The sequence below is a fragment of the Salsipaludibacter albus genome (assembly GCF_019798055.1).
Classification (GTDB): domain Bacteria; phylum Actinomycetota; class Nitriliruptoria; order Nitriliruptorales; family Nitriliruptoraceae; genus Salsipaludibacter; species Salsipaludibacter albus.
The window spans coordinates 1-56,493 of record NZ_JAHOPH010000025.1; the positions used below are offsets into that span (position 1 = coordinate 1).

Genomic DNA, 56,493 nt, shown 5'->3' on the forward strand with positions numbered 1-56,493 from the left:
CAGCCCGAGGACCGCCCGGCACCGCCCGGGTCGTCGTCGGGCATGCCCCCGGCCCGTACGCGGGCCACTTGGCGACGGAACACGTCGGCCGACGCCGGACGGTCCTCGGGCTGCTTGGCCAGCAGCCCGGCGACGAGCGCGTCGACCCCCGGGGGGACCTGGCGCCGGGCGCTCACGGCCGCGGGGGTGAGGTGGAGGTGCTGGCCCAGGACGGCGGCCGACGTGTCCGCCACGAACGGCGGACGGCCGGTCAGGCACTCGAACAGCACGCACCCCAGGGCGTACAGGTCACTGCGGGGGTCGGCGCCCGACGAGCCGTCGAGCTGTTCCGGTGCGACGTAGGGCACCGAGCCCATCACCACGGCGGTCTGGGTGGCCGCCGAGGCCACCGCGCGCGCGATCCCGAAGTCGGCGACCTTCACCAGGTCGTCGTCCGTGAGCAGGATGTTGGACGGCTTGACGTCGCGGTGGACCATGCCGGCGGCGTGGGCAGCGGCCAGCGCCGCCCCGACCTGGTCCGCGAGCTCCAGCGTCGCGTCCACCCCCAGCGTCGTCTCGTCGCGCAGGCGCTCCGCCAGGGTCGTGCCGTCGATCAGCTCCATCACCAGGAAGTGGGTGTCGCCGTCGGAGGCGGCGTCGTGGACGGACACGACGTTGGGGTGGTTGAGCCGGGCGGCCGCACGGGCCTCGCGCTCGAAGCGGTCGACCGCACGCGGGTCGTCGAGGAGGTGCTCGGCCAGGACCTTGACGGCGACGCGACGGTCCAGGACCTCGTCGTGTGCGGCGTAGACCACGGCCATGCCCCCACGACCGCGTCGCTCGACGATCCGGTAGCGATCGGCGAGCACGGCGTCGATCGGCAGGTCCACGACGTCCCTCTCGAACTGGCAGGATCCCGGCCCCGGCCCGGATCACCGTCCGGGGGCGAGGCCGGACCGTCCCAAGGTAGGACACGCCCGGGCCGGCACCCCGAACGTCCGTCCCCGACCGGACCGGTGCGACGGAGGAGGACTACGCGGGGGCGACCCGGACCCTACGCAGGGGCGACCCGGACCCGGACGTCGACCGCGACGACGCCCTCTCCCCGGGGCCGCACGAACACCGGGTTGCAGTCGAGCTCGGCGATCTCGGGCAGGTCCTCGACCATCGTGTTGACCCGGTGCACGAGGTCGGTGAGGGCGGGGACGTCCCCGGGTGGGCTGCCGCGGTACCCCTCCAGCAACGGCCTGGTCCGCAGGCCGTCGAGCATCTCCTCGACGTCCCGATCGGTGACGGGCGTGATCCGGACACTCACGTCGCGGACCAACTCGACCAGGGTCCCGCCGAGCCCGACCAGGATCAGCGGGCCGAACGACGGGTCGTGGTTGACGCCCACCACCATCTCGATGCCGTCCACCATCTCCTGGACCAGCCACGCGTCGGTGTGCTCACCCAGCCCGCCCTCGCGCAGCCGGTCGGCCATCGCCTCGACCGCGTCACGGACCGCGTCGGGCGTCGCCAGGTCCAGCGCGATCCCCCCGACGTCGGTCTTGTGGATCGCCGCCGCGACCTTGACGACCACCGGCGTGTCCCATGCCGCCTGCACCTCGGCAGCCTCGTCGGCGCTGGCGACGATCGCGGATCGCGGCCGGGTCACGCCGTAGGCGTCGAGCAGGGCCTCGGCGTCGGCCTGGCCGAGCCAGGTCCCGTCGGGTGCCTCCGCCAGCGCCCCCTCGACGATGGCTCGTCCGGCGTCCGGGTCGACGCCCTCCGGTTCGACCACCTCGCCCAGTGGCGTCCGGCGCCACGCGGCGTGCGCCGCCACCCGCCCCAGGGCGCGGGCGGCGTCCTCCGGGAAGGCGTAGGACGGGATCCGCGCCCGCTCGAGCGCGGCGGGCAGGCCGGTCGTGGACATGAACACCGCCAGCACCGGGACGTCGTCGCCGAGGTCGGCGTGGGCCGCCACCATCGCCTCGGCGACGTCGTCGGTGCTGGTCGAGCCGGTGGGGATGAAGATCACCAGGACCACGTCGACCTCGCCCGACGCACCCAGTGCGCGGATGGTCTGTTCGTACCCGGCGGCACCGGCGGACGCGATCATGTCGACGGGGTTGGCCACGCCGGCGGCGGACGGCAGGAACTCCTCCAGGCGCGCCTGCAGGTCGGGACCCAGCGCCGGGACCTCCAACCCGTTGGACTCCAGCGCGTCCGCGGCCAAGATCCCCGGGCCGCCCGCGTTGGTGACGATGCCGACCCGGCGGCCACCGGGCAGTGGCTGGCTCGACAGCAGCGTCGCGACGTCGAACAGCTCCTCGAGCGTGTCGGTGCGGATGATCCCGGCCTGGCGGAACAGCGCCTCGACCGCGACGTCGCCGGCCGAGATCGCCGCGGTGTGGGACGACGCGGCGCGCTCGCCGGCTCCCGTGCGACCGGACTTGACCGCCACGATCGGCTTGGAGCGCGACACCCGTCGTGCGATCCGCGAGAACTTCCGCGGGTTCCCGAACGACTCGAGGTAGAGCAGGATCACGTCGGTGTCGGGGTCCTCCTCCCAGTACAGGATGAGGTCGTTGCCGGACACGTCGGCCTTGTTACCCACCGAGACGAACGTCGACAGCCCCAGCCCGAGGTCGGCCACGTGGTCGATGACGGCCAGCCCCAGCGCACCCGACTGCGACGAGAACGCCACCCGGCCCGGCGCCGGGAAGGTGTCGCTGAACGTGGCGTTCATCCGCACGCCCTCGGTGGCGTTCATGACGCCCATGCAGTTGGGCCCGACCACGCGCATGCCCCAACTGGTGGCGATGGCCATCAGCTCGTCCTGGCGGTCCCGACCCTCCGGGCCGGTCTCGGAGAAGCCGGCCGAGACCACGGTGACCGCCCGGACGCCCAGTCGGCCGGCCTCGTCGACCACCTCGTTGACGACCGGTGCCGGCACGCAGACCAGGACGTGCTCGGGGACCTCGGGGAGGTCCGACAGGGTGGGGTGGGCACGCACCGACTGGACCACCTCGGCGCGTGGGTTGACCGGGTACACGACCCCGGCGAACCCCCCGTGCAGGACGTGGCGGAAGACCATCCCGCCGATCGACGACGGGTCCCGGCTCGCACCCACCACGGCGATCGACGTGGGAGAGAAGAACCGGCGCAACGCGGCCTGGGCGGCCCGGCGGTCGGCGCGGTCCACCACCGACAGGAAGTCCTCGCCCAGGTCGAGGGTCATGTCCGACCGGACGGTCTGGTGGTCGCGACGGTCGTCGTGGGCGAAGCCCAGTTCACGGATCAGCCGGAGCATCCGTGAGTTCTCGGCCAGCACGTCCCCGGTGAGGGTGCGGATCCCGTGTTCGTGGGCGGCGCGCGCCACCGCGCGCACCAACGCGGACCCGATCCCACGTCCCTGGTGGGCGTCCTCCACCAGCGCGGCGAACTCGGCATGGCCCCGGTCGTCCTCGTCCCGGGTGAAGCGGGAGACGGCCACGATGCGTTCGTCGTCGCCGCGGCCGAGGGTCGCGACGACCGCGTACTCGTCGTCGGGGTCAAGGTCCGTGAACCGGCCGACCGTCTCCTCGTTGAGGTCGAAGTGGCCGTGGAAGCGCAGCCGGCGCGACTCCGGGGAGGTGCGCTCCCACATCCCCAGCAGGCGCTCGCGATCGTCCGGCCGGATCTCGCGGACGTGGACGGTCGTGCCGTCCCGCAGGACCTGGTCGAAGCCGGTGCTGGCGTCCGGTGGCATCGTCTCCCTCCCCGACGGGGTCGAGCGCCACCCTAGGTCGTGGTCGGCTCGGGGAAGTGGGCGGCGAGGTCGGGCCGCTCGAAGAAGTCGGCAGCGGCCCGGGCACTGGGCTCGCCCAGGTCCGGGTCCGCACCGCGCCGGGACAGCACCCGGACCACGTCCTCGAAGCCCTTGAAGACGGCGCCGGCCAGGGGGGACTGGCCACGGTCGTTGCAGCGATCGACGTCCCCGCCGCGGTCGGCGAGGTCGGCCACCAGGTCGGCGTGGCCGTGGTAGGCGGCCAGCATCAACAGCGTGTTCCCGTCGGGGTCGGTGAGGTTCACCGGGACGCCCTGGTCGACCCAGTCGAGGAGGGACGCGTCACCGTCCCGGGCCAGGTCGAGCAACCGGTGGGCCAGCTCCACGGCGCGGGCGCGGACGTCGCCATCGTCGGGCGGCGAGGCGGCGTCGCCGGTCGGCTGCTCCCGTGACGGGGTCGGGTCGTCGGGCATGGTGGTGGCTCCGTCGGGGTGCAGTCCATGGAACCACGTCGCACGAAACGTGCCTCGATCGCCGACCCCGGTCGACCCGGGGTGGTGTAGGGTCGAACGGCAGGACGGGGCGGCCTGGCACCACGGAGCAGGCATGGACGATCGTCCGCAGGACCCGACGCAGGCCCCGGCCAGCGTGGCCGCCGACCCCGACGACGACCCCGGGGCCGACCCCGACGCCGACGTGCGGGCCGGTGAGGACGTGGGCGGACCGTCCCGGCGATGGTGGTGGATCGGCGCGGCGGCCATCGCACTGGTCGCGATCGCGATCCCCGTGTGGTGGAGCCTCACGGCGCTGGAACGCGTGCCGGTCGACACCGACGCGGCACGACAGCGACTCGCCGACCGGGCCGTGACCGGTGTCGACGACCAGCCGCTCCCCGACGGCGGCGCGGCCACGGCGACCGGTGCGCCGGAGACCGGCGCTCCCGCGTCCCCGACACCCGCCGCCCTGCCCCCGCCGGGGTCGGACGCGGTGCGGTCGTTCCTGGTGATCGGCAGCGACGAGCGCGCGGCCATCGCGGGCTCGCGTGCCGACGTCCTGGTCGTCGGGCTGCTGCCCGCCGACGGCGGCGACCCGGTGATGTTCTCGCTGCCGCGTGACCTGTGGGTCGACGACCCGTGCCACGCCGGGCAGCAGCGGATCAACGCCGCCTACAACGGCTGTCCGGGAGTCGCCAACGGCTTCGAGCTGACCTCGATCGTGGTGGAGGACTTCACCGGCGTCGAGATCGACAACGTCGTCGCGATCGACTTCGACGGGTTCAAGGAGATCATCGACGCGGTCGGCGGCGTGGAGATCTGCGTCGACCATCCCGTCCGCGACCGCAGCGTCCGGGTGCTGTCGCTGCCGGCCGGCTGCAGCATGGCCGACGGCGCCACGGCGCTGGGGTGGGTCCGGGCCCGCAAGCTCCAGGAGCAGGTGGACGGCCAGTGGCGGGACATGGCCGGGGTCAACGACCTGACCCGCAACCGTCACCAGCAGGACATCATGCTGCAGTTGCTGCGCCGGGTCGGCTCGTTCGAGACCGTCACGAACCTCTACGGGTTCGCGCGTGGGGTCAGCGACAGCGTGACCCTCGGGGCCGGGCTGAACCTGCTCGACGGCGCACGGCTGGCGTGGTCGATGCGGGGCCGGGCCGGTGACGTCGACCGCTTCGCGATCCCCATCGAGGACTTCACGACCGGCGGAGGTGCCCAGGTGCTGGTGGCGACCGAGCCGTTCGCGACCACCTTCGAGCGCGAGGTCGGGGAGTCCCTGTCGTCGTTCGTCGAGGGCTGAGTCCTCATCCGTCCGTGGGGGCGGTGGCCGTCGCGGCGGGGGCGAGGAGCCGAGCCAGCGTCGCGCCGGCCAGCGCGATCGCGGCCACGACCATCAGGGCGATGCGCAGGCCGACGGCGTCGGCGACGACCCCGACCAGCGGTGGCCCGACCAGGAAGCCGAACCGGGAGAGCCACGAGGCGATCGCGATGCCGTCCCCGCTGCGCACGCCGGGGATCTCGCCCGACGCGGCCATGACCAGCGGGTAGAGCGTCGAGACCCCCAGTCCACCCAGGGCGAATCCGACCAGCACGATCCACGGCTCGGGACCCATCGCCGCCGTCCCGACTCCCACCGCGCCGAGCACGAACCCGCCCCGGGCCACCGCCACCGGCCCGAGGGCGTCGACCACCCGGTCGCCCAGCGTGCGACCGACCACCATGCCGGACTGGGACAGCACGAAGCCCAGGCCCGCGACGAAGGCGGTGGACCCGACCGTCTCGCGGAGGTGGATCGCCGACCACGAGGCGGCGACGTCCTCGATCATCACCGCGGCCATCAGCATCACCCCGAGCCCGGCCAGGGTCACGAAGGCCGTCCGGATCGCCTGTCGCACGCCGGGAGTGCCGGCAGTCTCGGACGTGGCGACCTCGTCCGGGCGCTCGGTGTTCTCCGGCCCGGGCAGGAGCAGGCGATCCGCGATCACCACGACCACGGCCAGCACCCCGGCCGTCACGACCAGGTGCACGCTGCGCGCCACCCCCAGGCCCACCATGGCCGACGCCACCAGGCCGCCGAGCACCGCGCCGAGGCTCCACAGCGCGTGGAAGGAGTTGATGATGCTTCGCCCGTAGCGACGCTGGACCCGCATGCCGTGCGCGTTCATCGCCGCGTCGGTGATGGTGTCGGTCCCGCCCAGGACCACCATGCCCAGTGCCAGCACTGGCCATGCGCCGGCCAGTCCGATGATGGGCAGCGCGACCAGCTGGAGCAACGCGGTCAGCGTGGCCGTCCGTCCCGAGCCCAGTCGTCCGATCAGCGGCCCGGCCGCGGCCCCGATGGAGATCGCCGTCAGCGGCCCCATCGCGATGGCGAGCCCCAGTGCCGTGTTGGACAGGTCCAGGTCGGCCTTGATGGCCGGGTACCACGGGACCACGCTGCCCAGCACGACGGCGTTGGACAGGAACAGCGCCGCCACGGCGCCCCGGGCCCGGCGGGTGGCGCGGTCGACGGGCCGGCGGGTGCGTGGTACCGCAACGGGGTCGTCGGGTGTGCTCATGCCGGCGGAGGGTACGCCCGGCCCCGCGTTGCCCGTCGTCGTGCCGGCCCGTACCCTTGCCGTTCGCCACGAACGTGGTGCACCACGGAGGGTTCGCCTAGTCAGGCCTATGGCGCACGGCTGGAATCCGTGTTGAGTCGCAAGACTCTCGGGGGTTCGAATCCCCCACCCTCCGCCAGGCGAAACTGCAGGATCCTTGCAGTAGAAGCCGTAGAACGCGCAATGACGACCCCGGCAAAATGTGCCGGGGTCGTCGCCGTGTGGGCCGAATCCGGGCAAACTGGTCACGAATTGGTCACAGGATTTTGCCCGAGGGGTGGTGAGGTACGGTCCGGCGCGTCTTCAGGCGTTGCCCGACGACCGTTCGGTTGCTTGCTCCGTGGCGAACAACTCGGCGGCGTGGGCGTCGACGGCGGCGCGGTCGGCGCCCTTGGGCATGTGGGTGTAGACCCTGGAGGTGACCGCGGTGGAGGCGTGCCCGAGCAGGGCACTGATCGTTGCCAGCCCGCTGCCGTTGGCGTCCAGGGCGGAGGCCAGCGAGTGCCGCAGGCCGTGCGGCCCGCCGATGTGGGGCAGTCCGCATTCGTGGGCGAGTCTCGAGAACTTGGTCGATACGTCGTCGGGGTAGAGGTAGCGCCCCATGCCGTTGGTGAACACGAGGTCGCTGTCCTGCCAGACGGGACCGAGGCGCCGTCGTTGCCCGTCCTGGCGGATTCGGTGCTCATGGAGGAGGTCGAGCAGCAGATCGCGATCGTGGACGTGGACAAGGAAGTGCGCCACCTCGGCGGCGGTCCAGGTCGGATGCTCGGCCTCGGTCGCACAGGGCTTGACGGCCCGGTCCGCGGGATTGGTGCGGAGCACGCCGTCCTGCACAGCGTCTTCGAGGATCCGGTGGGCGAGCCCGTGCACGTTGGCGATGGTCTTGGGGGCGAGGTCGTCGAGCAGGGCGGTGTAGTGGCGGGTGAACGTGTTGCCGTCCAACTCCTGGACCGGGACGTCGGCAAGTTCTGGCAAGAGGTGGTTGCGGAGGTCGCGCTCGTAGATCGCGTAGGTGGTCTCGGCCAGCCGTCCGAGCCGGAGGCGCGCTCCTGCGCTGTCGTGGAGCCAGCGCCGTGGCCCAGCCGCCCCAGCAGACTGTCAATATCTCGGTCGCGGTGAGGATGGAAGGTCAAGTCAGCCGTGGGGAGATCGGCCAGTTCTCCTACGGTTCGCAAGGCCCCTCAAGGGTGGCGAGTGCGGGGGATACCGGACGCCGCGAGTATCCGTGGTTTGCGGGACATCGCTGGCGCGGAACGGCTTCAGTTGGCTTCCAGGATGTGCTTGAGGCGGTCGACCTCACGCCGGGCCATGCGGTCCTCGGCGAACTTCAGCGCTGGCCCGGTGAGTCGCATCAGCCACGAGTCCAACAGCAGCCGACCCTGCATGACGAACCGTGTGCCGGTGTTCTCCTGCGTGACGCGGTACTGGTTCTCGGTCGTGGCCGGTCCTTCGACGACCCGGTAGGCGAACAGCCCGGCCTTGGGGTCGAGGTGGGTCACCCGACAGGTCATGGTCACGTTGCGGTACCACAGCAGCGACGTCGTGACGTGGATGTCGCTGCCCATGCGCGGTGGGCCCGCGTCGGCCCAGGACACCGTGCCCAGATGGGTGCGCCAGGTCGGGGTCTGTTCGATGTCCAGCAGGAAGTCCCACACGTCGCCGACGGGTCGTCGAATGGTTGTGGCCACACGGGCGCCGTCGAGCCACCCAGCCACGTCGACCTGCGCGTCCGAGCTCTCTGACATCGGTGCCCCTTGTGTGGCCGATCATGTGGACGCAAGTGTGCCACCGACATCGTCCTGTTCGACAGGGTGTAGTCCCCCGACCACACCAGGAATTTGGCTGGACGCCCGGCTCCGGTGTCCAAGCGCCGTGGCCAGCAAACGGTCGCCTGGGCCAGTCACCGCCTGAGCGTCCCTCCATCTGAAGACGCCGACCCCGCATGCGAGAGTGTCGGGATCGGGTGCGCATTCAACGGCTGGCGCGCGCGGTTCAGGCCAGTGCAGAGGCGGGCCGCAGCCACACTTGATCGCGATTGTCAACGTCTGGGGTCCGTCAGGTCAGACCGGCAACGTCGCGGCGCCGTGATTCCCGCCAGACCGTGGCTCCCAGGACGATCGCGCCGATCGCGGCGAACAGCGGGAGCTGGGTCACGATGGTGGCGAGCCCGAGGATGCCGAAGACCACGCCCAGCCATGTCGGCCAGTGCCTGCTGCGGGCGAGGATCGTCGAGACGATCATCCATCCGACCAGGATGACCCCGGTCACCGCCAGTTGGAGTGCGCTCAGCCAGCCGGGCTCGGGTTCGTCACCGGCGGCGGCCCATTCGGCCGCGGTCAGGCTCCACGCCTCTGGCACCAGGTAGACCAGGGTCAGCACCAGGAACGGCACCAGCAGCACGGTGCCGGTCACGCGCAGGACGGTGGCGGTCCAGTCGGACTCGAGTTCGGCGAGTCGACGACACAGCAGGAACAGTCCGATGCCCATCAGCAGCCAGCCCAGGCTCAGCAGCACCGACCCGACCAGGTAGTTGGTGTAGTGCGCTTCCAACCCGGCGAGACGAGCGGCGGGGTCCTCCTCGAAGTTGGCGTGGATCCCGGGGAAGCCGATCACCGGGATCATGAAGGTCACGCCCCCGGCGGCCATCACGCCGGCGGCCCGGAGCACACCGCTCCGGTCGCCTGCTCCCGGTGTGGCGGTTCGGTTCGACGTCTGGGACTGGGTGGACATGGTGGCTCCTGTCGGCTGCCTCGGTTCGGCGGCGGTCGCTGGCTCACCACTCACGCTACGAACGCCCGGGGACCGGCCCCATCCCCCTGCCCGCCGACCTCGGCTCCGGCTCGCCCCACCCTGCGACTGCGGCCAGCACCGTGGCGGAAGCGCAGGGCATCGACGATGATGGGGACACGATGACCGTCGACGGCCTGCAGGCGACGGGGAACGGCCGACCGTTGGCGTTCCTCCGCCGGGTGACGTCCCCGACGGTCGAACCCGCCCCGGCGGCACCCTCCGCCACGCTCCATCGCGTGGCGGTGTGGATGGTGGCCCTGGGAGCCGGCGCCGCGGTGGCGACGATCCTGCTCGACGCCCTCGGCGCCGCACTGCCCGGCTTTGCGCACACGTGGCGCGACTTCCTGGGGTCGACCGCGTGGTTCCTGGGCTACGGCATCCGGGTCGCCCTCGCGGTCGTCGTGCTGCGTCGCCGACGCCACAACGCCGCGGCGGCCTGGTTCGGCGTGGTCACCGGGCTCGAGCTGCTCGGCGAGCTCGCCGGCGCGCTGCCCGACGTCCTCGCTGCGGTTGGCAGTGGGCCGACTGGGATCGCGGCCACCACGCTCACCGAGTGGTGGTTGGCCGGCCTCACCGGGATCGTCGCCCTCCAACTGGTCGCCCGGTTGCCGTCCGGTGGGATCGAGGATCGGCTGCGTCGCTGGACCAACGCCGCGTGGATGCTCGTCGTCGTGCCCCCCCTCGCCTTCGCGACCAACCGGCTCGTGCCGGTGCCGTGGTACGCCGGCGAGCCGACCGTCACCAACCCGCTCCACCTGGACCTGTCCGAGGGGGTCGTCACCACGATCTCGGTGGCCCAGGGCGTCGTCGGGTCGCTGTTCCTCGTCGGGCTGGCCATCGTCGTCGTCCGCTACCTGCGGTCGGGGGCGACGACGCGACGGCAACTGCGGTGGATGCTGGGCGTCCCGGTCGTCGCGATCGGCATCACGGTGACGATCCAGCTCTTCCCCGACATGCCCTTCGGCGTGCTGTCGGTGGTGTCGGCCGCCGCCGTGGTCGCGGTGCCCGTGTTCGTGGCGCTGACCGTGCTCGGGCCCGGCGGCGTCGACGTCGACCAGGTGCTGCGCCGCTCGCTCGTGTACGGGGTCCTGTGGCTGGCGATCGCGACGCTGTACGTGGCGGTGGGAGCGGTCGTTGGCACGGCCGCGGGGCGCCGCCTCCCGGCGTTCGGCGCCGCCGTGCTGACCGTCGTCGCGACCCTGGCCTTCCAGCCCGCACGGCAGTGGCTCGAGCGTCTCGCCGACCGGTGGGTGTTCGGGAGCCGGGCCGATCCCGCCCACCTCGTGGCCGACCTCGGCTCGGCGCTGCAGGACACCTACGACGTCAACGAACTGCTGCCGACGATCGAGAGCACGCTCCGGCGTGGCCTGTCGATCGAGTGGGCCCGGGTCCGCCTCGACGCCGACGCCGAAGGACACGGCGACACCGATCCGGGCGACGCGGCGCTGCGCGTCCCGATCGTCCTGGGCGACGAGCGGCTGGGCGTCGTCGAGTGCGGTCCGCGACGCACCCGCCCACTGGGACCCGAGGACACGGCGGTGGTCGAGACCTTCGCACGGCAGGCGGCGCTGGCGATCGCCAACGTGCAGTTGACGACGGAGCTCACGACCAAGGCGACCCAGCTGATCGAGTCACGGGACCGGCTGGTCAGAGCCCAGGAGACCGAGCGGCGACGGATCGAGCGCAACATCCACGACGGGGTCCAGCAGGAGCTGGTCTCGCTCATCCAGCACGTCGGCGAGATCGAGCACGGCCGGGCGGCCGGCAGCCCCGTCGCGGACGACCTGGCCGACCTGCGCGACGAGCTCACCCAGCTGTTGACGACGCTGCGCGAGCTCGCGGCGGGGATCCATCCGAGCCTGCTCACCGACCGTGGGCTGCTCCCGGCCGTCGAGGCGCTCGCCGCCCGCCACCCGGTCCCCGTGGCCGTCCGGGTCGACCGGACGTTGCGGGGTCGGCGCTTCGCCGAGGCCGTCGAGGGCGCCGGGTACTTCACGGTCGCCGAGTGTCTCGCCAACAGCCTCAAGCACGGCGCTGCGAGCAGGGTCGAGGTGACCCTGGCACGCCGGGACGGGTCCCTGGTGATCGAGGTGGTCGACGACGGCGTCGGCCTCGCCACGACCCGTGTCGTGGGCAACGGCACCGGCAACGGCGTGCCCGACGGCACCGGCACCGGCCTGGGCAATCTGGCCGCTCGACTGGAGGCGCTGGACGGGGGCCTCACCGTGGAGTCCCGGACCGGGGCCGGCACGACGGTCCGGGCGACGGTGTCGCTCGTCGGCGAGCACGGCCAGTCGTCGTGAGCAGGACGTTGCGCGTCGCCATCGCCGAGGACCACTACCTCGTGCGCGAAGGTGTCCGTCGCGCGCTGACCGGGACGGGCGAACTGGAGGTGGTGGCCGCCGTCGGGACCGCCGACGAACTGGTCGAGGTCGTCGACCGCGAACGACCCGACGTGGTCGTCACCGACATCCGCATGCCGCCTGGCCACCGGTCCGAGGGCATCGATGCTGCCCGCCGGATCCGCGCGCGGCACCCCGACACCGGCATCGTTGTGCTGTCGCAGTACGCGGATGCCAGCTACGCCGTCGAGCTCCTCCGCGACGGCAACGACGGGGTCGCCTACCTCCTGAAGGAGCGCGTCGGCGACCGCGTGAGCCTGGTGCAGGCCGTCCGCAGCGTCGCCGACGGTGGCTCGATCGTCGACCCCACCGTGGTCGCCGCGCTCGTGGCACGGTCAAGCGTCCAGGAGTCCTCGGCCATCCAGCGGCTGACCCCGCGCGAACGCGAAGTCCTCGAACAGATGGCGCAGGGACGGACGAACGCCGGCATCGCCGAGCAGCTCAGCCTGTCGGAGTCGTCGATCGAGAAGTACTCCACGGCGATCTTCGCCACGCTCGGGCTGCGCGACGAGCCGATGGTGCATCGCCGTGTTGCGGCCGTGGTCGCCTACCTCGACGAACAGGGCCGCGCCACGGACTTCTAGCTTCTTCATAGGCGATTCGTGTCGCTCCTCGGCCAGTCACAGAAAGCGGGCCCAGGAACGAGCCGCAGCAAGCCCAATGACCGCGTCGACGAACGTCGCTCATCCCGGCCCCGATGTACGCCATGAGGTCGCCTCATCCGGCCCCGACGTTGGGACTTGAGTCAGAGTCCATACGACCTCGCGTCGCTCGCCACCCTCGATGCCGGCCGAGATCCCCCGCCTTCCGGAGTTCGACCGGCTCGCGAAGGTGTAGGTCTCCCGAGTTCTCCGAAGGCTTCGAGCACGGCCGCGGAAGTGGTGAGATCCCGTAGCTCTCCGATGGTTCGCCCCGAGCCCCAAAGTGGCGATACCCCTTGGTTCTACGAGGGCTGTCGTCCGTCGACCGGGGTGTCTAGATCCCGCGGCTCCCCGACGGACCTCGTGACCCTGGCGGTAGCTTCGCTATCCCACGGACCGGACGTACACGCCGCCGGCGTCGAGTATCGGGATCGGGTTGATGGCACATGCGTCGTGCTCGCGACCTCTCGGCCGTCGCTGTGCTTCAACTCCCGGTGTGCGGATGGGAAGGACGGCCGGCACCGCGAACTCACCACCCCTATCTGCGCTGAGCCCCGACGTGGCCCGGGGTCGCGTCTCGCTTCTGGAGTAACGGGCACTGTGTGCGCGAATTGTGCTGCTCACAGCCGTCAAGGCTCGCGGTACTCGTCTCTGTCCTGAGGTCAGTTCTTCACGACGCCCTACAAGATTCTCTTGCCATGCCTCGATCTCTTTGCTAGAGATGGACGTGGGCGGCGACGCAAATCGGACTCGAAGGTCCAGACCCTCGAGATCCGCGACGGAGATGGGTTTAGTCGAGATCGGGGCAGTCGACATGGCCAAGGTACACAGCGGCGAAAATACTCGTAGCTTCAAGGAAGTGGTACGTCCGGATGCTGCAGCACCACGTGCACCAACGGTGGCGCACCGGGGAGCACCTTCCAAGCCCGAGGAAGTGGATCTTGGCCCCCTGACGAAACTGCTTGGTCGCTGGGAGGGAAAGGGAACCGGCTGGAACATGATCGCCCTTCCCTTCAAGGACTCGCCCGCACCACCGCCGCCTATGCCCGGCGGCTTCAACTTCCGCGTGCTGATGAACCAGTACGACGAGGAACTCGTCTTCGACTTCGTTGACGAGAACGTGCCAAACCGTGGACTTCTCCGGCCTCCGGAGACGGAGTTCGATCAGCTCGTCAGCACCCTTGACTACCAGCAGAAGATCGCGCAGGTTGCCGTTGAGGACAAGCCTCCGAGCAACGATGCCGGTGGGGTCAACGCCCCGATCCACCACGAGCCCGGACTCTGGCTGTATATGCGGAATCTGCGTTCGGGGGACATCCAGGGGGAGATCAATATCGCACGACTCGCGTCCATCCCGCATGGGAACTCCGTTCTGGCCCTCGGCTTCAGCGAGGAGCATGAGGGCATGCCAGAGATTCCGCCGGTCAGTGGGCTCCCGATCGGACGCTTTGAGGATCTGTCAAATGGTGGCCACGACGTCAACTCTCCAGACGCCACCGCATCGGGCACGACGGATCCAGCCCAGCCCGACCCTTACCTTGATCCGTTTCGTCACTACATCGACAACCCTTTCACTGGCAACGTCACGACCGCAGGGTTTCCGGGCTTCACCCCGGCTGACATGAACAACCTTCTCCGCGTGGCCAACCAAGGTGTCCAAATCGAACGAACAACGGTTCTGACCATCGATACCACGCGACACAACGGAGGAGTTTCAAACGCACCATTCGCCGCACGCGAAGCGGAACCCGTCAGCATGAAGTCGACGTTCTGGATCCAAGAGCTAAAGAAGCAGGGCCCGAAAGGGGAACCCCGAATGCGACTACAGTATTCACAAGTCGTGATGCTCGACTTCTTCAATCCTCGGGAAGATGAACTTCCGGGCCGTGCCCAGTGGCCACACATCAGCATCGCAACACTCGAGAAGACACCCGGCGGCTACGACATGAAGCCCGGCTGAGAGCGCCTAGAGTCCGCGCGCGGTCATCGCGGGGGCCGGTTGCCGGCGCTTCGCCCGGCCCAGGGCGCGATCCGTGCGAACCTTTGAGATCCCGCAGCTCCCGACGGCTTCCACGTTGGCGGCCGGAGTGTCGATATCCCGCTGCCCGGAACTGATCACGCCCGGCCGGGTCGAGCATGGGGATAGGGGCGGTCAGAGTGCGTGTTCTGCAGCGAAGGCTTGGAGTTCGCGGTCCGGGAATCCGTGTCGATCGCGCAGTGGACTGGTCGGGGTCTGGGCGAGTTCCAGTGACACGTCCAGCAGCTCCCGGGGGATCTGGGTGTCGCGCAGGTAGTGGCGGGCGAGGTAGGCGAACTCGTTCATCACCCCGAGCACGCTTCGGTTGGCTGTTGGTGCCAGGCGAAGCTCGTCGGCTGCGGCCAGCTCTCGGTCGATGAAGGCCCTGGGAAGGCGGTGGGCGGCCAGCAGCTCACCGAGTGCGGCGGGGAACCGGTCCAGCAGGCCGGCGGCCGGGGCCAGCGGTGTGAGCAGCGGCACCAGGGTCGTTTCGTTGACGAACAGGGCCAGTTGTGGGCGGACGAACAGCGCGTTGGCGTACCAGTTGCCGAGACGGCCCGTGGAGTCCTCGTCGGCGGTTGGCGGGTCGGCACGGACGCGGTCGCGCAGCTTCTTGGTTGCGTGGATGACGATCACAGCGGCGGCCTCGGTGGCGGCGGGGCTGGCATGATGGGTCGTGTTCCGATCGGGGAGCTGGCGGTGGTCGACGAGGCGAAGATCGACGAGATGGTGTTGGCGCTGCTGTATCTGACCACCCACCAGCAGCACGGGCAACTTCGAGCATGGAAGGGCCACGACTGGGCGGTGCTGGCCCGCCTCCACGCTCAGGGGATGATCCTCGACCCGAAGTCCAAGGCCAAGTCGGTCGCCCTGACCGACGAAGGTGCCCGACGCTCCCGAGAACTGTTCCGACGCCACTTCGACGACGACGAGCAGTAGATCCATCTTGCGCGCTGGGCGTTGTGGGACGGGCCGCCTCACGCTGCTGGCAGCGGCCAACCGCGCTGGACGACGCCTCTGGGGCGGGTGTAGGCCGATGGTGTACCCACCATCGGAGACACCATGACCGTCAACACCGATCCGATCCCACTCGACGACGACCCCGAGGCCGTGCGGGTCGCCGGCGCGTTCCTGGCCGGCTACGCCTCACCTGCGACCCGCCGCGCCTACCGGGTGGACCTGCGCTACTGGTTTGCATTCTGCCACTGCCACCGCCTCCACCCCTACCAGGGCATCCGCCGCACCCACCTCGAGCTGTACCTGCGCGAACTCGAACAACTCACCCCCAAGCCGGCCAACACCACCCGCTACCGCCGCGTCGCGACCCTGTCCGCCTGGTTCGGATGGCTGGAAGACGAAGACCTCAACGTCGGCAACGCCGCCGCTCGCATCCGACGGCCACTGCGGCACCGTCGTCCGATGCCGTGGCTGGACCGCAACCAGCTCACCGATCTGCTCGCCGCTGCCGAGGTCGAAGGTGGTGCCGTCTACGCCACGGTGTGTCTGCTCGGACTCAACGGACTACGGGTCGCCGAAGCCTGCGCCGCCGACATCGAAGATCTCACCGGAACGGCCTACCAGCCGATGCTGCACATCATCGGCAAGGGCGACCGGCCCGCCGACATCGTGGTCAACCCGCGCACCCACCAGGCCCTCGACGCCGCCGTCGCCGGGCGCACCACCGGGCCGATCCTGGTCAACGCCTGGGGCAACCGGATGCGCCGCCACAACGTGGCCGCGATGCTGGTCCGCCTCGCCAAGACCGCCGACATCGACGTGCACATCACCCCACACGCCCTACGACGGTCCTACATCACCATCGGCCTGCTCCAAGGCGTGTCCCTTCGGGACATGCAGCGTGCCGCACGGCACGCCAAGGCCGACACCACCGTCGGCTACGACCAGTCCGATCAGTCCTTCCACCGCGACCCCACCTTCGTGCTCATGTCCGCCACCTCGCGATGAGTAGCGATGGCGGCGGATCCCACAGGTCCACGGCGACGGGGTGGAGGGGGCAAGGGGGCCGGGATCGGCCTTCGATCAACCGCCGCTCGTCGGTGGTGCCGTAGCCGCAAAGCGGCTTGCATGGCATAAGGTTGTAGTCATGGGCCAGGAACGGAGGCTGTCATCAAGGACGAGCCTGATGGCCAGCGAGGTTCCGGGCTCGGACCCGCCGGGGCTTGGGGTCGAACCGCTCGAGAATTGAAGTCGGAGCTCGATGAGTCCTATCGGCGCTACCCCGATCAGGCATCCGTCCCTCGGGGAACTCGCGTCGTCGAGCTCGTGGCGGCGATCATGCTCGTGGCGGTCATCGTGACGGCTGCCTGGGTGGTCATCGCTGCCCTGTAGCCCGGCACCATGGCACCCACCACGCCCCGTTCAGCCATTGGAGATCGGTGGATACCAAACGGCGTGAAGGCCGCAGATCCGGTTGGCGCCGTTCGATTCGCGCCGGAGCAGAGCGGTAGGCGCGGCTCCCGATGCGGTTCGCCCGGGACGTGCCCTGATGCTGACCGGCGGACAAGAGCTCGAAGCCCAGGTAGCCGGTCGGGCACGTCGAGAGCTGCATCCGCTGCTGGAACGTGCGCCGACCGTCGCCCACCGGAGGACCGGCGACGGCAGCTCGAACGGGTTCCCGTCCACGAGGTCCCCGCCGGCGACGTGCTGGTCGTGCGACCGGGCGAGGTCGTGCCCGTCGACGGTGTGCTGGTGGACGACGTCGCAGGCCTCGACGAGTCCCAGCTCACCGGGGAGTCGCTGCCCGTCGACCCACGTCGCCGGCGACGACCTGTTGTCGGGCGCGATCAACGGCGCCGGTGCGCTCACGATGCGTGCGACTGCCTCGGCGCGTGACAGCCAGTACCAACGGATCCTGGAGCTGGTGCGCGAGGCGGCCGAGTCCAAGGCGCCGGTTGTCCGCCTGGCCGACCGGATCGCGGTCCCGTTCACCCTGTTCTCGGTGGCGCTGGCCGCGCGGCTGTTCGTGGTCATCACCAGGACGCCAGTTTCCACCTGGCCGAAGACCGACCGGAGCGCGGCCAAGGCCACCCCCGGAGAAGTCAGCTTCCCGCTGCCTGGGTGGGGAGACGTGCCAGGGCCTTTGGAGCCGACCGGGACTCGACTTGGCGTGCGTTGAACGGAGACGGCAGCCCGCAGGCACGGCCCGTTGTCCAGATGCTGTCACCTGTGGTCAGCGCCGCGGCCCCGGCCGAGAGGGCAGGTTGCCCGGGACGCCATGCGACGAGGCCGTCAGCATCGGGCGACGTCCCAGGCTCGGTCACTCCACGCTCAGGGCGCCTTCCATGCCCTGACCGAAGTGTCCCGAGATGGCGCAGATGACCTGGTAGGTTCCGGGCTCGTCGATCGTGAAGGTGGCGGTCTCCGACTCGCCCGCAGGCAAAGCTTCGACCTCGAAGAGCACCTTGTCCTCGGCGAAGTCGGCTTCGGACTCGATGTCCTCGCCCAGCCTCAGGACCGCCCACTCGTGCTCGACGGTGCCGTCGTTGGTCAACTCGATCGTGAACGACTCGCCGGTCGGAACGGTCCAGGCCTCAGGCGTGAACTCGTATTCCCGGGCCGTGGCGTCGATCGACGCCGCGGCGTCGCTGGTCGGCTCTGACGCATCGTCGCCACACCCGCCAAGCACGACGGCCGCGGCCAGGACCATGGTCAAGATCTTGGATGATCGCATGTCAGACCCCCCCTCGGATCAAGCCCCGGAGGCGGCCCCCGGCGCCTGCAACCGACCCTAGGTCCCCCCAGCATCGTTGCCAAGAGGAGTCGGGTGCGTTCATGCGGCGCGTGTCGCGACCTGCACGATGTCATCCGCGATGGCCTCGTGGCAGTCTTCCTGCAGGAAGTGCTTGCGCGAGATCGCTCCAGGTCGGCCCGACCCCCGCATTCCGGGCTGTCAGACCGAGCCCCGGCAGGTCGTGGGAGATGCCACGGAACTCCCGAGCGGCCAGGTTGGGGAGCACCTTGCGGTACAGGAAGCTGCTGAGGGGAGGCCTGGTTGGGCTGGGTCGCCCCGCGCTGGTGTCCTGTCGCTTCTTGGGAGGCGGGGCCCGTACAGGTAAGGGAAGCCTGACCGTCGTGGACTCGACGTGGGCAATGCCGTACACCACCAGCATGGACCGGTGGCGTTCGCTCGACCCCCTGCTGTTGGCCACGCTGGTCGTGGGCGGTTCGGCCCTGGCTGCCCAGCAGCTGGGCAGTCCTGACGTCGCAGCTGTCGTGCTGGTCGGCTTCACCGGGTTCATGGCAGCGCGCGAGGCTCGGGCGATGATGGCCAGCCTTCGGGCGGGCACGTGGGGCATCGACGTGCTGGCGGTGATGGCGATCGTGGCCACGCTCGCGGTGGGGGAGTACTGGGCGGCGTGGATCGTGGTCCTGATGCTGACTGGTGGACAGGAGCTCGAGGCGCAGGCAGCCGGCCGGGCACGTCGGGAGTTGCATGCGCTGCTGGAACGTGTGCCGACCGTCGCCCACCGGAGGACCGGCGACGGCCAGCTGGAGCAGGTTGCGGTCGACGAGGTCGCCGTCGGCGACGTGCTGGTGGTGCGACCGGGCGAGGTCGTGGCCGTCGACGGTGTGCTGGTGGACGACGTCGCCGTCCTGGACGAGTCCCAGCTCACCGGGGAGTCGCTGCCAGTCGACCACGTTGCGGGTGACCACCTGTTGTCAGGGGCGATCAACGGCGCCGGTGCGCTCACGATGCGTGCGACTGCCTCGGCGCGTGACAGCCAGTACCAACGGATCGTGGAGCTGGTGCGCGAGGCGGCCGAGTCCAAGGCGCCGGTTGTCCGCCTGGCCGACCGGATCGCGGTCCCGTTCACCCTGTTCTCGGTGGCGCTGGCCGGTGGCGCATGGGCCGTGTCGGGCGATCCCACCCGCGTCGCCGAGGTGCTGGTGGTGGCCACGCCGTGCCCGCTGCTGATCGCGGCGCCGGTGGCCTTCCTGGCCGGGATGAGCCGATCATCACGCAACGGCATCATCGTCAAGGACGGCGGGACCCTCGAGCGGCTGTCCCGGCTGGCCACGGTCGCGTTCGACAAGACCGGGACCCTCACCCACGGGAGCCCGAGGCTGGCCCGGATCGTGCCGGGCCACGACACCGCCGCAGGCGTCGCGGGGGGCGGCCCGGGCAGTGAGGAGGTGCTGCAGCTGGCCGCCAGCGTGGAGCACCTGTCGACCCACGCCGTCGCCACCGCGATCGTGGCCACGGCCGACCAACGGGGGGTGCCCCGTCGACCGGCCCACGATGCCCGCGAAGAGCTTGCGCACGGGATCTCGGCGACCGTCGATGGCCGCCGGGTCAGCGTCGGAAAGGCGTCCTGGATCGACCAGGTCTGCAGCGGGTTCCCGCACCCGGAGCTGGAGCCTGGCGAACTCGCGGTCCACGTCGCAGTCGACGACAGCTGGGCCGGTTCGCTGGTCCTGGCCGACGCCGTCCGCGCCGAGGCCGCTTCCGTGCTGTCCTGGCTGCGCGACACAGGTATCGCCCACCTGGTGGTGGTCACCGGAGACGGCGCCCGCACGGCCCACCACGTCGCCCGAGCCGTGGGAGTGGACGAGGTCCATGCCGACTGCCTACCCAGCGACAAGGTCGACCTGGTCTCCGGGATGGAACACCGCCCGGTGATGATGGTCGGGGACGGTGTCAACGACGCACCCGCCCTGGCGATGGCCGACGTCGGCGTCGCCATGGGCGCCCGCGGCTCCACGGCCTCCAGCGAGTCCGCCGACGTCGTGATCATGGTCGACGACCTGCGCCGGGTCGCCCTCGCCGTCTCGATCGGGCGGCACACCACCCGCGTGGCCCTGCAGGCCATCGGACTGGGCGTGGCCCTGTCCGTCGCGCTCATGATCACGGCGGCATTCGGTCACCTGCCCGCCGTCGTCGGAGCCGCCCTGCAGGAAGTCGTGGACCTCGCCTGCATCCTGTGGGCCCTGCGCGCCACGCGGCCGGGCCGGCACGAGCCGCCGGCACAGCCCCGACCCGCGGAATCCCCTGGTCCATCGCCGTCCAGGCCACGGCGACGGACCATCGGGGACCAGGACGTGCCAGCCGACGGACGACCCGTCACGGAGTGACTCGCGCGAACGCCACGGGCCGTCGCTGGATGGGCCGATCGGGTCGGGCTCCCCCCACTTCGACCCGTGGTCAACCGGGTCTGCTCGACCCGGGCTCCGGCGTGCCGGCATGCACCTGCCCGGGCGCTCGGGGCCCGTGCGGCGACCTGCCCGCCTAGTCGCAGGACCGCAGCGCTGCGGTCAAGGTGTCTCGGCGGTGGCGGTCGGACTCCTGGGCATGTCGGGAGAGCCAGTGCCGGAGCGCCGTCGCAGGGCTCTGCGAGGACGGTCGGACCGGGTGCGCCGCGTGCGGCGACGGGGCCGGAGGATTCGTACGAGCACGAGGGTGGCCACGGCCATGGTGATGGCCAGGACCGACCACGCCAGCCACGGGTTGCCAGTGTCGGTGCCTGCCGTGAGCAGGTGTGCGGTGGCCAAGGCCCACAGCAGGAGGCTGGCCGCATGGATGCGTCGCCACAAGGTGACCCCGATCCGACGGCGCGCAAGGGACGTTGCCTCCACGGCGACCAGCAACCAGAACGCGACCACGCCGGCCGCCACCGGCAGCGATCGCCACTCGCTCACCAGCGGCACGAGCACGTCGGCCAGGTCGAAGTGCACCCATGTGTCGGCAACGAGCGCCGCCAGGTGGACGGCGGTGAAGGTGATCGAGAGCCCGCCGGTGGCGCGGTGCAGGTCCTGCAGCCACGCCGGGGTCGGTCGCCGCCCCAGGGCCCGGGTCGACAGGGCCAGGCCCAGCACGACCGACAGGCTGAGGACGGCCCACGCAACGATCCCGGTCGAGCGGGCCGTGAGCCACCAGATCTGGGGATTCATCGTCGATACTCCTCGAGTCCGGGCTGGGAGACGATCTGGTCGTCGACGACGACGAACCCGGTGGCCCCCACCGACCGCAGGGGACGGTGGTCCCCCATGGCCAGTGACGTGGCCAACACCTCTGCCAGCCAGCCGGCACCGGCGACGACCGTGGCAGACCAGGGCGGGTCTTCAGCCGGTTGGCCCGTGACCGGGTCGAGCAGGTGGTGGACCAGGCGACCGTCGTGCTGCCAGCACCGGTACGCCGGGGTCGACGTGGCGATGCCGGCGTCCGCGACGACCAGCGTCACAGTGGTCGCGCTTGCAGGAACAGCGACCTCGATGCCCCAGCCACCCGGTGCAGGAGGCTGGCCCGCAGCCCGGAGGTCACCGCCCACGTTGACCATGGCCCCGCCGGCCCCGTGTTCGAGCAACCACTCCACCACCAGGTCGGCGGCCAGGCCCTTGCCGATCGCTCCCGGGTCGAGGGCCACGCCGGCCGGGAGCCGAGCCCGACGACGACGGGGATCCAACTCCAACCCGGCGAGTCCGGGGGCGGACGTCGCGACTGGACCGGCGCGCGCGGGAGTGCTCGTCGCGTCGGGCGCGGTGCCCTCCGCTGCCACCCGTGCCGCCACCGCGGTGAAGGTCTCGTCGTACCCGGCAGCAAGCAGCGCCGGCAGCACGGTCGGGTCGAAGCGACCCGCCGTGAGCTCCCAGCCGACCCGGCAGCGCTCCAGCAGCACGTGGGTGTCCGCATGGACCGACACCCAGGAACCCTCGGCGCGCGCCAGTCGTGACACGTCGCTGTCCGGTCGGAACCGACTCCAGTGCGCCTCCAGTCGCCCCACGAGATCGCGAGCCACCGCGAGTAGACCGGGAGGCGCATCGACCACGACGACATGGGCGTCGCTGCCCATGGCCGGGAACACCATCTCCGCCGCACCCCGCCCGGGCAGAAGACCCGTGTCGAGGGGTCGGCGGGTCGGGGCGGGCGCATCCGTCATGGCGAGCATCCGGTCAGCTGCCGTCTGAGCGAGTCACCGGTGCTGGCGTCGCACCACCGGGCGCGGCGCTCGGTCGGGGCAGTGGCACCGGCGTGCCCTGGGTGCGACGGATCACCACGACGACCGGGTCGGGCGTGACGCCCGACGCCCGTTCGGACGAAGTCGCCGCCGGCGAGGATGCCCCCACCGGGGCCAGGACGGCCTCGTCCCGGGGGGCCGGGCGCTCGACGGCCATGCCGGCGACCAGTGCGAACGCCGTTGCCGTCGACATCCCGGCGGCCACGACTCGGCTGGCGGCGGCCGGGTGGGAGGCACGACGGTCAGTCATCGTCGTCTCGTCCCTCGCGGTCTTCGTCGTCCCCGTCCTCGTCGTGCTCGTCGTCCTCGTGCTCGTCGTCCTCGTGCTCGCGGTCGTCGTCGTCCCCGGACTCCTCGTCCTCGCGCCCTTCGTCCTCCTCGGCCCCGTCGTCGCGTCCGTCGGCCGAGGCGCTGGCCGGACCTCGTTCCGCCCCGTTCGGTGGCGCGTGGTCGGGGCCAGCCAGCACGTTGCCGTCCTCGTCGACATAGATCGTGGGTGCGTTGGTCGGGACGACCGGCTCGCCGCCGACCGCGGGAACCGAGACCGGGGCGAGTTGACCGACCGGCGCCTCGTCGGTGAGCATGCCGAGGTTCGCGGCGACGGCGAGCGATGCCGTGACGATGGTCAGGACCACGCCCAGAGCCGTGGCGAGAGCGGTCTTGCGAGTCATGGCGTGTCTCCGGCTGGTGGGCTCCTGCGTGCATCCATCACGCTACGAGTCGGCCCGTGAGGATCCGTCGTGGGCAACGCGGGGATCGCGTTCGCGATGTGCAAAGATCGTGCAAGGAGCGTCGTGGCGGCCCGCTCCCGCGAGCGTGCGGCCATAGCCTTGCCACGTGCCGGTCCGAAGGCTCCACTGATGCAGGTCCTGGTCGTAGAGGACGATCCCGCCATCGCCGCTCCGCTGGTCGGCGTCCTCGAACGCGCCGGCTTCTCCACGACGCACGTCAGCACGGGGCGTGAGGCGCTCACGACCGACCCGGGCGACCTCGTCCTGCTCGATCTCGGCCTGCCGGACATGGACGGGCTCGACGTGTGTCGCCGGCTGCGAGAACGCTCCGACGTGCCGATCATCGTGGTGACCGCGCGCGGCGACGAGGTCGACCGCGTCGTCGGGCTGGAGGTCGGGGCGGACGACTACGTCGTCAAGCCGTTCGGCAAGCGCGAGCTGGTGGCCAGGATCCGGGCCGTCCTGCGTCGCAGCGGCTCGGCACCGAACACCGGCCACGGCGACCATGCAGACCGCAGCGTGCTCGGTGGGCTGGTCGTGGACCGGCGCAGCCACCGGGTGCTGCTGCACGGCGACGAAATCGCCCTCACACCCACGGAGTTCGACCTGCTGGAGTTGCTGGCACGTGATCCCGGCGCGGTGGTCCGGCGCAGCGAGATCCTCGACGAGGTGTGGGACCAGGAGTGGTACGGGCCCACGCGCACCATCGACGTACACGTGGCGGCACTGCGGCGGAAGTTGGGGGACTCGGGCTGGGTGGAGACGGTGCGCGGGGTCGGCTTCCGGCTGGCCGAACCCGTCGCCGCCCCGTGACGCGACGACTCGTCCTCAGCTACGTGGCCATCGTGGCCGTCGTCCTGGCGGTCCTCGAGATCCCGCTGGGCATCAACTACGCGCGCAGCGAGCGCGACGCCCTCGTGACCAACCTCGAGCGCGACGCGGTCGTGGTCGCCGGCCTGGTGGAGGACCAGCTGCAGGGCGGGACCCGCCCGGTCGAGGCCGACCTGGGCGCATACGTCGAACGCACCGGGATCCGCGTGGTCATCACCGATGCCGACGGAATCTCCGTGATCGACACCGACGGGGACTTCGCAGTCGGCCGCGACTACTCCACCCGGCCCGAGATCGCCGACGCGCTGGCCGGAGGTCGCGCATCCGGAAGTCGCTGGTCGGCGACCCTCGCCGGTGATCTCGTCTACGTCGCCGTCCCGGTGGCGTCCGGGGGGCAGATCCACGGCGCCGTGCGCATCACCTACCCCGGCGCCGAGGTCGACGCCCGGATCCGCCGCAACTGGCTGCTGCTGGCCGGCGTCGCCGTCGGGGTCCTGGCCACGACCGCCGCAGTCGGCGTGGTGCTGGCCAGGTGGATGACCGGGCCGACACGCGAGCTCGGGGACGTCGTCGCGGAGGTGGCCGGGGGCCGCCTCGACCGCCGCGCACGAGGGGACTCCGGACCTCCCGAGATCCGTGACCTGGCGCGACGGTTCAACCTCATGGCTGACCGACTCGAGGAACTCATCCAGTCCCAACGCGCCTTCGTGGCGGATGCGTCGCACCAACTGCGCAGCCCCCTCACCGCGCTGCGCCTCGAGCTGGAGAACCTCGCGGACACCCCGGCCGACGAGCTCGAGCCCACGAGCTTGGACCGCGCCGTCGACGAGACCCGGAGGCTGAGCAGGATCCTCGACGGACTGCTGCTGTTGACGCGCGCCGAGGGCGTGCGGCCGGAGCCAGCCGTCGTCGACGTCGCGGCGATAGTCGATGACCGCGTCCGAGCCTGGCGACCTGTCGCCGAGGAATACGGCGTCACCCTGTCCTCCCCCCCGTCCGACCCCACGGCTGCGCTGGCCGTTCCGGGTCACCTGGACCAGGTGCTCGACAACCTCGTGGACAACGCGATCGAGGCCACCCCGATCGGCGGACGTGTGCAACTCACGATTCATGCCCTCGGTCAACTGGTCGTGGTACGGGTCGAGGACGACGGACCGGGCATGACCGACGCTGATCGGGAGCACGCCTTCGATCGGTTCTGGCGTGCCAGCTCCGCCCGACCAGGCGAAGGATCCGGGCTTGGGCTGTCGATCGCCAGGCAACTCTCCCGAGCGAGCGGCGGAGACCTGGTGCTGGGGCCTTCCGAGATGGGCGGCCTGCTCGCCACGCTCACGCTTCCTGCCGCCCTGGTTTGACAAGGCGGGAGGCAAAGGACGAGCGACGGCGGTAAGACTGCGACCCGGCTCCTCCAACGCGATGTGAATGTCACAGCATCGCTGTCCAACAAGTGGCGGGTCCGAGGCTTCGTAGGTACCTCAGGAACGTGCTTGTCCAGTAGCTGTCCGAGGTACCCCGCCGGTCCTGGAAAGGGTGCAGATCCCGCGCTCTCCGAAGGCTCCGGGGTCCGTGGCGAAAGTGTGTAGATCCCGTAGCTCTCCGAGTCCTCGCGGTCCGTCGCGAGAGTGTGTAGATCCCCCAGCTCTCACAGGTTTCAGCAACGTCATCCAAGGTTGCGATATCCGCGTCCTCAGAAGCGACCTGGGCGGGCCGAGGTCACGCCAGCGAAGCCGACCTCAACGCCGGCGAGCAGCACGGACGGGTGGTCTGCTGGCTCGGAGTTGCCTGACGAGGCGGATCTGGCGGATCGTGTTGGTCGATTGGGCTGCTGCCTTGCGCCACTGGGTGTGTTCGCGGGCGGCATGTTCGAGGCAGGCGGCTGACCAGCCCAGCGACGACAGCTCTTTGGAACCGCAGCGGCCTCGACGCCACTGAGGCGTCGAAGATCGGTGGGCCGCTCCTGCTGAGTTCGGTGACTCGCCGTGGCGGACAAGGCACGCGGTGAAGGGCCCTGCGAGATCCGGGGGGATCTACACACTTCGGCGCGAAGGAGCCTCCCCTCACGTCAGACCTGATCCCTCGGCGTGGGACCGAGCGGCGTGGAGGATCCGCAGGACGTCAATCCAGTCCGGACGGTGCCGGTAGAACACGACGTGGGGGAACCCCCGGACAACGGCACGGCGGACGTCGGTGTAGCCGGCAACCAGCGGAGCGCTCCGAGGAAAGGCCTCCAGCCGGCTGAACACTTCGTCCAAGGCGTCGTCGAGGCGCCTGCCGAGTCCGTGCCTGGCCGAGTCGTGGTGGTCGCGAGCTGCGCGCAGGTCGGCCACCGCCCTGGGGCCGAGGGCAACCTCGGTCACTCCGGCCACAGATCGGTGCGAACCTCGTCCCACGACCGACTCGCGTCCGGCTCACGATCCACGTCCGCGAGCGCCTCGTCGAGGAGGCGACGTTCTTCCTCGCTGGGCTCGTAGACCGGTTCACCGAAGTAGCGCCGCAACGCTTCCTGGAAGACCTCTGATCGGGATCGATGCTCGATCTCCCGCAGCCGCTCGACCATGTCGAACAACTCCTCGGGCAGGGTGACGGCGACCTTCTTCACGGCCATCGGCTCACTCCGTCGGACGAGTATGACAAGATCATACCTGCAGGCTGAGCGCGATCGTGGACACCCGAGGAGGTGCACCCGGTCGGTCCCGTCGGACATGTCGGGCCAGCTGGCCGGCCAAGCACGTGCGTTTGGGGTGTCATTGATCGCGGCCCTTTCCAGCCGTCCGCTGCAACGGCCCCGGGTGTAGGGTTGCCACGCAACTGCCACGGGGTGCCCGCAGTCTGGCACTGGACCGCAACACGGGTGCAACCGGGGCAAGGGGCGGCAGGATGCTCGCGTACCGCGTACTGGGAGCACTGGAGGTCCTCGACGAGGGCGAGGGCCTGCATGTCGGTGGCGCACGGCAGCGCCGCCTGCTGGCGATGCTGCTGGTGCACCGCAACGAGACGGTCTCGACCGATCGGCTCGCGGAGGCCGTCTTCGCCGGCGATCCGACGCCGGCCGCGGACACGACCCTGCGCAGCTACGTCGCTCGCCTCCGTCGCGTGCTCCGTGACCACGTCGACCAGTCCGTGCTGGACACGCGGGCCCCCGGATACGTGCTCTGGGTGGGCGACGACTCGATCGATGCCGGCGTCTTCGAGCAACTCGTCACCGAGGGGCGCGCCCTGCGAGCGGCCGACGACCCGATCGGCGCGGCGGCTGCCCTGCGACAGGCCATGGGGGCCTGGGGCGGAGATCCCTACCCGGAGTTCGCCGACGAGGGCTGGGTGCGTCCCGAGGTCCAGCGACTCGACCGGCTTCGCCTCGCCGCCGAGGAGCACCTCCTGGACGCCGAGCTCGAATGTGGCCTGGACGCGGAGCTGGTCGCACGACTGGAGACGCTGGTCGCACGGGATCCACTGGCGGAGTCGTTCCGGTCCAAGCTGATGGTGGCGCTGTATCGCAGCGGACGACAGGTCGACGCCCTTGGCGTCATGCACGAGTATCGCGAGGTCCTGGCCGACGGTGTCGGGCTGGACCCGTCCCCGGAGCTGGTCGAGTTGGAGCACCAGATCCTGGTCCATGACCAGGACCTGCAGCGGCCAGCGCCGCCCGGACGGGTGCTGCGCGGCTACCACCTCGGCGAACGGCTCGGAACCGGCCGTGACGGCACGGTCCACGCGGCCCGACTCCCCGGTGTCGACCGAGACCTGGCCATCCGGATCGTGCCGTCCGAGCTCGCCGACCGGCCCGATGTCGTCCGCTCGTTCGACGCGACCATGCGGCGGGTGGCGGCACTCCACCACGAGGCGGTCGTGCCGATCCACGACCACTGGCGCGAGCCCGGTGCCGCCTACGTGGTGATGCGCCGCATGGAGGGAGGGTCGCTGCGCGATCGGCTCGAGCACGGTCCGTTGTCCGTTGCGGAGGCTGCGGCGCTCGCGAGGCGCGTGGGCCTGGCACTCATGGCGGCCCACGAGCGCGGCGTCGTCCACGGACGGCTGGTCCCGGAGAGTGTCCTGCTGGACGGCGCGGGGACGCCCTACCTGTCCGACTTCCCGCTGGGTGATGTCGACCACGCCAGCGATGACGACGCCCGAGCCCTCGTTGCACTGGTGCTCCGGGCGCTCACGGGGGAGCCTGGTGTTGGCGGGCCTCGAACCGGGACCGCGGCCCTGCTCGAGGAGCTCCGAGCGCTTGCCTCGGAGCCTTCGAGGCCGTCGCTCGACGTCGTGGTCCCGATGCTGGTCGACCGGCTCGACCGAGCGGCAGGTCGGGCGCCGGACGGCGAGGCGGCTCGACGAGTCAACCCCTACAAGGGCCTGCGCGCGTTCGACGAGTCCGACGCGGCGGACTTCTTCGGACGCGGCGACCTGGTCGAGGACCTCGTGCAGCGCCTGGCCGGCCACGGGCTCGCAGCTCGGCTCGCGCTGCTGGTGGGCGCGTCCGGCAGCGGCAAGTCCAGCGTCGTCCGCGCGGGGCTCCTGCCTCGCGTGCGTGCCGGTGCCGTCCCGCACTCCCAGGACTGGCTGGTCACCACGATCACGCCCGGCGCCCAGCCGTTCAAGGAGCTCGGACAAGGCCTGGCCCGGGTCGCCACCGCGTCCGCCAGCGGCCGGGACCGACGAACCACCGCCGACCTGGCGGATGAGCTCGCCCGTGACGGGCTCGGGATCGACACCACGCTGCGACGCATCCTCCCGGACGAGGGACAGCTGCTCCTGGTGGTCGACCAGTTCGAGGAACTGTTCACGCTGGCCGGCGAGGACGAGCAGCGGCAGTTCCTCGACGGCCTCGTGCACGCCCTGGAGACGCCGGACAGCCGGTTGCGCCTCGTCACCACCCTCCGGGCCGACTTCTACGATCGTCCCCTTCGCTTCCATCGCTTCGGAGCGATGGTTCGCGAGGCGACGGTCACGGTTCCCGCGATGCAGGCTGCGGACCTCGAGGCGACGATCGTCGGACCGGCCCGGCGGGCGGGGCTGGACGTCGAGGCGCCGCTCGTCGCCGAGTTGGTCGCGGCCGTGATCGACCAGCCCGCCGCGATGCCGGCCCTGCAGTTCACCCTGTACGAGTTGGCGCAACGGGCCGGCGGGGCCGGGCTGACCCTGGCCGGCTACCGAGAGATCGGCGGCGTCGGCGGCGCCATCGCGACCCGTGCGGAGGGCCTGTACCGCTCGCTCGACGACGACCGGGTGGAGGTCCGGCACCTGTTCGAGCACCTGGTGGTCATCGGCACCGAGGGCGAGCCGACACGTCGCCGCACCCCGCGCTCGGAGCTGGCGGCGCTCGTGCGTGGGAGGCCGGTCGACGAGGTGGTCGAACCGTGGGCACAGGCCCGGCTGCTCACCCATGACCGGCATCCGCAGACTCGCGAGCCGACCGTCGAGGTGGCCCACGAGGCACTGGTGCGGGAATGGCCCCGCCTGCGGGACTGGATCGAGGAGGGCCGGGGTGCCATCGTGGCGTCGGGCCAACTCCGCATGGCCGCCGCCGAGTGGGAGGCCCTGCAACGAGACCCCGGAGCCCTGTACCGGGGTTCACGGCTCGACGGGGCCCTGGCCCAGCTCACCGGGAGTGAGGACCGGCTGCCGGCCGAGGCGCGAGAGTTCCTGGCTGCCAGCCGAGCCGCCCGGCACGAGGAGCAGCACCGGGAGGCCGACCGAGTCGCCCGCCAGGCACGGACCAATCGGCGGCTGCGCCTCCAGCTCGGCGGCCTCGCCGTGGCCCTCGTGGTGGCGCTGGTCGGCGGATGGCTCGCCCTGGACCAGCGCCAGCGAGCACAGGGCGAGGAGCGCACGGCGGTGGCCCGGGAGCTGGCCGCGGCCTCCGTCGCCACCCTCGACGAGGACCCCGAGCTCAGCATCCTGCTGGCGCTGGCGGGCCTGGACCACACCCGGGCGGTCGACGGCACCGTGGTGCCCGAGGCGCATTCCGCGCTGCACGAGGCGGTCACCTCGTCACGCGCCGTGCTGTCGGTGCCCGACCTCGGTGGTCCCGTGGACTGGAGCGCGGACGGCAGCACGTTCGTCACCGAGGGCCCCGAGGAGACCGGACTGGTCGACATCCGCGACGCGGAGACCGGCGAGTCCGTCCTGGCGTTCACCGGTCACGACGTCGACATCAACGACGTGGTGTTCAGCGCGGACGGTGCGCTCGTGGCCACGGCGGGCGACGACGGCGCCGCCAAGGTCTGGGACGTCGACACCGGCCAGCAGGTGGCGTCGTTCTCCTACGACGGCGTCGTGCTGGGGCTGTCCTTCGACCCCGACGGCAGCCTGCTCGCGGCGTCCTGGCGGGACGAAGGACTGGTCCGGGTCCACGACCTCGAGCGGCAGGAGCTCGTGTCCGAGGTCGAGCTGGACGCCAGCGGCACGTCGTTCGGCCCCGAGGGTCGGCTGGTGATCGCGGCCGGCCGCCAGGCGGTGGTCGTCGACACGACCACCGGTCAACGGCTCCTGGAGGTCACCCACCCGCGCGACGTCCCGAACCCACTCGGCTTCACCCCCGTCACGGCCGTGGCGTGGAGCCCGGACGGTCGCTGGATCGCGACCGGTGGCACGGATCGCGTGGCACGCGTGTGGAACGCCGACACCGGCGAACTGCGCGCGGCCCTGTCGGGGCACGGCGGCGGGATCGTCGACCTCGACTGGGCACACGACTCCGTCCACTTGGCGAGCGGGAGCGAGGACGGCTCGGCTCGTGTCTGGGCAGTGGCCGACGGGGGTGGCACGGAGCTGGTCCGTGTCGCGGCGCGCGAGACGCAGGGCATCGTCACCGGGGTCGCCTTCTCCCCGAACGGCGATCGGCTCCTGACCGGGGACGGGGGGATCCGTGCGGCCAGGATCTGGGACGTGTCCACGTCGGGTGGCGCCGAGCACCGCAACCTGCCCGGCTCGCCGAACATCCCCGGGGCCGTTGACGTGGGCCCCGACGGCCGCACCCTCGTCGCGACCGGTGAGGGCGTGGCCGGGATCGTGTGGGACCTCGCCACCGGCGAGCAGCGCGCCACCCTCGGCCCGCAGGACCCGGACGCCACCGACCGGGAATCCTGGGAGATCGACCTGAGTCCCGACGGGGAACTCGTCGCCACCGCACCCTTCGCGGGCCCGGTCCGGGTCTGGGACGTCCTGTCCGGCGACGAGGTGTTCACCGGCGACGAGTCCGTGTACATGGCCGACGCCGCGTGGACTGCCGACGGACGGCTGCTGGCGGCCACGGGCAGCACCCGCGACGCCGGCTGGACGACGATCTTCGACCGCTCCGGGGCCGTCGTCGCCCGGATCGACGAGGAGCCCGGCTTCACGCCGATCGGCGTCGACTTCGACCCCGAGGGCGACCGGCTGGTGACGACCCGCAGGCCGATCGGCCGGCTGCTCACGACGGTCGACGGGCTGGTCGTGCGGGACGTGGCCACCGGTGCGATCGTCCAACGCATGGCCGTGCCGTCCGGAGGCGCGATGTTCGATCCGACGGGTGACCGACTCGTGGCCGACGAGTTGGGCGCCGCGGCCGTCTGGGACCCGGAGACCGGGGAGGTCCTGGCGCGCCTCGAAGGCCACACCGGCCAGGTCACGGACGCCGTGTTCCACCCCCGGGGACACACCGTGGCAACGGCCAGCCTCGACGGGACCATCCGGCTGTGGTCGAGCGAGACCGGTGCGCCCACGCTCGCGCTCCGTGGGCACGGCGGCCCCGCCGGGGGAGTGGCCTTCGGGCCCGACGGTGACCTCCTGGCGTCGAGCGGCGAGGGCGAGATCCGCGTCTGGACGCTCGACCTCGACGAACTGGTCGCGATCGCGACCAGTCGACTCACCCGTGGCTTCACCGACGTCGAGTGCCGCCAGTTCCTCCATGTCGAGCAGTGCCCGGACGAGGCGACGGATCCACGTCCATCCCCCGCGGCCTCGACTGCCACGTGATTGCCACACCACGATCGCATACTCGCGCCCTGGGTCGTCGTGGTGGCGGGACGCCGGCACGGTCCTCGAGGTCGACCACACACGGTGCCCGTTCGCGACGTGAGGAAGCGCACATGCGATCATCGACGGTTCAGCTCATCACCCTTGCCACGGTCGTCGCGTTGGTGGCCTGCGGGGACGCCAGCCCGGGAGCCGCGTCGACGCCTGACGCCACGTCGGCAACGCCCGTGGCCACGGCGGACTCACCGACCAGCGAGGCCGCGGCCGTCGCGATCGAGGCGAAGGCCCTCGAGTGGCACTACACGCCCGATGCATGGACGGTTGCTGCCGGAGAAGCATTCACCCTCGAGTTCAACAACGCCGGGGGCGTCGAACACGACTGGACGGCCCTGAAGTTGGAGGAGGACATCGAGAAGTTGGCCGAATTCGAGGAGAGCAAGGTGTTGTTGGAGGTTGCGGAGGTGCCGAGCCACGAATCGCGGACCGAGACCTTCACGATCGAAGAGCCAGGCACCTATCAGGTGATCTGCACGGTCTCGGGCCATTTCAACACGGGCATGGCAGGAACCCTGACGGTCGAGTAGTCCGAGGTGGAGGAGGCATCCCGCACGTGGCGCCACCTTTCAGGAACCATGGTGGTTGCGGACGCAATTACCATGGTCCGTCGATCCGTCAGAGGAACTTGCTGCATGGAGTACGCGGCAGCGACAGGAATCGGTGAGATGAAAACGTCAATGGATCCGATGGATTCTGACCCAAGTCTCTGCATCAATGGGACGTGGATCCCTTGACAGTCGCCCAGGAATCCCTAGAGTGATGCGTGACCGAACCCACGTGGGGCACTGCAGTGGGGCGGTTTCTGGGGCGGCGGGATCTGCGCGGCTGCGCCTGCAGTGGGACGGTGACGAAACCGGACCATTGGAGCAGTCGTGACCAAGGCAATCCCACGCCGAACAGCCTTCTCGCTGGTATTCGGCCTCATCCTCGTGGCATCGATGCTGGTGGCTCCGCCCCCTGCCGACGCCGCCCAATTCATCTCGCACAGTTCACACGCCTGGGGCAGTCATGCTCGGGTGCTCGGGGGCACCGTCCTCAGCGGAACGACCGCGCGTGTCGGTCTCACTGGATGCGCGGAGACCGGCGCATCGCAGGACAATGCCGTTGCGTCCGCGGACCTGGGTGTCGGTTCCGTCGACGCCGTCTCATCCGAGACCTACTCCTACGCCGAGGACGGCGTCGAGGGGGTGTACAGCCACAACGAGATCGCCGGCGTGAGCCTGTTGGGCGGTGAGATCGAGATCGGCGCGATCGAGTCCACCGTCGAGGTCAGGCAACTCAGTGACGGGACGTTCGAGACCGAGGCCGACACGTCGGTCGCGAGCCTGACCATCGGCGACGACGAGATCGAGATTCTCGGTGGCCCACAGGTCCTGCGCATCGCCGGCCTCGCCACGATCTCGCTCAACCGCACCGTCGAGACGACGGAGGACGACTTCGGTCGGGCGGCCGCGACCGCCGTGACCATCCGCCTGGCCGACGGCACCGACACCGTGGTGCGCCTCGGACGGTCCTACGCCCGTACCGATTCCGTGGAGGTCGACCGCCTGCTGGGTGGCTGGGCCAACGGCAGCGTGGTCCGCGCCTTCGACGGCACGATCGACTCGGGCCCGACCGCCAACAGCGGCGTGCCGTGCATCGGCAGCGAGGGCAACCCGCTCACGACCTCGATCGCAAGCGTCGACGTGGGCGTGGCGGAGCTGGACACCGTCGTCTCGACGACCACCAGCGACGTCAGCCCGTCCTACGTCACGGCCACCAACACCATCGAGTCGGTCTCGCTGCTCAACGACCTGGTGACGCTCGAGGCCATCTCGGTCGAGGTCCACGCCGAGGTCAACGAGTCCGGTGAGCTGGAGAAGACGTCGACGGCGAGCCTCGGCAGCATCACGCTCAACGCCGGGCCGATCCCGGTGGACATCCCGGTCCCCGAGCTGGGTGGCTCCGTCGACATCCCCGGTGTCGGCACGCTGACACTCCACGAGGAGATCAACAACCCGAACGGCATCCGGATCGAGGCCTACGCGGTGTCGATCGACCTGCTCGAGGCGGTCGGTGGGGGGGTGACCATCGAGCTCGCTCGCGCCCGCGCAGTCCTGCGGGACCCGCCCGCCTGATCCTCGCGACCCCCGGACGGGGCCAGTTCCTCGTCCATCGCCGGGTCGTCCGACGCCACCCCGTCGCCATCCCCGGCCCCCGGCAGCCCGGCGCCACGCCGGATCTCCGGTGACTCGGACTGGTCGTCGGCGTTCCGGCGCGATCGACGTGACCGGCGCGAGCGTCGGCCACCCTCGTCCTGCGGCTGGGCCCGGTACTCGTAGGCCCGCTGGTAGTAGTGGTAGGCGTTGGACGTCTGGTCCAGGTCGTTGACCACCAGGCCGGACACCACGGCGCGGACCGAGTCGAGCCGCTCGAGGGCGTCGTGCAGGGCCCGGCGACGGGACGTGCCGGCCCGGACCACCATCAGCACCGCGCTGACCTTCGGCGCCATCTCGAGGGCGTCCGAGACGGCCAGGACGGGTGGTCCGTCCAGGACGACCAGGTCGGTGCGCTCGCACAGGAACCGGACCAGCGAACGCATCCGGCCCGAGGCCAGCAGGTCGGACGGGTTCGGCGGGAGGGTCCCTGCCGGGAGCACCCGCAGGTTGTCCACCCCGATGTCGACCAGGACGTCGTCCACCTCGACGTCGCCCGCGATGACGTCGGACAGCCCCATGCCCGCCGGGATGCCGAAGCGGTCGTGGATCGTCGGACGACGCATCTCGGCGTCGACCATGACGACCCGCATGCCCGCCCGGGCCGCCGACACGGCGAGGTTGCCCGCGGTCGTGCTCTTGCCGTCGCCGGGGTCGGGCGACGTCAGCAGGACGGCCCGACCGATGCCGTCGGTGTCGTGCTCGGACCAGGGGTCGTCGGGTTCGTCGCCGTCGTCGCGCCCGTGGGCGGCGAGCAGGAAACGGACCCCGGCCGAGAGCGCGCGGTAGGCCTCGGCGGGCGGACCCTGGGGGTCGACGATGGTCGCCAGGCGACGGCCCTCGTCGCTGTGGGGGATGCGGCCGAGCACCGGGAGCTGGCGGCCGGCGCGGCGCGCGTCGTCCTCGTCACGGATGACGTCGTCGAGGTGGTCGCGCAGGAAGGCCAGCCCGATCCCGAGCATCAGGCCGAGCAGGAGGGCGAGGATCGCGTTGCGCACGGGCCGCGGTGAGGCGGGTGTGTCGGGCACCTGCGCGGCATTGAGGACCTGCCCACCACCCTTGAGGAGTCGGGCGCCGACCTCGGCCTGGGCGGACTGGTTCGCCACGTCGCTCATCTGGGCGAGGAGGGAGGCTCGTTCGGCCGCCAGCGCTGCCACGGCGGGGTCCGCGCTGGGCGCCGGCTCGATCCCGACGTCCTCCAGCGGGTTGGACTCCGACACCAGCTCGGCCAGCTCCTCCTCGATCTCGGTGAGCCGCTCGGCCATCGCCTCGCGCCGGTCGCCCAGCGTGCGCTGGGCCGCCAGCAAGGAGGCGACCGCCTCGTCCCGGCGGTGGGCGAGGTAGTTGGCGGCGAAGGCGTCGGCGAGCTCGGCTGCCATCTCGGGATCGGGATCGCTGACCCGCACCTGCAGGACGCGGGTGTCGGGGACGACGGTCACCCGCACCTGGTCGAGCAGGTCGTCGGCGGACCGATCGAGCTCCAGCTCGTCGACGACCCGGTCGCTGACGGTGCGGGACGCGAGCACCCGTCGTTCGGTGTTGACGGTGGTGTCGCCCAGGACGATCTCCTCCAGGGACGCGTCGGAGGCCTGCTGGAACGGCTCGACCACCACCTCGGTCGTCGCCTCGTACACCGGCACGGTGTATCGGGTCGCGGCCAGGCCCAGCACGAACACCAGCGCAGTGACGGCCAGGACCGTCCACGTGCGGCGCCGGAGGACCTGCAGGACGTGTCCCAGCTCGAGCAGGGGTTCGTCGGGGGGCGCGGACGTCGTCATCAGGGCCTCCGGGGGGTGGACGAGGCTGGTCGGTCGGTCGTTTCGGCTGTCGGCACGTCCGTCCGATCCGCTCGGACGAGCAGCAGGAGGACCACGACGAGCACCCCCTCCTGGAGCACGGAGGCGACCGCGTCGGTGACCTCCGAGAACGGCAGGCGGACGACGACGGCGGTCGTCCCGATCGCGTAGCACAGTGCCGCGATGCCGGCGGCGCGGCCCCGCTCGGTCCGCCAGTCGTCGATCGTGCGGATGGCCAGCCCCCACACGAGCGCGCCGACGCCGACGCCCAGGACGCCGAAGTTGATCCACAGCTCACCGAGGATCCCGGGTGGCACGCCCGTCCGGCGCTCCTCGCTCTGCCCGAAGACCGGTGCCCCGAGCTGCGGGCCGAGGCGCACCGGCGGCTTGTCCTCCCACAGTGTCCGTGGCACGGCGGCGTAGGTCCACGACACCATCGAGCGCCCGTACTGGTACGGGAACTGCTCGGGGACACGTTGCACGACCATGCCCGTGACCCCCACCGACAGGGACTTGCCGGACGCGACGGCGGTGCTGATCGACCGCCCGAGGCCCAGTGGATCGGCCGCCAGGTCGACCCCGCGCTGGTTGGCCGCGCGCACACCCTGGAGCGCAACGGCGGCCACGAAGCCCAGGACGAAGACCGTCACCAGCGTCTTGACCGAGGGCTCGCGCCGGCGCAGCGCGACCCACACCAGCAGGGCCCAGACGACCGGGACCATGATGGTGGTGCGCGAACTGAGGAAGTAGCCCTGGTAGGCCACGAGGAGGAACGACAGCAGGGTCACGGCGGCCAGTGGCGAGCGCCACGACAGGTGCCAGCGCTGGAGCGTGAACCACCCCAGGAGGAAGGCAGCCGACGACACCGACATCCCCAGCCGGTGGACGCCCAGGACGGTGAACTCGCTCGCACCCAGGTCGACCACCCGCTTGCGGGACGCCAGCAGGTCGGCCACCGACAGCGAGTTCGTGCGCTCGGCCAGCAGCAGCGTGAACAGCAGGCTGAGCAGGCACGCGACCAGGACCACGACGACGACCCGCCGTGGGGCCGGATCCCCGAGCCCGGTGCGTGCAACCCGCCTGATCACCCGCGTGCCGAACCGCTGGGCCGGGTCCCGCCGCGGCCACAGCCATCCCACCAGCAGGAGCAGCACGGCACCGGCGACCACGACCAGGCCGAGCGTGATCATGCCCACGGTGAGGTCGGGGAGGAAGTCCGAGCTCCCGGCGAGGTCGGGTGCGTACTGGGCCCACACGGTCTGGCCGAGCACGCCCATGACCATCAGCACGGTCAGCACGAACAGCGGGTGGGACAGGCGTCGGGACCCCTGCACCACCATGACCGAGACCGGCATCGCGGTGGTCGCGGCGGCCACGGCGAGGTTGAGCTCGGTGATGGACCGGGTTACGAGGAAGGCCGCGACGGCCGCGACGGCCACCATGCCCAGGACGGCCGCGACGCCCGCGACCAGCAACCCGGCGCCGTCGTGGCGACCGCCTCGGAGGCCGGGTGCGTCACCGAGGCGTGGCGTGGTGGCCAGGACACCGCCACTCATGTCGGCGTGCCCGCGGCCGGGGGCTGGACGCGTCGCGATCCCACACGATCCTCCGCAGGGTCGTCGGCATCGACGCCGTGCCCGCCCGCGGGTCGTCGACGACTGGTGCGCCAGTCATCCTAGGCACCATCGGGGGCGGCGTCGCGGCTACGGTCGTGACGAGGCGGTCCTGCGCCCGGGACGGGGGTGACCACACACCGCCCCTGCCGTCGTGGGAACGGAAGGGGTTCGCATGGCGAATCCGGCGCTGGCCAAGTTCGTGCTCGACACGTTGCTGGCCCGAGGGCACCTCCAACGCGACCACCGGGTCCTGGCCGTGTGTGCCGGCCAGTTCGACCGTCGCCTGTTCGAGGTCGTCGGGATGCCGGCCGTGACCCTGACCAACCTCGACGTCGAGGTCGGGTCCCGCCGCGAGGGCGAGCAGGCCGGTGGCGACGCCCCCTGGCTCCAGGCAGACGCCCACGACCTGCCCTTCGCCGACGGCGAGTTCGACGTCGCGTGGGTCAGCGACGGCCTGCACCACTGCCACTCGCCCCACCGGGCCCTGGCCGAGATGCATCGGGTGAGCCGTCGGTGCGTCATCGCGCTGGAGAGTCGGGACTCGGTGGCCATGCGGGTCGCGACCCGGCTCGGGGTCGTGCACGACTACGAGGCGAACCAGCGCCTGCTCGCCACGCGCGAGCACGGCGGCAAGGACTTCGGCCCGGTGCCGAACTTCGTGTACCGCTGGACCGAGCGGGAGTTCACCAAGACGATGCTGGCGCTCGCTCCCGAACGGCGCATGGCCTTCGACTACTTCCACGCCCTGCGGCTGCCGGCCCGGTCCGGCCGGGTCGTGCGGACGGTCGGGGAGGCGGTGTTCCGCATGGCCCCGGGCCAGGGCAACAGCCTGGGGATGGTCGCGCGGCGGGGCGACCACCAGCCTTGGCTGGCCACCGGCGACGGCGGCCTGCGCCTGGCCGACGACGTCACGACCCGGGCTGACGTGGTCGGCCCGCGGCCCCGGGTGCACCACCACGTGCTGCGCGGGACGGACCGCTGGCACGGGTGGCCGCCGGGGCAGCGGGTCGACGTGGACGACCACTGAATGGGGAGCACCCGGTCGAGCTGGCGTGACCGCCTGCGGCAGGCACGGACCCGGCGGGTCGCGTGGGGCATCGCGGACCAGGGCCTCTTCACGCTCACCAACTTCGTGATGACCGTGGTGGTCGCGCGCCTCGTGTCGTCGCGCGCCTTCGGTGCCTATGCCCTGGTGATCTCGATCTCGGTGATGCTCCAGGGCGGGACCCAGAGCCTGGTGGCCGAGCCACTGGCCGTGCGATTCAGCCGACCGGACGGGCGCGAGGTGCGCGCCGCCGTCCGGGGTGCGACCGGCCTGGCCCTGGCGATCGGCGTGGTGGGGTCGGTCGGGATGACCGCGTGGGGGTTGGGATTCCCCTCGACGGCGACCGGTGCCCTGCTGGGCATGAGCCTGGTCCTGCCCGCGGTCCTGGTCCAGAACGTGTTCCGGTACTCGCTCGTCGCCCAGGGGCGGGCCCGCGAGGCCTTCCTCAACGACGTCGCCTGGGCGGTCACCCAGGCGATCGCCACGGTCGTGGTCCTGCTGGTCGTCGGACCGCGGGTGGGCCCGCTGGTCGTGGCGTGGGGGATCGGTGGGCTGGTCGGCGCGATCGTCGGGGCGTGGCAGGTCCGGGTCGTTCCGGCCCCGACCGCGGGCCTGGCGTGGTTCCGCTCCCATCGCGACCTCGGGCTGCCCTACCTCGGGGAGTACCTGGCGACCAACGGGTCGGGACAGGCCACCATGTGGATCGTCGGGCTGGCCGCCGGACTGTCCGAGCTGGCCTGGTTCCGGGGCGGCTGGACACTGCTCGGCCCCGTGATGGTGCTCACGGCAGGCCTGCGCATGGTGCTCGTCCCCGAGGCGGCGAGGGTGGCCGGGCGGCGTCCCGCCGGGCTCGAGCGCCTGGCCCGGATGGCGTCGGCGGGTGCGGGACTCGCGACGCTGGCATGGGGGGCGATCTTCCTGGTCGTCCCGGACGCGGTCGGCGTGCAGCTGCTGGGGGCCACGTGGGCCGGCGCGAGCCTGGTGGTGGCCCCCCTGCTCGTCCAGCGGCTCGGACTGTCGCTGGCGCTCGGTCCGTTCGTGGGCCTGCGGGGCCTGGCCGATGCACGACGCACGATGGTGACCCGGACCGGGGTCGGGGTGCTGTCCCTGGCACTCGGCGCGATCGGGGCCGTGGTGGGCGGGGCCGTCGGTGCCGCGACCGGTCTGGCCGTCGCGCAGGTGCTCGCGCTGCCCGCGTGGTGGCACCTGTTCCGGGTGAGCCGTCGCGAGGCGGCAGTGGCGGTCGGCTGACCACGTCGGTCGTGGTCACGCTGGCGCCGGTTGCGGGCAGAGCCGTCAGGCGGACTCCCCGACCCACCGGTGGAGTCGGTCCGCCCCGAACACCTCGGCCAGGTGGCGTGCGAGGTCGTCGTCGACCTCGGCCCGCCACCCCACGGCACTGCCGCGCCGCATGGTCGGGGATCCCGTCCAGCCGATCCAGGTCCCTGCCTCGGCCACGAAGACCTCGTCGTCGGGCGGGGTGAGCCCGAGCAGGGTCGCGACCCGGGCCAGGGCCTCGTCCGCACGCTCGGCCGACGCGACCAGGTCCTCGAACCGCAGGGTCAGGTCGGCCCCGGAGAGCCAGCCCTCGTGGTGGTCGTAGCGATCGGCCAACGGCTCGAGCCCCCTGTCCCCGTCACGTGCGGCGACCCCGGTCATCGAGGCAAGGATCGCGTCGGGCAGCGACATCGCCTGCCAGCGTCGGTGCAGCCGATGGCGGGGCAGCCGACGGACGTAGTGCGCATGGCTGACCGCGACGGCCCGGGGGTCCCGGTGGATGAACAGGGTGTGCACGTCGTGCGTCGCGAACGTGTCCCGCAGTCGGGGCGACCAGGGGTGGTGCAGGGTCATGAACTGCCCGGGGCGCAGCGTCGCGAGCGCCCGGTCCAGAGCGGACAGGTCCGGACCACTGCGGTCGTCCGCGAGGTCGCCGGGGACCAGGTGGACGTGGGCGTCCGCCACCTGGCCGGTCCCGGCGAGCACGCTGGTCAGCAGGTGGGTCCCTGCCTTCGGGATGCTGATGATGGCGACCCGGCAGTCGGCTCGGCCGGTCCGCCAGCGGCTGGCCAGCGCGAGCAGGCGGCGGCCGAGCCGGTGCAGGGTCGGGGACCGGGCGACGAGCCGGTAGGAGAGCCGGGCCACCTCAGCGACCCTCCGCGCCCAGGTCGTAGCCGACGCGCGCGGCCACCCGGCCGAACGTGTCGGCCATGGCCTCGGACTGCGCGGTCGTGGCGAGGTCGGGCCAGCGGTCGTCGTCGCGTCCCCGGACGAACGAGCCGGGACCGTCGCCTCCGGTCACGATGGTGTGCTCCTTCGCCCGCATCCGCCGCCGGGAGCTGGCCTCGACGGCCGGGGCCAGCTGCTCGTGGTCCGACGGCAGCCCGAGCCAGGCGGCGACGCGCGCCAGGGTCGTCCGGGTGTCGGCCAGCAGGTCCTCGTAGCGCAGCACGACGAGGTCCCGGTCGTCGCCCAGGGCGAGCCCGGACCGGGCGTGTGCCGCCCACGACCCCCAGTTGCCGACCTCGCCAGCGAGGAACAGCCGGAGGAACCGGTCGAAGCCGCCGGACCAGCCGTCACGACGTGCATGGAAGAAGTACGACACGCAGACGTCCCGGGGGTCCCGGACGAGGTACAGCACGCGCCGCGTCCGAACGATCCGCGGTCCGGGCAGTTCGTGACTGTGCACGAACCGACCGCCGTCCGGCAGGACCAGGCCGCGCCCCGGGTTGGTGACCGGGGGCAGGAGGTCACGGACGACGGCGAAGTCCGGCTGGGCGTCGGGTCGGGCCAGGGTCACCAGGAGGAACCGCAGCCAGGTGGACCCGGACTTCGGGTAGTGGGCCAGGTAGACGTCGTCGCGTTCGACGTGTCGATGTCGCCACCACACGACCGGCAGCCGCAGCGAGCGCCGGACGTCGCTCGGCAGCCGTCCGAGCCCGGGCGTCGAGACCAGGGGACTGGCGGTCACGGCAGGCTCCTCGTGCACGATCCGGCTCCGGCCGCCTGCTCGAGGATCGCCCGGAACCGCGTGGCCCAGGGCTGCCGGGCCCGCGTCGCCCGGGCGATCGCGGCACGGCGTGGTGCCAGGCGCGAGGGTTGTCGGAGGATCTCGGCCAGCACCCGTGCCAGGTCGGCCCCGTCCGACACGATCCAGCCCCGGTCCCCGACCTGGCCCGGGATGCAGCCGCGGTCGGTCGCCACGACCGGGACGCCGGCGTGGAGCGCCTCGTGGATGACCAGCGGCTCGGCCTCGTTGTCGTAGCGCGTGGGCAGCACGAACACGTCCAGCGCCGCGAAGAACCTCCGCTTGGCCACGCCGTGCACCGGCCCGAGGTGGTCCACGGCGTCCGGGTGGCGCTGGCGCAGCGTCGCGACCGCCTCGGTCGATGCGCGGTCGGCGGTCGGCCCGGCGATGACGGCGCGGAGCCGGTGGCCCTCGGTCAGCAGGTCGTCCATGACGGCACAGAAGGTGTCGGTGCCCTTGTCGGCGGTGAGGTTGCCCAGCATGCCGAGCGTCAGGACGTCGTCGTCCGTCTCGTGGTGGCGCCGTCTCGTGGGTGCTTCCTCGTCCTCGCCGACCCAGTCGTTGTGCAGGACGACCGTCCGTGGGGCCGGGTAGCGGGCCGCGAACCCGGCGCGCAGCCGCTCGCACAGCAGGACGTGGGTGACCGTGTCGCCACCGACCCGGGTGATCGCGGCCATCAGCCTCGACGGGGCGTTGACGTAGCGGGCGACGTGGTGGTGCAGCACCACCGGCACGCCCAGCGACCGGCACATCGCGACCTGGGCCAGCACGCGTGGCAGGCCGAAGCGCGAGTCCGACACCAGGTAGACCACGTCGAGGCCGCGCAGCCGCGCCCGGGTCAGGCCCAGTCCGTGGACCAGGAACCGCGCCTGTCGCTCGAGCCGCCACGACCACGCGGACTGGCCGTCGCGTGCACCGATCGTGGCGACGTGCACGCCGGCGAACTCGGCATGGAGCACGTCGACCGCCCGGGCGGTCACCAGGGTCATCCCGTCGATCGGGGGTGGCACCGCCACGACGGCGGCGACACGCGTGCGCGACCTGCCCGGCACGTCGTTGCTCCCGTCGTCGTCGACCCGCGTCGCGAGCCTACGCGTGCGTGTCGTGGTGGCGGCCGTGCACGGCCGGGAACGAAACCCCCCGGCGCTAGGATCACGGGCCGCGCCCACCCCTCGTCGTCGGAGTCGACCATCGCGCCGTCGCCCGTCCCGCGGCTGGACTTCGCGATCGTCGGTGCCCCGAAGTCGGCGACCACCGCGCTGGCGAGCTACCTGGGCCACCATCCGCGGATCGCGATGTCCCGCCCCAAGGAGCCCTACACCTACGGCGCGGACCTCGCGCCACTGCGCGCCCTGGTCGGCACCCGTCGGCCGAGCGGCGCCGACGGGGGCCGGGTCGCAGCGACCGTGGACGCCGGCCGACTGGTCGGCGAGGCGTCGACCCTCTACGCCAGTTCGCCCACCGCCGTCTCCGAGCTGCTCGCCGACCATCCGCACGCCCGGCTGGTCCTGATGGTCCGGGACCCGGTGCGGCTGGCCCGGTCGTTCCACGGCGAGATGCGCTTCCGCGGCTACGAGGACGAGCCGTCGTTCACCCGTGCCTGGGCGCTCCAGGAGGCCCGTCGCGAGGACCCCGGTCTCGTGCCCCGGCGCTGCCCGCTCCCGCGGCTCCTGCAGTACGGCGACGTGGCCGCGCTGGGCACCCAGCTGCAGCGCCTGCACGACCAGGCCGGCCCCGACCGCGTGCTCGTGCTGTTCCAGGAGGACCTGGCCGCGGACCCCCGGGGGACCTACCGGGCGGCGCTGGACTTCCTGGGAGTCGCCGACGACGGCCGCGAGACCTTCCCGGCGGTCAACGTGGCCAAGCGTCCGCGCTGGCCATGGCTGAACCGCGTCCTGCTGTCGGCCCCGGTCGTGCGATCGGGCCGGTGGGCGCGGTCGATGTTGCCCGACGCGCTCCACGGTCCGGTCGGTCGTGCGTTCCGGTCCGTGACCAGGCGACCCGCCGACACCGCCACGACCGACGCGGTCGTCGACCTGCAGCGGATCGCCGCCGAGCTCGCCGTCGAGGTGGACCTGCTCGGCGCCTTGACCGGTCGTGACCTCGGCCACTGGGGCCGGGTCGAGCCGCCGCCGCGTTCCTCCTGAGTCGGGTTATCGTTGCGCACGCCACCACGACGGCGTCGCAGGGGGATCGGCCATGGACTCGCCACCCGACGACGCTCGGGACCCGCTCGGTGCCATCGCCCCGGAGCTGGGCGCCGGAGGCTTCACACGCCACGACGGGACCATCGAGTTCTACACCCGGGTGCGGGCCCTGCTCGACGCGGACAGCCGGGTCCTGGACTACGGGGCTGGCCGTGGCAGCTGGGTGGCCGAGGATCACGCGCCGGCGCGCCGCGACCTCCAACTCCTGCGGGGCGACGTCGCCCGGGTGGTCGGCGCCGACGTCGACCCGGTCGTGCAGGACAACCCCGCGCTCGACGAGGCCGTGGTCATCACCCCCGGCGCGCCCCTGCCCTTCGACGACGCCTCGTTCGACCTGGTGGTCGCCGACTGGGTCTTCGAGCACCTCGACGACCCGGCGACCGCATGCCCCGAACTGGCCCGCGTCGTGCGTCCCGGCGGCTGGGTGTGCGCACGGACCCCCAACCGGCGGGGCCTGATCGCCGCCGGCGCACGGCTGGTGCCCAATCGCCTGCACACCCGCGTGCTCTCCCGACTCCAACCCGATCGCCAGCCGGAGGACGTCTTCCCGACGGTGTACGCCCTCAACACCCCGGCCGACCTCCGGAGGAACTTCCCGGACTTCGACCACCACACGTACGGCTGGCGCGGTGACGCGACCTACTTCGGCACGAGCCCGGCGATGGTCCGGGTCGGGCGGGTCCTCCACCACGTCAGCCCCCCGGGGCTCGAGCCGGTGTGGCACGTCTTCCTGCGACGGCGACCCACCGGCGCGAGCTGACCGGGGCGGGCCGGTCGTCAGTCCCGGGTCGGGAGGCGGCGGGTGGCGACGACCCCGAAGTCGGTCCGCATGGAGGTCGCCTCGCCCAGGCGCTGGAACAGCGGGGCCTGGCTGGCCCAGTAGCGGAACACCTCCACCTCGCCGAAGTGGTCGTCGAGGAGCCGGGCCACGGCCGTCTCGTCGACCCCGTCGCGGACGACGTGGTACTCGACCAGGTCCGACGGCTCGGTGTCGTCGTGGATCCCCCGCAGGCGCCGGACCCGGGTCGCCAGCCCCCGGGCGTAGTCCCCCTGCAACAGCCGCCACGCCAGGTAGGCGCCGCGGTCCGCCCAGTGGTCGCGCGCGGGCATGTCGGGGTAGTGCAGGGGGTCGGCGGCGGTGAACAGGGAGCCGCCGGGCGCGACCAGCGGCACCAGGCGGTCCAGGAACGACAGGTAGTCGGGGATGTGGTGGAGCACGGCAGTCATGACCGCGAGGTCCCACTGCCGGTCCGCGGCGAGGACGTCCTCGCCCGTCCGGTCGTGCAGGACCTCGACCCGACCGGTCGAGCCGAGCTCGGACCGCAGCCGTGCCGCGCTGGCCGCGCTGGTCTCGGTCACCGTGACGTGCGCCCCGGCGTCGAGCAGGCAGCGGGTGAACGTGCCGTGGCCGCCCCCGACCTCCAGCACGTCGCAGCCCCCGGTGCTCGCGCGGCGACCCGCGACCAGCCCGCGGAGTCGTGCCTCCAGCATCGACCGGAGCGATCGGTGGCGCAGGTGGGGCGAGCCCTTCTCGTAGTCGTGGGCCGTGCCGTGACCGGTGTCCTGGGCCGCGACGACGGCGGCGACGTGGTGCTCGTCGGAAGGGGCCATGCCCCGACCCTAGCCCCGGGACCGGGCCCGTCGGCGCTCGTCTGGTGGGTCGCACCACCCCCCGGCGATGGCCGGCGCCGATGACCCCACTGCTAGCCTCGGCCGCACGGACCTCCGTTCGTCTCGGGGGACAGGAGAGGTCGCCAGGGATGCCGCTCGCACTGGTCACGGGCATCACGGGACAGGACGGGTCGTACCTGGCCGAGCTGTTGCTGGCGAAGGGCTACGAGGTCCACGGGGTCATCCGGCGGGCATCGACGTTCAACACCGAGCGCATCGACCACGTCTACCAGGACCCCCACGAGCCGGACGTGCGGCTCCACCTCCACTACGGCGACCTCACCGACGGCTCCCAGCTCGCCCGCCTGGTCCGGACCATCGAGCCCGACGAGATCTACAACCTGGCGGCGCAGTCCCACGTCGGGGTCAGCTTCCAGCAGCCGGAGTACACCGGCAACGTGGACGCCCTGGGGACCATCCGGCTGCTCGAGGCGATCCGCGAGGCCGGCGTCGACACCCGGTTCTACCAGGCTGCCACGTCGGAGATGTTCGGCGACGCCCCCGCCCCACAGTCCGAGGACAGCCCGTTCCGACCACGCTCCCCGTACGCGGCGGCGAAGCTGTACGCCTACTGGGCGACCGCCAACTACCGCGAGGCCTACGACCTGTTCGCGGTCAGCGGGATCCTGTTCAACCACGAGGGCGAGCGACGCGGCAAGACCTTCGTGACCCGCAAGATCACCCATGGCGTGGCGCGGATCGTCGCCGGTCTCGACGACGCCCTGTACCTCGGCAACCTCGACGCGGTCCGTGACTGGGGGCACGCCCAGGACTACGTCCGTGCCATGTGGATGATGCTGCAGGCCGACGCCCCGGTCGACTACGTCATCGGCACCGGCGAGACCCACACGGTGCGCGAGTTCTGCGACGCGGCCTTCTCCCACGTCGGGCTGGACTGGCGGGACTGGGTCCGCATCGACCCCGCCTACTACCGCCCGACCGAGGTCGACTTCCTGCAGGCCGACGCCACCCGTGCCCGGCGCGACCTCGGCTGGAAGCCCGAGATCGGCTTCGACGAGATGGTCCACCGGATGGTCGTGCACGACCTCGACGCCGAGGCGGGGCTCGACCTCGAGCGGGCACGGGAGCAGGCGACGCGGTTGCGGCCGTCCGCCCCGCCACGACCCACCCCATGACCGACGTCGACTTCGACCTGGCCGGTCGGCGGGTCTGGGTGGCGGGCCACACCGGGCTGGTCGGCCGGGCGCTGCTACGTCGGCTCGCGGACGAGCCGGTCGAATTGGTGACCGCCCGCTCCGCCGAGGTCGACCTCACCCGCCAGGACGAGACCGAGGAGTTCGTGGCCCGGACCCGACCGGACGTGTGCATCATGGCGGCCGCCCGGGTCGGCGGGGTCCACGCGAACCGGTCCGCGCAGGCGACCTTCCTCTACGACAACCTGGTCATGGCGGCCAACACCGTCGAGGCCTGCCGGCGCAACGACGTGGCCAAGACCGTGCTGCTGGGCTCGACCTGCATCTATCCCCGTGAGGCACCCCAGCCGATGCCGGAGTCGTCCCTGCTGACCGGCCCGCTCGAGGAGACCAACGAGGGCTACGCCATCGCCAAGATCGCGGCCCTGGAGCTGGCGAAGATGTACCGGCGCCAGCACGGCATGGACGCCATCGCGCTGATGCCGACCAACCTGTACGGGCCGGGCGACGACTTCGACCCCCAGACCTCCCACGTCCTGCCGGCCCTGCTCCGCAAGGTCCACGAGGCCCACGAGTCGGGAGCGGAGACGGTCGAGCTGTGGGGGACCGGCACGCCGCGACGGGAGTTCCTGCACGTCGACGACCTGGCGGACGCGGTCGTGTTCGCCCTGCGACACGTCAGCCGCGAGCAACACGTCAACGTGGGGGTGGGTCGCGACATCGCCATCGCCGACCTGGCCCGGCTCATCGCCGACGTCGTGGGGTGGGACGGCGACTTCACCTTCGATCCGGACATGCCGGACGGCACGCCCCGGAAGCTGGTCGACGTCTCGGTCCTGTCCGGACTCGGCTGGACGGCGTCGATCGGCCTCGAGGAGGGGATCCGCAGCACGCTCGCGTGGTATCGGGACCATGGTGGCTGACGGGCCGACCATCGTCACCCCGACGTTCCATCCCGAGCGCATCGGGACCCCGCACTATGTGACCGACCTGGTGGACGAACTCGACGCACGCGGCGTCGCCGTGGAGGTCGTGACCGGTCAGCCCCACTACCCGGCGTTCGAACGCTTCGAGGGGTACGGCCGTGGGACCCGGCGCGATGTCCACGGCCGGGTTCCCGTCCACCGGATGCCCACCGTCGTGCCCCGGGGTGGGAAGGTCGCCTGGCGGCTGGCGAGCGAGGCCAACTTCCTGGTCCAGGTCGCCTGGGCCCGCCTGCGTGGCCGGCTGCCCTCGAGTCAGCAGGTCCTGGCGGTCAGCCCGGGCAGTCCGTTGTCGATCCTGGCCGGTCGGCTCGTCGCAGGTCGCGACGGGCGGCTGGTCGCGCTGGTGCACGACGTCGCCTTCGGCCTGGCAGCGGCCACGGCCGGCCCACGGGCGCGCCGCATGGTCGGTGCGCTGCGGCGGTTGGAGGTGTGGTCACTCGACCGCGCAGACGCGGCAGCGGTGCTGTCGGAACGGATGGCCGACGAACTGCGCGCCGCCGGGGTGACGACGCCGATGGTCGAGGTGCCGCTCTGGACGACGGTCGAGGTGGCGACGCCGATCGCGGAGGTTCCCATGGTCGTGCAGTACAGCGGCAACCTGGGACGCAAGCAGGGGGTCGCCGACCTGGTCGTGCTGGCCACGTGGCTCGCCGAGCACCTGCCGGCAGCGCGGCTGGTCATCCGTGGCAGCGGGAGCCAGCGAGGCGTGCTGGAGCGCGACGTCGTGGCGCGGGGGCTCGACAACGTCACCTTCGAGGACCTCGTGGCCCGCGACCAGCTCGCCGCCGCGCTGGCCGACTGCAGTCTCCACGTCGTGCCGCAGCTGCCCGAGGGGGCGGCCTACGCCGTGCCCTCCAAGATCTTCAACGTGCTGGCCGTCGGGCGGCCCGTCGTGGTCACGGCCGAACCGGACACGCCCGTCGCCGACCTCGCGTCGGCGACCCCGGCCGTGGTCCGAGTGGCCCCCGGGGACGTCGCCGCCATGGGGCGAGCCGTCCGGGACCTGTTGCTCGACGATCCGCACCGCCGGGAGCTCGGCGAGCTCGGACGTCGTTTCGTGGCGACCGAGGCCACCCGCGACGCCGCGGCCGACCGCCTGGTGGGGCTGCTGGCCGTCACCGGCTCGCCGCCGGTCAGGACGCGAGCCCGCCGAGCCCGTCGGGTTCCGCTCCGAACTCGCCGCTGACCGGTGCCGTCCCGACCTCGGGGTCGGGGGGACCGGCCACGACCTCGACGGGTCCCGACCCGACCGTGCCCGGGTCGCCGGACCCGGCCTGCTCCGTCCGGCAGCGGAGCCAGCCGCGGCTCTGGAAGGGCCGGGGGACGTCGCGCAGGCCCTTGGGCTCGGCGAGCCCGATCATCACCAGTGCCGTCCAGAAGAGGATCCACAGGTCCAGCCGGATGCCGCCGTGGCGCAGGTACCACAGGTCGTACTCCGGGGCCTGGCTCGGGAGCCCACCCGTGTGGTCGCCGATCTGCCACAGGCAGGTGCACCCCTGCGGCACGCGGGTCCGTGCGTCGTCGTAGATCGAGGAGACGGGTTCGAACTCGTCCGGCATCCGGGGACGGGGTCCGACCAGCGACATCCGGCCACGAAGGACCAGCCAAAGTTGGGGCAACTCGTCCAGGTGGAGGCGCCGGAGGAGCTGCATGATCGGTGGGATGGCGGACGCGTCGAGGTCGTGCTTGAGCGCGTAGGGGTTGGCGGAGCTCGGCATGGTGCGGATCTTCACCATGGTGAAGGGGTCGCCATGACGCCCGAGGCGACGCTGGGTGAAGAAGGGCCACTCTCGGTACGTCACCCACGAGATGGCCGCGAGGACGACGACGATCGGCGTGGTGGCAACGACGGCGAGTGCCCCGACAATCACGTCGAAACATCGTTTGTAGACCAGCCGGCGATCCACGCTCCGGACACTTGCGTCCCAGAACACGTGGAGGATCCGCTGACGCTCATTGACCCAGCGTCGCGGCAGGACGAGTGGTTGTGATGACAACGGACGTGACAAGGCGGTCCCGCACCCGCCCCGTGTCGGTGCGCCCCGTCACGTGATACCCCTGGTGCCTTCACCATAGATCATTGGCGAGGATTGGTACAGGACTTTGGCCCTGTTTTTGGCAAGTATGTCATTGCCACGAGTAGAGTGATCCTCAATCTGTCGATATCGAGTCACCCCCCGATGTCCCCATGCATTCTCGTTGTATGCACCGCAAACCAATGCCGAAGCCCGGTCGGGCAGGCCCTGTTGTCGACGATGCCGGACGGTCGCTCGTGGCCGGACCCCGGCTGGCGCGTGGCCAGTGCCGGGGTGGCGGCGCGGGACGGCGCTCCGGCCGTCAACGACTCCGTCCGCATCGCGTCGGACTGGGGGGTCGACCTCTCGACACACCGGGCGCGCCGCCTGGACCGTGACCTCGTCGACGCGGCGGACCTGGTGGTGACGATGGAGACCGGCCACCTGGCGGACGTCCTGCGGCTGGTGCCGAGCGCGTTGCCACGGTCGTTCGCCTGGCTCGAGCTGGCACGGCTGGCCACCTCCATGCGGGTCGACGACGCCACGTGGGACGACGAGGACGTCGCGGACGCGACGAGCCGTCTGCACGTGGCCACGCGGGCGTTGCACCACGCCAGGCCCCTGACCCCGGGTGCGGAGGGACCCGAGGACGTCGCCGACCCGATCGGGCGTCCCTCGACGGCCTTCGACGCGATGGCGGACACGCTCGTCAGGGCCGCGGAGCAGTTCGCCCCCCTGCTGGTGGGTGCGGAGGGGCCGTCCCCGGACTGACGGGGTGGGAGCGGCCGGCTCAGGCCGGCTCAGGCCGGCTGGTCGGCGTGGCTGCTGAACCACTCCCAGGCACTGCGGATGATGTCGTCGAGGTCGTGCTCGGGCGTGAAGCCCAGCAGCTCGCGGGCGCGGTCGTTGGACGCCCAGGTCGCCGCGGGATCCCCGGGCCGGCGACCGACCTCCTCGTGCGGGACCGGCCGACCGGCGACGGCCTCGGTGGCCGCGAGGACCTCGCGCACGGTCGACCCCACCCCGGTGCCGACGTTGACCACGGTGGTCGCCCCGCCGTCGGCGAGGTGGTCCAGGGCCAGCACGTGGGCCCGGGCGAGGTCGTCGACGTGGATGTAGTCGCGGATGCAGGTCCCGTCCCGGGTCGGGTAATCGGTGCCGTAGACCTGCAGGGTCGGGGAGCCCGTGATCGTGGCGCGCATGACCAGGGGGACCAGGTTCGTGGTCGACGACCAGTCCTCGCCCAGCGTGCCGTCCATGGCGGCCCCGGCGGCGTTGAAGTAGCGCAGGGTCACCGACTGCAGGTCGCTGGTCCGGCCGGTCCAGTCCAGCACACGCTCGACCATGGCCTTGGTCTCGGCGTAGACGCTCTCGGGCGCGATCGGCGCCTCCTCGTCCACGGGCACGGTCGGGGGGTTGCCCACCACCGAGCAGGACGACGAGAACACCAGCGCGGTCACGCCGGCGTCCCGCGCCGCCTCGACCAGGGCGATCGAGCCGGCGACGTTGTTGGTGAAGTACATGCCCGGCTCGTCCATGGACTCGGGCACCGACTTGTACGCGGCGAAGTGGACCACCTCGCGGATGCCGTGGCGCTCGACCAGCTCGGTCACCAGCGCCCGGTCGGCGACGTCGCCGACGACCAGCTCGGCGTCGACGACCGCGTCGCGCCGACCACGTTCGAGGGTGTCGAGCACGACGACCCGGCGGCCGGCCCGTCGCAGGGCCGCGACGGTGTGGGAACCGATGTAGCCGGCTCCCCCGGTCACCAGCACGGGTGGGCGGGACGACTCGGTCATGGCCTGGCCTCGATCACGCTCGGGTGCTCGTCAGGGTCCGCACCAGTCGGCGGACGGGCGGAGACGTTCGGTGTCGGACCCTAGTCCGACCGTTGCCCGTGGCCGGTGGGCGGGATGGCCGAACGAACACGGTTCGGCGGTCGTGGGAGGTGAGGCGGGAGACCGCAGCAATCCGAGGGCCTGTCGGCTGCGTACCACCGACCGGGGCATCACCGACCAAGGATCTGCACACATGAAGAAGTTGCTCACCGTCGCCGTGGCCGCCGTTGCGGCCCTGACGTTCTCGACCGCCGCATCGGCGAACCACGACATCGCCAAGGGGGACCCCGTGTCGATCTACAAGTACGACCTCGACACGGTGCAGCCCGACGACGCCACGACCGTGGACGACGGCCTGAGCGGTCGCGCCATGGTCAAGGTCAAGGGTGACCAGGTCACCGTCATGGTGAAGGCACGTGGCTTCGAGCCCGGCCAACTGGTCCACGCCCAGCACCTCCACGGCGACCTCGCCGGTGGCAACGAGTGCCCGACCGTCGCCGACGACGCGGACATGGACGGGCTGATCTCGACCGTCGAGGGGATCCCCTCCTACGGCGGCGTCAAGGTCTCGCTGACCACGTCCGGTGACACCTCGAGCGCCTCCGCCCTGGCCGTCGATCGCTTCCCGGTCGCCGACGCCGACGGCGAGATCGACTACAAGCGCACCTTCACCGCCGAGGGCGACCTGCTCGCCGGCATCGGCAACCTCCACGTCGTCCTGCACGGACTCGACCTCAACGACTCGGGGGCCTACGACTTCGAGGCCGGCACGTCCTCGCTGAACCCCGAGTTGCCGCTCGAGGCCACGATCCCCGCGCTGTGCGGCGGCCCCCTGGGCTGACCGAACGGTTCGACGGGGGCGGCGCGGCATCATCTTCGACAGTGGGTGGTAGCGCGTCGTCACGGGCCAGTCCGGTGGGGGCCGGACTGGCCCGAACCATGTCCGCACGACCCGGGGGTCGTCCGCCCCCGGCTCGACGGTCGGCTCGCCACGACGGGGAGCCGGCCGTTACCATGGGAGCCACCACGCGACGGGCAGGTCCCGTGCGAGATGTGGTCGCCGCCGGTGACGTCCTCCGGTGAACCGGGTCAGGGCCGGAAGGCAGCAGCCCTAAGCCGTTCTCGGGCGGGTGCCGATCACGGCGACCACATCTCGGACCGGATCACCCGTCGCGTCGTGCGTCCGGCCCCGCGACCTTCGTCGTCAGGCGGGGTCGACGAAGAAGGTCGGGATCGCCTCGCCGGCGTCCAGCGCCGCGAGCATGCCCTCCGCGGCAGTCAGCGCCTCGTCGATCGTGCGGTCCATGTCGAGGTAGCGGTAGGTGCCCAGCCGGCCCACGAAGGTCACGTCCTGCTCGTCCTGGGCCCGGGCCAGGTAGTCCCCGAGCAGCTTCTTGTCGTCCACCAGGCGGATCGGGTAGTACGGGATGTCCTCGGGCTCGGCCGCGCGGCTGTACTCCCGGAAGATGATCGTGCCGTCGTGCTCCTCCCACGGCGAGAAGTGCTTGTGCTCGGTGATGCGCGTGTACGGCACCTCCTCCTCGCCGTAGTTCATCACCTGGATGCCCTGGTGGTCGCCCTCGTGGCGCTCGGGCACGAAGTCCAGCGTGCGGTAGCCCAGGCGGCCCTCCGCGAAGCCGAACCAGCCGTCCAGCGGCCCGGACCACACGACGTGGTCGTAGTCGTCCCGGTCGGCCGGGTCGAAGGTCGTGTCGAGGTGGACGGTGATGCGTGGGTGGTCCAGGATCTTCTCCACGATGGCCGTGTAGCCCTCGCGCGGGATCGCGATGTGCGGGTGGCTGAAGTAGGTGTCGTCGTAGTTGAACCGCAGCGGGAGGCGCTTGAGGATCGACGCCGGCAGCTGGGACGGCTCGACGCCCCACTGCTTGCGGGTGTAGCCGGCGAAGAACAGTTCGTAGAGTCGTCGCCCGACGAACCGCAGTGCCTGCTCCTCGAAGGTCTGGGGGTCGTCGATGTCGGTCTCGGCCTCCTCGGAGATGAAGGCGCGGGCCTCGTCGGGTCCCATGGCCGTGCCGTACACCTGGTTGATGGTGTGGAGGTTGATCGGCAGGCTGTAGACCCTGCCGTCGACCGTGGTCCGCACACTGTGGCGGTACGGCATCATCTCGCCGAAGCGGGTGATGTAGTCCCACACGCGCTCGATGTCGGTGTGGAAGATGTGGGGCCCGTAGCGGTGGACCATGACCCCGGTCTCGTCGTCGCGATCCGTGTGGCAGTTGCCGGCGACGTGGTCGCGGGCGTCGACCACCGTCACGTCGTGGCCGGCCTCGGCCAGTTCGCGACCGATGACCGCGCCGGAGAACCCGGCGCCGACGATTCCGAAGTGCATGGTCGAGCCTCGTGTCGGGGATGGGTCGGGGATGGGTCGGGGCCGGGGCCGGCACGGCCACCACGGTGGCACGGCCGGCCAGCCAGCGAGTCTCGACGATACCCGCCGGGTCAGCGTTTCCCGCGGACGCCGACTGTCCCGTCGGGCCCCTACGATCGGGCCGTCGGGGCTCGCGACGCACCTGCCGCAGCGCACGCCACGACGTGGCGCACGCCTCGCACCACGTCCTCCCCGCACCGCAGCCCGCACGCGCAGCCCGCGCACCCGCCGACGAAGAAGGCGCCCGGTGGCCTACGTCTCCCTGTACCGCAAGTACCGGCCCCAGACCTTCGACGAGGTCGTGGGCCAGGACCACGTCACCCGCTCGCTGACCAACGCGATCCGCGAGGACCGGCTCCACCACGCCTACCTCTTCGCCGGCCCGCGGGGCACGGGCAAGACGTCGACCGCGCGCATCCTCGCCAAGTCGATCAACTGCGTGGACGGGCCGACCCCGACGCCCTGCAACACCTGCGTGCAGTGCGTCGCGATCACCGACGGGTCGTCGGTCGACGTCATCGAGCTCGACATGGCCTCGCACGGGGGCGTGGACGACGCCCGCGAGCTGCGCGACCGGGCGCAGTTCGCGCCCGCGTCGGCCCGACGCAAGGTCTACATCCTGGACGAGGTCCACATGGCCTCGACCGCGGCCTTCAACGCGTTGCTCAAGCTGATCGAGGAGCCACCGGGGCACGTGCTGTTCGCGATGGCCACGACCGACCCCCAGAAGGTGCTGCCCACGATCCTGTCCCGGGTCCAGCGACTGGACCTGCGACGCGTCGGGGCGGCCGAGGTCGCCGGCCGGGTCCGCGACCTGGTCGCGCGCGAGGGCGCCTCCATCGACGACGTGGCCGTGGACCTGGTCGTGCGGGCCGGCGACGGGTCGGTCCGCGACACCGAGTCGGTGCTCGAGCAGGTCCTGTCGTACGGCGACGGGACGGTGACCGGCGAGGACGTCGCCCTGGTGCTCGGCCACACGACCTTCGACCACACGGCCGCGACGATCGACGCGGTGATGCAGGGGGACCTCGCCTCGGCGTACGTGCGGGTGTCGGACCTGCTCGACCAGGGCACCGACCTGCGCCAGTTCACCCTCGACCTGGTCGGGCACGTCCGCGACCTGCTGGTGCTGGCCGTCGCGCCGGACCGCCCCGACCTGGTCGACGCCACCGCCGACCGCCGCGCGGCACTGGTGGCCCAGGCCGAAGGGATGGCCCGTGACGACCTCGCACGGGCGATCGACGACCTCGCCGTGGCGCTGGAGCAGATGCGCCAGGGCCCGGCGAGGCTGGCCCTCGAGCTGGCCCTGGCGCGGATCGCGACACGACCTGGTGCCCCGGTCCCGCCTCCTCGCCCCGCGGCTCCGGTGGCCGAGCCCGCCGCGGGCCAGGCCGGCGCGGACACGGCGCCCGACGACGAGGACGCGCACGACGACGCGAACGCCGCCGACACGGGTGGTGCAGACGCACCCGCTGACGACGTCGAGGACGAACCCGCGAGCGACGAGCCTGGGGACGCCGGGCCTGCGGACGCCGGGCCTGCGGACGACGAGCCTGCGGACGACGTGGTCGACGATGACGACGTGGCGACTGGGCACGAGGCCGACGGCCAGGCCGAGCCCGACGACGTCGCTCCCGACGAGGGCTCGCCGGCCGACCGGGCGGACATGGTCGCCGGCATCGTCGCGCCGACCGACGACGAGGTGACGTCCGACGACGAGGAGTCCGACGAGGGTGTGACCTCCGACGAGGCGACCGGCGACGAGGCGACCGGCGACGACGTGTCCGGCGACGACGTCGGTGTGGCGGGGGGCACCGACTTCGCGTCGCGTGCCGGTGCCCGCGCCGAGCGGGTCGCGCGTGAGGGCCTGCCGGAGGTGCCGGCGGACCGGCCCGCCGGTCCGGAGGTCGAGGTCGAGACACCCCCCAGCACCGACGAGTCGGCCGACCTCGAGCGGATCAGGTCGCGTTGGGAGGCCATCCTCGAGCTGGTCCGGGCCGAGTCCAAGCGGTCGCACGCGATCTTCGAGCCAGCGGACGTCGAGCGGCTCCGCAACGGTGTGCTCGTGCTGGGCTACGGCGAGCGCTATCGGTCCTTCCACGCCGACAACGCCGGGCGGGCCGAGTTCGCCGACGTGCTGGTCGAGGCGATCGAGCAGGCGACCGGGTCACGTGTCCGCCTGGACGTGCGCGTGCAGGGGGACGGCCCCCGGCGGCCCCGCCCGAAACCCATGGACGCCGGGCCCGACGGGGGTGGCGCCACCCCGTCGGACACGCCCACCCCCGCGGCGCCCGATCCCGACCCCGTCGCGACGGCGCAGGCCGATGCGTCGGGGTCGGG

At 71.6% G+C, this 56,493-nt stretch carries 48 protein-coding genes, 1 tRNA gene and 1 other RNA gene; 26 read left to right on the forward strand and 24 right to left on the reverse strand.

Annotation, left to right across the window (positions count from 1 at the left end):
• The 3 genes from KR546_RS13885 to KR546_RS13895 form a co-directional block, all read right to left on the reverse strand.
• Positions 1 to 869: protein kinase domain-containing protein (locus tag KR546_RS13885; protein ID WP_238445318.1), on the reverse strand; the 869-nt coding region annotated here is incomplete at its 3' end.
• Positions 870 to 1,033: 164 nt separating this feature from the next.
• Entirely contained in the window at positions 1,034 to 3,712 is a 2,679-nt protein-coding gene (locus KR546_RS13890; RefSeq protein ID WP_238445319.1) for a bifunctional acetate--CoA ligase family protein/GNAT family N-acetyltransferase, read from the reverse strand.
• A gap of 32 nt (positions 3,713 to 3,744) precedes the next feature.
• The gene (locus tag KR546_RS13895; protein WP_238445320.1) at positions 3,745 to 4,203 is read right to left on the reverse strand and encodes an ankyrin repeat domain-containing protein; all 459 of its coding nucleotides are present in this window, start codon (positions 4,201 to 4,203) and stop codon (positions 3,745 to 3,747) included.
• Positions 4,204 to 4,336: 133 nt separating this feature from the next.
• Between KR546_RS13895 and KR546_RS13900 the strand changes: the two genes are divergently transcribed.
• Positions 4,337 to 5,524 (forward strand): LCP family protein, encoded by a 1,188-nt coding sequence (locus tag KR546_RS13900; protein WP_238445321.1) that lies wholly within the window; start codon positions 4,337 to 4,339, stop codon positions 5,522 to 5,524.
• A gap of 4 nt (positions 5,525 to 5,528) precedes the next feature.
• Here the strand turns inward: KR546_RS13900 and KR546_RS13905 are convergent, their stop codons facing one another.
• Positions 5,529 to 6,782, reverse strand: a complete 1,254-nt coding sequence (locus KR546_RS13905) for an MFS transporter (RefSeq protein WP_238445322.1) — start codon at positions 6,780 to 6,782, stop codon at positions 5,529 to 5,531.
• Positions 6,783 to 6,868: 86 nt separating this feature from the next.
• Here KR546_RS13905 and KR546_RS13910 point away from each other — a divergent pair.
• Positions 6,869 to 6,960, forward strand: a tRNA-Ser gene (locus KR546_RS13910).
• A gap of 164 nt (positions 6,961 to 7,124) precedes the next feature.
• Here the strand turns inward: KR546_RS13910 and KR546_RS13915 are convergent.
• The 3 genes from KR546_RS13915 to KR546_RS13925 form a co-directional block, all read right to left on the reverse strand.
• On the reverse strand, positions 7,125 to 7,796 hold the full coding sequence (locus KR546_RS13915; RefSeq protein ID WP_238445323.1) for a tyrosine-type recombinase/integrase: 672 nt from the start codon (positions 7,794 to 7,796) through the stop codon (positions 7,125 to 7,127).
• A 284-nt stretch (positions 7,797 to 8,080) separates the two neighbouring features.
• Positions 8,081 to 8,566, reverse strand: coding sequence for a DUF1990 family protein (locus KR546_RS13920; RefSeq protein WP_238445324.1), 486 nt, complete (start codon positions 8,564 to 8,566; stop codon positions 8,081 to 8,083).
• A 310-nt stretch (positions 8,567 to 8,876) separates the two neighbouring features.
• A complete protein-coding gene (locus KR546_RS13925) occupies positions 8,877 to 9,551 on the reverse strand; it encodes a hypothetical protein (RefSeq protein ID WP_238445325.1) in 675 nt (224 codons plus the stop codon).
• Between the two features lie 179 nt (positions 9,552 to 9,730).
• Between KR546_RS13925 and KR546_RS13930 the strand changes: the two genes are divergently transcribed.
• The 3 genes from KR546_RS13930 to KR546_RS13940 all read left to right on the forward strand — a co-directional run bounded on the left by KR546_RS13930 (position 9,731) and on the right by KR546_RS13940 (position 14,614).
• Positions 9,731 to 11,914: a sensor histidine kinase gene (locus KR546_RS13930; RefSeq protein ID WP_238445326.1), complete on the forward strand. Its 2,184-nt coding sequence runs from the start codon at positions 9,731 to 9,733 to the stop codon at positions 11,912 to 11,914.
• On the forward strand, positions 11,911 to 12,597 hold the full coding sequence (locus tag KR546_RS13935) for a response regulator transcription factor (RefSeq protein WP_238445327.1): 687 nt from the start codon (positions 11,911 to 11,913) through the stop codon (positions 12,595 to 12,597). Before KR546_RS13930 ends, KR546_RS13935 begins: the two co-directional genes overlap by 4 nt.
• An 841-nt stretch (positions 12,598 to 13,438) precedes the next feature.
• A complete protein-coding gene (locus KR546_RS13940) occupies positions 13,439 to 14,614 on the forward strand; it encodes a heme-binding protein (RefSeq protein ID WP_238445328.1) in 1,176 nt (391 codons plus the stop codon).
• A 192-nt stretch (positions 14,615 to 14,806) separates the two neighbouring features.
• Here the strand turns inward: KR546_RS13940 and KR546_RS13945 are convergent, their stop codons facing one another.
• On the reverse strand, positions 14,807 to 15,307 hold the full coding sequence (locus KR546_RS13945; protein WP_238445329.1) for a DUF6933 domain-containing protein: 501 nt from the start codon (positions 15,305 to 15,307) through the stop codon (positions 14,807 to 14,809).
• A 30-nt stretch (positions 15,308 to 15,337) separates the two neighbouring features.
• Between KR546_RS13945 and KR546_RS13950 the strand changes: the two genes are divergently transcribed.
• From KR546_RS13950 to KR546_RS13960, 4 genes are all read left to right on the forward strand, one after another.
• On the forward strand, positions 15,338 to 15,610 hold the full coding sequence (locus KR546_RS13950; RefSeq protein ID WP_238445330.1) for a DUF6429 family protein: 273 nt from the start codon (positions 15,338 to 15,340) through the stop codon (positions 15,608 to 15,610).
• Positions 15,611 to 15,733: 123 nt separating this feature from the next.
• Positions 15,734 to 16,636: a tyrosine-type recombinase/integrase gene (locus KR546_RS13955; RefSeq protein WP_238445331.1), complete on the forward strand. Its 903-nt coding sequence runs from the start codon at positions 15,734 to 15,736 to the stop codon at positions 16,634 to 16,636.
• 393 nt (positions 16,637 to 17,029) lie between these two features.
• Positions 17,030 to 17,524, forward strand: a complete 495-nt coding sequence (locus tag KR546_RS19960; RefSeq protein WP_476661765.1) for a P-type ATPase actuator domain-containing protein — start codon at positions 17,030 to 17,032, stop codon at positions 17,522 to 17,524.
• Complete coding sequence (locus KR546_RS13960) at positions 17,499 to 17,807, forward strand: hypothetical protein (RefSeq protein WP_476661766.1); 309 nt, start codon at positions 17,499 to 17,501, stop codon at positions 17,805 to 17,807. Before KR546_RS19960 ends, KR546_RS13960 begins: the two co-directional genes overlap by 26 nt.
• Before the next feature lie 141 nt (positions 17,808 to 17,948).
• Here KR546_RS13960 and KR546_RS13965 read toward each other — a convergent pair whose 3' ends face one another.
• Positions 17,949 to 18,362, reverse strand: coding sequence for a cupredoxin domain-containing protein (locus KR546_RS13965; RefSeq protein ID WP_238445332.1), 414 nt, complete (start codon positions 18,360 to 18,362; stop codon positions 17,949 to 17,951).
• A 419-nt stretch (positions 18,363 to 18,781) separates the two neighbouring features.
• On the opposite strand from KR546_RS13965, the gene KR546_RS13970 reads away from it, so the two are divergent.
• A complete protein-coding gene (locus KR546_RS13970) occupies positions 18,782 to 20,764 on the forward strand; it encodes a heavy metal translocating P-type ATPase (protein WP_238445333.1) in 1,983 nt (660 codons plus the stop codon).
• Positions 20,765 to 20,944: 180 nt separating this feature from the next.
• Here KR546_RS13970 and KR546_RS13975 read toward each other — a convergent pair whose 3' ends face one another.
• The 4 genes from KR546_RS13975 to KR546_RS13990 are packed head-to-tail and all read right to left on the reverse strand — an operon-like array spanning position 20,945 to position 23,315.
• Positions 20,945 to 21,580: a ferric reductase-like transmembrane domain-containing protein gene (locus tag KR546_RS13975; RefSeq protein WP_238445334.1), complete on the reverse strand. Its 636-nt coding sequence runs from the start codon at positions 21,578 to 21,580 to the stop codon at positions 20,945 to 20,947.
• Positions 21,577 to 22,566: an FAD:protein FMN transferase gene (locus tag KR546_RS13980; protein ID WP_238445335.1), complete on the reverse strand. Its 990-nt coding sequence runs from the start codon at positions 22,564 to 22,566 to the stop codon at positions 21,577 to 21,579. Before KR546_RS13980 ends, KR546_RS13975 begins: the two co-directional genes overlap by 4 nt.
• 13 nt (positions 22,567 to 22,579) lie before the next feature.
• A complete protein-coding gene (locus KR546_RS13985; protein ID WP_238445336.1) occupies positions 22,580 to 22,894 on the reverse strand; it encodes a hypothetical protein in 315 nt (104 codons plus the stop codon).
• Positions 22,887 to 23,315, reverse strand: a complete 429-nt coding sequence (locus tag KR546_RS13990; RefSeq protein WP_238445337.1) for a hypothetical protein — start codon at positions 23,313 to 23,315, stop codon at positions 22,887 to 22,889. Before KR546_RS13990 ends, KR546_RS13985 begins: the two co-directional genes overlap by 8 nt.
• A gap of 189 nt (positions 23,316 to 23,504) precedes the next feature.
• Between KR546_RS13990 and KR546_RS13995 the strand changes: the two genes are divergently transcribed.
• Complete coding sequence (locus KR546_RS13995) at positions 23,505 to 24,188, forward strand: response regulator transcription factor (RefSeq protein WP_238445338.1); 684 nt, start codon at positions 23,505 to 23,507, stop codon at positions 24,186 to 24,188.
• The gene (locus tag KR546_RS19770; RefSeq protein ID WP_238445339.1) at positions 24,185 to 25,561 is read left to right on the forward strand and encodes a sensor histidine kinase; all 1,377 of its coding nucleotides are present in this window, start codon (positions 24,185 to 24,187) and stop codon (positions 25,559 to 25,561) included. Before KR546_RS13995 ends, KR546_RS19770 begins: the two co-directional genes overlap by 4 nt.
• Positions 25,562 to 26,263: 702 nt before the next feature.
• Here the strand turns inward: KR546_RS19770 and KR546_RS19965 are convergent.
• Together KR546_RS19965 and KR546_RS14005 are read right to left on the reverse strand one after the other, a co-directional pair.
• Positions 26,264 to 26,596, reverse strand: coding sequence for a type II toxin-antitoxin system RelE/ParE family toxin (locus tag KR546_RS19965; protein WP_420804256.1), 333 nt, complete (start codon positions 26,594 to 26,596; stop codon positions 26,264 to 26,266).
• Positions 26,560 to 26,811: a ribbon-helix-helix protein, CopG family gene (locus KR546_RS14005; protein WP_238445340.1), complete on the reverse strand. Its 252-nt coding sequence runs from the start codon at positions 26,809 to 26,811 to the stop codon at positions 26,560 to 26,562. The genes KR546_RS19965 and KR546_RS14005 overlap by 37 nt, the downstream gene beginning before the upstream one ends.
• A 272-nt stretch (positions 26,812 to 27,083) precedes the next feature.
• Here KR546_RS14005 and KR546_RS14010 point away from each other — a divergent pair, with 272 nt between their 5' ends.
• The 3 genes from KR546_RS14010 (at position 27,084) to KR546_RS14020 (ending at position 34,333) form a co-directional block, all read left to right on the forward strand.
• A complete protein-coding gene (locus KR546_RS14010; RefSeq protein WP_238445341.1) occupies positions 27,084 to 32,159 on the forward strand; it encodes an nSTAND1 domain-containing NTPase in 5,076 nt (1,691 codons plus the stop codon).
• Positions 32,160 to 32,272: 113 nt separating this feature from the next.
• Positions 32,273 to 32,743 carry a cupredoxin domain-containing protein gene (locus KR546_RS14015; protein WP_238445342.1) on the forward strand — a complete coding sequence of 157 codons (471 nt, stop codon included), beginning with the start codon at positions 32,273 to 32,275 and terminating at the stop codon, positions 32,741 to 32,743.
• Between the two features lie 345 nt (positions 32,744 to 33,088).
• Entirely contained in the window at positions 33,089 to 34,333 is a 1,245-nt protein-coding gene (locus KR546_RS14020; RefSeq protein WP_238445343.1) for a choice-of-anchor P family protein, read from the forward strand.
• Here KR546_RS14020 and KR546_RS14025 read toward each other — a convergent pair.
• Entirely contained in the window at positions 34,237 to 36,189 is a 1,953-nt protein-coding gene (locus KR546_RS14025; RefSeq protein WP_238445344.1) for a tyrosine-protein kinase domain-containing protein, read from the reverse strand. The genes KR546_RS14020 and KR546_RS14025 overlap by 97 nt on opposite strands.
• Positions 36,189 to 37,763: a hypothetical protein gene (locus tag KR546_RS14030; protein WP_238445345.1), complete on the reverse strand. Its 1,575-nt coding sequence runs from the start codon at positions 37,761 to 37,763 to the stop codon at positions 36,189 to 36,191. The genes KR546_RS14025 and KR546_RS14030 overlap by 1 nt, the downstream gene beginning before the upstream one ends.
• Positions 37,764 to 37,995: 232 nt before the next feature.
• Between KR546_RS14030 and KR546_RS14035 the strand changes: the two genes are divergently transcribed.
• Both KR546_RS14035 and KR546_RS14040 read left to right on the forward strand, forming a co-directional pair.
• A complete protein-coding gene (locus tag KR546_RS14035; RefSeq protein ID WP_238445346.1) occupies positions 37,996 to 38,850 on the forward strand; it encodes a class I SAM-dependent methyltransferase in 855 nt (284 codons plus the stop codon).
• The gene (locus KR546_RS14040) at positions 38,851 to 40,119 is read left to right on the forward strand and encodes an MATE family efflux transporter (RefSeq protein WP_238445347.1); all 1,269 of its coding nucleotides are present in this window, start codon (positions 38,851 to 38,853) and stop codon (positions 40,117 to 40,119) included.
• A 45-nt stretch (positions 40,120 to 40,164) separates the two neighbouring features.
• Here KR546_RS14040 and KR546_RS14045 read toward each other — a convergent pair whose 3' ends face one another.
• The 3 genes from KR546_RS14045 to KR546_RS14055 are packed head-to-tail and all read right to left on the reverse strand — an operon-like array spanning position 40,165 to position 42,945.
• Positions 40,165 to 41,010: a sulfotransferase domain-containing protein gene (locus KR546_RS14045; RefSeq protein WP_238445348.1), complete on the reverse strand. Its 846-nt coding sequence runs from the start codon at positions 41,008 to 41,010 to the stop codon at positions 40,165 to 40,167.
• A 1-nt stretch (position 41,011) separates the two neighbouring features.
• Entirely contained in the window at positions 41,012 to 41,836 is an 825-nt protein-coding gene (locus KR546_RS14050; protein ID WP_238445349.1) for a sulfotransferase domain-containing protein, read from the reverse strand.
• Positions 41,833 to 42,945 carry a glycosyltransferase family 4 protein gene (locus tag KR546_RS14055; protein ID WP_238445350.1) on the reverse strand — a complete coding sequence of 371 codons (1,113 nt, stop codon included), beginning with the start codon at positions 42,943 to 42,945 and terminating at the stop codon, positions 41,833 to 41,835. Before KR546_RS14055 ends, KR546_RS14050 begins: the two co-directional genes overlap by 4 nt.
• Positions 42,946 to 43,188: 243 nt before the next feature.
• Here KR546_RS14055 and KR546_RS14060 point away from each other — a divergent pair, with 243 nt between their 5' ends.
• A complete protein-coding gene (locus tag KR546_RS14060) occupies positions 43,189 to 44,040 on the forward strand; it encodes a sulfotransferase family protein (protein ID WP_238445351.1) in 852 nt (283 codons plus the stop codon).
• Positions 44,041 to 44,092: 52 nt separating this feature from the next.
• Positions 44,093 to 44,860, forward strand: a complete 768-nt coding sequence (locus KR546_RS14065; protein WP_238445352.1) for a class I SAM-dependent methyltransferase — start codon at positions 44,093 to 44,095, stop codon at positions 44,858 to 44,860.
• A 17-nt stretch (positions 44,861 to 44,877) separates the two neighbouring features.
• On the opposite strand, the gene KR546_RS14070 is transcribed toward KR546_RS14065, so the two are convergent.
• Positions 44,878 to 45,711 (reverse strand): class I SAM-dependent methyltransferase, encoded by an 834-nt coding sequence (locus KR546_RS14070; RefSeq protein WP_238445353.1) that lies wholly within the window; start codon positions 45,709 to 45,711, stop codon positions 44,878 to 44,880.
• 149 nt (positions 45,712 to 45,860) lie between these two features.
• Between KR546_RS14070 and gmd the strand changes: the two genes are divergently transcribed.
• From gmd to KR546_RS14085, 3 genes are read left to right on the forward strand one after another with little or no spacing between them, the layout of a single operon-like run.
• The gene (gene gmd, locus KR546_RS14075) at positions 45,861 to 46,907 is read left to right on the forward strand and encodes a GDP-mannose 4,6-dehydratase (protein ID WP_238445354.1); all 1,047 of its coding nucleotides are present in this window, start codon (positions 45,861 to 45,863) and stop codon (positions 46,905 to 46,907) included.
• On the forward strand, positions 46,904 to 47,848 hold the full coding sequence (locus KR546_RS14080; RefSeq protein ID WP_274388100.1) for a GDP-L-fucose synthase family protein: 945 nt from the start codon (positions 46,904 to 46,906) through the stop codon (positions 47,846 to 47,848). The genes gmd and KR546_RS14080 overlap by 4 nt, the downstream gene beginning before the upstream one ends.
• Positions 47,838 to 49,097 (forward strand): glycosyltransferase family 4 protein, encoded by a 1,260-nt coding sequence (locus tag KR546_RS14085; protein ID WP_238445355.1) that lies wholly within the window; start codon positions 47,838 to 47,840, stop codon positions 49,095 to 49,097. Before KR546_RS14080 ends, KR546_RS14085 begins: the two co-directional genes overlap by 11 nt.
• Here the strand turns inward: KR546_RS14085 and KR546_RS14090 are convergent.
• Positions 49,045 to 49,845 carry a sugar transferase gene (locus KR546_RS14090; protein ID WP_238445356.1) on the reverse strand — a complete coding sequence of 267 codons (801 nt, stop codon included), beginning with the start codon at positions 49,843 to 49,845 and terminating at the stop codon, positions 49,045 to 49,047. The two genes, KR546_RS14085 and KR546_RS14090, sit on opposite strands and share 53 nt — an antisense overlap.
• 246 nt (positions 49,846 to 50,091) lie before the next feature.
• On the opposite strand from KR546_RS14090, the gene KR546_RS14095 reads away from it, so the two are divergent.
• A complete protein-coding gene (locus tag KR546_RS14095) occupies positions 50,092 to 50,697 on the forward strand; it encodes an arsenate reductase/protein-tyrosine-phosphatase family protein (protein WP_238445357.1) in 606 nt (201 codons plus the stop codon).
• Between the two features lie 29 nt (positions 50,698 to 50,726).
• Here KR546_RS14095 and galE read toward each other — a convergent pair whose 3' ends face one another.
• Entirely contained in the window at positions 50,727 to 51,725 is a 999-nt protein-coding gene (gene galE / locus KR546_RS14100) for a UDP-glucose 4-epimerase GalE (RefSeq protein ID WP_238445358.1), read from the reverse strand.
• Positions 51,726 to 51,957: 232 nt separating this feature from the next.
• On the opposite strand from galE, the gene KR546_RS14105 reads away from it, so the two are divergent.
• Complete coding sequence (locus KR546_RS14105; protein WP_238445359.1) at positions 51,958 to 52,605, forward strand: hypothetical protein; 648 nt, start codon at positions 51,958 to 51,960, stop codon at positions 52,603 to 52,605.
• Positions 52,606 to 52,818: 213 nt separating this feature from the next.
• Positions 52,819 to 52,916: signal recognition particle sRNA small type (ffs, locus tag KR546_RS14110), an RNA gene on the forward strand.
• 52 nt (positions 52,917 to 52,968) lie between these two features.
• Here the strand turns inward: ffs and KR546_RS14115 are convergent.
• On the reverse strand, positions 52,969 to 54,114 hold the full coding sequence (locus tag KR546_RS14115) for a UDP-galactopyranose/dTDP-fucopyranose mutase family protein (RefSeq protein ID WP_238445360.1): 1,146 nt from the start codon (positions 54,112 to 54,114) through the stop codon (positions 52,969 to 52,971).
• Positions 54,115 to 54,400: 286 nt separating this feature from the next.
• Between KR546_RS14115 and dnaX the strand changes: the two genes are divergently transcribed.
• Positions 54,401 to 56,493 (forward strand): DNA polymerase III subunit gamma/tau (gene dnaX, locus KR546_RS14120; protein ID WP_238445361.1); only part of this gene is annotated, 2,093 nt, incomplete at its 3' end.

Coding starts and splice junctions, on each gene's coding strand:
- KR546_RS13890 (WP_238445319.1), bottom strand. CDS start 3,712: ATGCCACCGGACGCCAGCACCGGCTTCGACCAGGTCCTGCGGGACGGC.
- KR546_RS13895 (WP_238445320.1), bottom strand. CDS start 4,203: ATGCCCGACGACCCGACCCCGTCACGGGAGCAGCCGACCGGCGACGCC.
- KR546_RS13900 (WP_238445321.1), top strand. CDS start 4,337: ATGGACGATCGTCCGCAGGACCCGACGCAGGCCCCGGCCAGCGTGGCC.
- KR546_RS13905 (WP_238445322.1), bottom strand. CDS start 6,782: ATGAGCACACCCGACGACCCCGTTGCGGTACCACGCACCCGCCGGCCC.
- KR546_RS13920 (WP_238445324.1), bottom strand. CDS start 8,566: ATGTCAGAGAGCTCGGACGCGCAGGTCGACGTGGCTGGGTGGCTCGAC.
- KR546_RS13925 (WP_238445325.1), bottom strand. CDS start 9,551: ATGTCCACCCAGTCCCAGACGTCGAACCGAACCGCCACACCGGGAGCA.
- KR546_RS13930 (WP_238445326.1), top strand. CDS start 9,731: ATGACCGTCGACGGCCTGCAGGCGACGGGGAACGGCCGACCGTTGGCG.
- KR546_RS13940 (WP_238445328.1), top strand. CDS start 13,439: ATGGGTTTAGTCGAGATCGGGGCAGTCGACATGGCCAAGGTACACAGC.
- KR546_RS13950 (WP_238445330.1), top strand. CDS start 15,338: ATGATGGGTCGTGTTCCGATCGGGGAGCTGGCGGTGGTCGACGAGGCG.
- KR546_RS13955 (WP_238445331.1), top strand. CDS start 15,734: ATGACCGTCAACACCGATCCGATCCCACTCGACGACGACCCCGAGGCC.
- KR546_RS19960 (WP_476661765.1), top strand. CDS start 17,030: ATGGCACCCACCACGCCCCGTTCAGCCATTGGAGATCGGTGGATACCA.
- KR546_RS13960 (WP_476661766.1), top strand. CDS start 17,499: ATGCGTGCGACTGCCTCGGCGCGTGACAGCCAGTACCAACGGATCCTG.
- KR546_RS13965 (WP_238445332.1), bottom strand. CDS start 18,362: ATGCGATCATCCAAGATCTTGACCATGGTCCTGGCCGCGGCCGTCGTG.
- KR546_RS13970 (WP_238445333.1), top strand. CDS start 18,782: ATGCCGTACACCACCAGCATGGACCGGTGGCGTTCGCTCGACCCCCTG.
- KR546_RS13975 (WP_238445334.1), bottom strand. CDS start 21,580: ATGAATCCCCAGATCTGGTGGCTCACGGCCCGCTCGACCGGGATCGTT.
- KR546_RS13980 (WP_238445335.1), bottom strand. CDS start 22,566: ATGACGGATGCGCCCGCCCCGACCCGCCGACCCCTCGACACGGGTCTT.
- KR546_RS13985 (WP_238445336.1), bottom strand. CDS start 22,894: ATGACTGACCGTCGTGCCTCCCACCCGGCCGCCGCCAGCCGAGTCGTG.
- KR546_RS13990 (WP_238445337.1), bottom strand. CDS start 23,315: ATGACTCGCAAGACCGCTCTCGCCACGGCTCTGGGCGTGGTCCTGACC.
- KR546_RS13995 (WP_238445338.1), top strand. CDS start 23,505: ATGCAGGTCCTGGTCGTAGAGGACGATCCCGCCATCGCCGCTCCGCTG.
- KR546_RS14005 (WP_238445340.1), bottom strand. CDS start 26,811: ATGGCCGTGAAGAAGGTCGCCGTCACCCTGCCCGAGGAGTTGTTCGAC.
- KR546_RS14010 (WP_238445341.1), top strand. CDS start 27,084: ATGCTCGCGTACCGCGTACTGGGAGCACTGGAGGTCCTCGACGAGGGC.
- KR546_RS14015 (WP_238445342.1), top strand. CDS start 32,273: ATGCGATCATCGACGGTTCAGCTCATCACCCTTGCCACGGTCGTCGCG.
- KR546_RS14025 (WP_238445344.1), bottom strand. CDS start 36,189: ATGACGACGTCCGCGCCCCCCGACGAACCCCTGCTCGAGCTGGGACAC.
- KR546_RS14030 (WP_238445345.1), bottom strand. CDS start 37,763: ATGAGTGGCGGTGTCCTGGCCACCACGCCACGCCTCGGTGACGCACCC.
- KR546_RS14035 (WP_238445346.1), top strand. CDS start 37,996: ATGGCGAATCCGGCGCTGGCCAAGTTCGTGCTCGACACGTTGCTGGCC.
- KR546_RS14040 (WP_238445347.1), top strand. CDS start 38,851: ATGGGGAGCACCCGGTCGAGCTGGCGTGACCGCCTGCGGCAGGCACGG.
- KR546_RS14060 (WP_238445351.1), top strand. CDS start 43,189: ATGTCCCGCCCCAAGGAGCCCTACACCTACGGCGCGGACCTCGCGCCA.
- KR546_RS14065 (WP_238445352.1), top strand. CDS start 44,093: ATGGACTCGCCACCCGACGACGCTCGGGACCCGCTCGGTGCCATCGCC.
- KR546_RS14070 (WP_238445353.1), bottom strand. CDS start 45,711: ATGGCCCCTTCCGACGAGCACCACGTCGCCGCCGTCGTCGCGGCCCAG.
- gmd (WP_238445354.1), top strand. CDS start 45,861: ATGCCGCTCGCACTGGTCACGGGCATCACGGGACAGGACGGGTCGTAC.
- KR546_RS14080 (WP_274388100.1), top strand. CDS start 46,904: ATGACCGACGTCGACTTCGACCTGGCCGGTCGGCGGGTCTGGGTGGCG.
- KR546_RS14085 (WP_238445355.1), top strand. CDS start 47,838: ATGGTGGCTGACGGGCCGACCATCGTCACCCCGACGTTCCATCCCGAG.
- KR546_RS14095 (WP_238445357.1), top strand. CDS start 50,092: ATGTCCCCATGCATTCTCGTTGTATGCACCGCAAACCAATGCCGAAGC.
- galE (WP_238445358.1), bottom strand. CDS start 51,725: ATGACCGAGTCGTCCCGCCCACCCGTGCTGGTGACCGGGGGAGCCGGC.
- KR546_RS14105 (WP_238445359.1), top strand. CDS start 51,958: ATGAAGAAGTTGCTCACCGTCGCCGTGGCCGCCGTTGCGGCCCTGACG.
- KR546_RS14115 (WP_238445360.1), bottom strand. CDS start 54,114: ATGCACTTCGGAATCGTCGGCGCCGGGTTCTCCGGCGCGGTCATCGGT.